Source organism: Microbacterium sp. A20 (genome assembly GCF_004794515.1).
Classification (GTDB): Bacteria; Actinomycetota; Actinomycetes; order Actinomycetales; family Microbacteriaceae; genus Microbacterium.
In genome coordinates, this window is the sequence record NZ_SSDF01000083.1 from 1 (window position 1) to 52717 (window position 52717).

The 52717-nt window shown below is 65.0% G+C and carries 49 protein-coding genes and 3 pseudogenes; 29 read left to right on the forward strand and 23 right to left on the reverse strand.

What is annotated here, in order from left to right:
* Nucleotides 1–111 precede the first annotated feature (111 nt).
* A complete protein-coding gene (locus tag DW298_RS12845) occupies nucleotides 112–465 on the forward strand; it encodes a GIY-YIG nuclease family protein (RefSeq protein WP_136042872.1) in 354 nt (117 codons plus the stop codon).
* 251 nt (nucleotides 466–716) lie between these two features.
* Here DW298_RS12845 and DW298_RS12855 read toward each other — a convergent pair whose 3' ends face one another.
* From DW298_RS12855 to DW298_RS12865, 3 genes are all read right to left on the reverse strand, one after another.
* On the reverse strand, nucleotides 717–1181 hold the full coding sequence (locus DW298_RS12855) for a DUF1990 family protein (RefSeq protein ID WP_136042873.1): 465 nt from the start codon (nucleotides 1179–1181) through the stop codon (nucleotides 717–719).
* A 30-nt stretch (nucleotides 1182–1211) separates the two neighbouring features.
* On the reverse strand, nucleotides 1212–3065 hold the full coding sequence (gene lepA / locus DW298_RS12860; RefSeq protein WP_136042874.1) for a translation elongation factor 4: 1854 nt from the start codon (nucleotides 3063–3065) through the stop codon (nucleotides 1212–1214).
* 115 nt (nucleotides 3066–3180) lie between these two features.
* The gene (locus DW298_RS12865) at nucleotides 3181–4911 is read right to left on the reverse strand and encodes an ABC transporter family substrate-binding protein (RefSeq protein WP_136042875.1); all 1731 of its coding nucleotides are present in this window, start codon (nucleotides 4909–4911) and stop codon (nucleotides 3181–3183) included.
* Nucleotides 4912–5278: 367 nt separating this feature from the next.
* Between DW298_RS12865 and DW298_RS12870 the strand changes: the two genes are divergently transcribed.
* From DW298_RS12870 to DW298_RS12890, 5 genes are read left to right on the forward strand one after another with little or no spacing between them, the layout of a single operon-like run.
* Nucleotides 5279–6259: an ABC transporter permease gene (locus DW298_RS12870; protein WP_091036971.1), complete on the forward strand. Its 981-nt coding sequence runs from the start codon at nucleotides 5279–5281 to the stop codon at nucleotides 6257–6259.
* 1 nt (nucleotide 6260) lies between these two features.
* Nucleotides 6261–7178, forward strand: a complete 918-nt coding sequence (locus DW298_RS12875) for an ABC transporter permease (protein WP_136042876.1) — start codon at nucleotides 6261–6263, stop codon at nucleotides 7176–7178.
* Nucleotides 7129–9231 (forward strand): ABC transporter ATP-binding protein, encoded by a 2103-nt coding sequence (locus DW298_RS12880; protein WP_136042877.1) that lies wholly within the window; start codon nucleotides 7129–7131, stop codon nucleotides 9229–9231. The genes DW298_RS12875 and DW298_RS12880 overlap by 50 nt, the downstream gene beginning before the upstream one ends.
* Nucleotides 9228–9806: a PH domain-containing protein gene (locus DW298_RS12885; RefSeq protein WP_136042878.1), complete on the forward strand. Its 579-nt coding sequence runs from the start codon at nucleotides 9228–9230 to the stop codon at nucleotides 9804–9806. Before DW298_RS12880 ends, DW298_RS12885 begins: the two co-directional genes overlap by 4 nt.
* A gap of 42 nt (nucleotides 9807–9848) precedes the next feature.
* On the forward strand, nucleotides 9849–10580 hold the full coding sequence (locus tag DW298_RS12890; RefSeq protein ID WP_136042879.1) for an alpha/beta hydrolase: 732 nt from the start codon (nucleotides 9849–9851) through the stop codon (nucleotides 10578–10580).
* Here DW298_RS12890 and DW298_RS12895 read toward each other — a convergent pair.
* Nucleotides 10575–11810 (reverse strand): MFS transporter, encoded by a 1236-nt coding sequence (locus DW298_RS12895; protein ID WP_240745126.1) that lies wholly within the window; start codon nucleotides 11808–11810, stop codon nucleotides 10575–10577. The two genes, DW298_RS12890 and DW298_RS12895, sit on opposite strands and share 6 nt — an antisense overlap.
* On the reverse strand, nucleotides 11807–13177 hold the full coding sequence (locus tag DW298_RS12900; protein WP_136042880.1) for a GH1 family beta-glucosidase: 1371 nt from the start codon (nucleotides 13175–13177) through the stop codon (nucleotides 11807–11809). The genes DW298_RS12895 and DW298_RS12900 overlap by 4 nt, the downstream gene beginning before the upstream one ends.
* Before the next feature lie 222 nt (nucleotides 13178–13399).
* Between DW298_RS12900 and rpsT the strand changes: the two genes are divergently transcribed.
* Nucleotides 13400–13660 carry a 30S ribosomal protein S20 gene (rpsT, locus tag DW298_RS12905; RefSeq protein ID WP_017830351.1) on the forward strand — a complete coding sequence of 87 codons (261 nt, stop codon included), beginning with the start codon at nucleotides 13400–13402 and terminating at the stop codon, nucleotides 13658–13660.
* 94 nt (nucleotides 13661–13754) lie between these two features.
* Here rpsT and holA read toward each other — a convergent pair whose 3' ends face one another.
* The 4 genes and pseudogenes from holA to DW298_RS12920 all read right to left on the reverse strand — a co-directional run bounded on the left by holA (nucleotide 13755) and on the right by DW298_RS12920 (nucleotide 19286).
* Nucleotides 13755–14795 (reverse strand): DNA polymerase III subunit delta, encoded by a 1041-nt coding sequence (holA, locus tag DW298_RS12910; protein ID WP_136042881.1) that lies wholly within the window; start codon nucleotides 14793–14795, stop codon nucleotides 13755–13757.
* 43 nt (nucleotides 14796–14838) lie between these two features.
* Nucleotides 14839–15768: an MBL fold metallo-hydrolase gene (locus DW298_RS19750; RefSeq protein WP_342670895.1), complete on the reverse strand. Its 930-nt coding sequence runs from the start codon at nucleotides 15766–15768 to the stop codon at nucleotides 14839–14841.
* Nucleotides 15748–16434 (reverse strand): annotated as a pseudogene (locus DW298_RS19755) (ComEC/Rec2 family competence protein); the annotation flags it as partial. The gene DW298_RS19750 and the pseudogene DW298_RS19755, both read right to left, overlap by 21 nt.
* A gap of 104 nt (nucleotides 16435–16538) precedes the next feature.
* Nucleotides 16539–19286 carry a TrlF family AAA-like ATPase gene (locus DW298_RS12920; RefSeq protein WP_136042883.1) on the reverse strand — a complete coding sequence of 916 codons (2748 nt, stop codon included), beginning with the start codon at nucleotides 19284–19286 and terminating at the stop codon, nucleotides 16539–16541.
* A gap of 411 nt (nucleotides 19287–19697) precedes the next feature.
* On the opposite strand from DW298_RS12920, the gene DW298_RS12925 reads away from it, so the two are divergent.
* On the forward strand, nucleotides 19698–21359 hold the full coding sequence (locus tag DW298_RS12925) for a recombinase family protein (protein ID WP_136042884.1): 1662 nt from the start codon (nucleotides 19698–19700) through the stop codon (nucleotides 21357–21359).
* A 28-nt stretch (nucleotides 21360–21387) separates the two neighbouring features.
* Here DW298_RS12925 and DW298_RS12930 read toward each other — a convergent pair whose 3' ends face one another.
* A complete protein-coding gene (locus tag DW298_RS12930) occupies nucleotides 21388–21954 on the reverse strand; it encodes a hypothetical protein (protein WP_136042885.1) in 567 nt (188 codons plus the stop codon).
* A gap of 547 nt (nucleotides 21955–22501) precedes the next feature.
* Between DW298_RS12930 and DW298_RS12935 the strand changes: the two genes are divergently transcribed.
* The 3 genes from DW298_RS12935 (at nucleotide 22502) to DW298_RS12945 (ending at nucleotide 27508) form a co-directional block, all read left to right on the forward strand.
* The gene (locus DW298_RS12935) at nucleotides 22502–24271 is read left to right on the forward strand and encodes a phage/plasmid primase, P4 family (protein ID WP_136042886.1); all 1770 of its coding nucleotides are present in this window, start codon (nucleotides 22502–22504) and stop codon (nucleotides 24269–24271) included.
* Between the two features lie 450 nt (nucleotides 24272–24721).
* Nucleotides 24722–25861, forward strand: a complete 1140-nt coding sequence (locus tag DW298_RS12940) for a plasmid recombination protein (protein WP_136042887.1) — start codon at nucleotides 24722–24724, stop codon at nucleotides 25859–25861.
* 567 nt (nucleotides 25862–26428) lie between these two features.
* Nucleotides 26429–27508: an endonuclease NucS domain-containing protein gene (locus tag DW298_RS12945; protein WP_136042888.1), complete on the forward strand. Its 1080-nt coding sequence runs from the start codon at nucleotides 26429–26431 to the stop codon at nucleotides 27506–27508.
* Between the two features lie 655 nt (nucleotides 27509–28163).
* On the opposite strand, the gene DW298_RS12950 is transcribed toward DW298_RS12945, so the two are convergent.
* Nucleotides 28164–28646 carry a hypothetical protein gene (locus DW298_RS12950; RefSeq protein ID WP_136042889.1) on the reverse strand — a complete coding sequence of 161 codons (483 nt, stop codon included), beginning with the start codon at nucleotides 28644–28646 and terminating at the stop codon, nucleotides 28164–28166.
* Between the two features lie 813 nt (nucleotides 28647–29459).
* Between DW298_RS12950 and DW298_RS12955 the strand changes: the two genes are divergently transcribed.
* From DW298_RS12955 to DW298_RS12965, 3 genes and pseudogenes are all read left to right on the forward strand, one after another.
* Entirely contained in the window at nucleotides 29460–29726 is a 267-nt protein-coding gene (locus DW298_RS12955; protein WP_136042890.1) for a hypothetical protein, read from the forward strand.
* 179 nt (nucleotides 29727–29905) lie between these two features.
* Nucleotides 29906–30319, forward strand: a pseudogene (locus DW298_RS12960) (SOS response-associated peptidase family protein); the annotation flags it as partial.
* Nucleotides 30320–30333: 14 nt separating this feature from the next.
* Nucleotides 30334–30828 carry a hypothetical protein gene (locus DW298_RS12965; protein ID WP_136042892.1) on the forward strand — a complete coding sequence of 165 codons (495 nt, stop codon included), beginning with the start codon at nucleotides 30334–30336 and terminating at the stop codon, nucleotides 30826–30828.
* 30 nt (nucleotides 30829–30858) lie between these two features.
* Here the strand turns inward: DW298_RS12965 and DW298_RS12970 are convergent, their stop codons facing one another.
* Entirely contained in the window at nucleotides 30859–31341 is a 483-nt protein-coding gene (locus DW298_RS12970) for a hypothetical protein (protein WP_136042893.1), read from the reverse strand.
* Nucleotides 31342–31493: 152 nt separating this feature from the next.
* On the opposite strand from DW298_RS12970, the gene DW298_RS12975 reads away from it, so the two are divergent.
* Together DW298_RS12975 and DW298_RS19375 are read left to right on the forward strand one after the other, a co-directional pair.
* Complete coding sequence (locus tag DW298_RS12975; protein WP_136042894.1) at nucleotides 31494–32609, forward strand: hypothetical protein; 1116 nt, start codon at nucleotides 31494–31496, stop codon at nucleotides 32607–32609.
* Nucleotides 32606–32761, forward strand: a complete 156-nt coding sequence (locus tag DW298_RS19375) for a hypothetical protein (RefSeq protein ID WP_168429487.1) — start codon at nucleotides 32606–32608, stop codon at nucleotides 32759–32761. The genes DW298_RS12975 and DW298_RS19375 overlap by 4 nt, the downstream gene beginning before the upstream one ends.
* Nucleotides 32762–33430: 669 nt before the next feature.
* Here DW298_RS19375 and DW298_RS12980 read toward each other — a convergent pair.
* Nucleotides 33431–33784 carry a MerR family transcriptional regulator gene (locus DW298_RS12980; protein ID WP_042538356.1) on the reverse strand — a complete coding sequence of 118 codons (354 nt, stop codon included), beginning with the start codon at nucleotides 33782–33784 and terminating at the stop codon, nucleotides 33431–33433.
* Between the two features lie 192 nt (nucleotides 33785–33976).
* Here DW298_RS12980 and DW298_RS12985 point away from each other — a divergent pair, with 192 nt between their 5' ends.
* The 3 genes from DW298_RS12985 to DW298_RS12995 all read left to right on the forward strand — a co-directional run bounded on the left by DW298_RS12985 (nucleotide 33977) and on the right by DW298_RS12995 (nucleotide 37110).
* Complete coding sequence (locus DW298_RS12985) at nucleotides 33977–35494, forward strand: SulP family inorganic anion transporter (RefSeq protein WP_136042895.1); 1518 nt, start codon at nucleotides 33977–33979, stop codon at nucleotides 35492–35494.
* 273 nt (nucleotides 35495–35767) lie between these two features.
* Nucleotides 35768–36349, forward strand: a complete 582-nt coding sequence (locus tag DW298_RS12990) for a hypothetical protein (protein WP_042538244.1) — start codon at nucleotides 35768–35770, stop codon at nucleotides 36347–36349.
* Between the two features lie 215 nt (nucleotides 36350–36564).
* Nucleotides 36565–37110 carry a hypothetical protein gene (locus tag DW298_RS12995; protein ID WP_136042896.1) on the forward strand — a complete coding sequence of 182 codons (546 nt, stop codon included), beginning with the start codon at nucleotides 36565–36567 and terminating at the stop codon, nucleotides 37108–37110.
* Between the two features lie 276 nt (nucleotides 37111–37386).
* Here the strand turns inward: DW298_RS12995 and DW298_RS13000 are convergent, their stop codons facing one another.
* The 6 genes from DW298_RS13000 to DW298_RS19670 all read right to left on the reverse strand — a co-directional run bounded on the left by DW298_RS13000 (nucleotide 37387) and on the right by DW298_RS19670 (nucleotide 41239).
* The gene (locus tag DW298_RS13000) at nucleotides 37387–37752 is read right to left on the reverse strand and encodes a rhodanese-like domain-containing protein (protein ID WP_042538246.1); all 366 of its coding nucleotides are present in this window, start codon (nucleotides 37750–37752) and stop codon (nucleotides 37387–37389) included.
* Nucleotides 37753–37784: 32 nt separating this feature from the next.
* A complete protein-coding gene (locus tag DW298_RS13005; RefSeq protein ID WP_042538248.1) occupies nucleotides 37785–38303 on the reverse strand; it encodes a DUF4395 domain-containing protein in 519 nt (172 codons plus the stop codon).
* Nucleotides 38304–38323: 20 nt separating this feature from the next.
* Entirely contained in the window at nucleotides 38324–39094 is a 771-nt protein-coding gene (locus tag DW298_RS13010) for a sulfite exporter TauE/SafE family protein (protein ID WP_042538250.1), read from the reverse strand.
* A gap of 17 nt (nucleotides 39095–39111) precedes the next feature.
* Nucleotides 39112–40521, reverse strand: a complete 1410-nt coding sequence (locus DW298_RS13015; protein WP_042538252.1) for an MBL fold metallo-hydrolase — start codon at nucleotides 40519–40521, stop codon at nucleotides 39112–39114.
* A gap of 160 nt (nucleotides 40522–40681) precedes the next feature.
* Nucleotides 40682–41047 carry a thioredoxin family protein gene (locus DW298_RS13020; RefSeq protein ID WP_042538256.1) on the reverse strand — a complete coding sequence of 122 codons (366 nt, stop codon included), beginning with the start codon at nucleotides 41045–41047 and terminating at the stop codon, nucleotides 40682–40684.
* A gap of 6 nt (nucleotides 41048–41053) precedes the next feature.
* Complete coding sequence (locus DW298_RS19670; RefSeq protein WP_074731942.1) at nucleotides 41054–41239, reverse strand: hypothetical protein; 186 nt, start codon at nucleotides 41237–41239, stop codon at nucleotides 41054–41056.
* Nucleotides 41240–41341: 102 nt separating this feature from the next.
* Between DW298_RS19670 and DW298_RS13030 the strand changes: the two genes are divergently transcribed.
* From DW298_RS13030 to DW298_RS13045, 4 genes are all read left to right on the forward strand, one after another.
* Nucleotides 41342–41635 carry a metal-sensitive transcriptional regulator gene (locus DW298_RS13030; RefSeq protein WP_042538258.1) on the forward strand — a complete coding sequence of 98 codons (294 nt, stop codon included), beginning with the start codon at nucleotides 41342–41344 and terminating at the stop codon, nucleotides 41633–41635.
* 168 nt (nucleotides 41636–41803) lie between these two features.
* Nucleotides 41804–42691, forward strand: a complete 888-nt coding sequence (lgt, locus tag DW298_RS13035; RefSeq protein ID WP_052492873.1) for a prolipoprotein diacylglyceryl transferase — start codon at nucleotides 41804–41806, stop codon at nucleotides 42689–42691.
* A 269-nt stretch (nucleotides 42692–42960) separates the two neighbouring features.
* Complete coding sequence (locus DW298_RS13040) at nucleotides 42961–43641, forward strand: response regulator transcription factor (protein ID WP_042538358.1); 681 nt, start codon at nucleotides 42961–42963, stop codon at nucleotides 43639–43641.
* Entirely contained in the window at nucleotides 43638–44615 is a 978-nt protein-coding gene (locus DW298_RS13045) for a HAMP domain-containing sensor histidine kinase (protein ID WP_042538261.1), read from the forward strand. Before DW298_RS13040 ends, DW298_RS13045 begins: the two co-directional genes overlap by 4 nt.
* Here the strand turns inward: DW298_RS13045 and DW298_RS13050 are convergent.
* The 4 genes from DW298_RS13050 to DW298_RS13065 form a co-directional block, all read right to left on the reverse strand.
* A complete protein-coding gene (locus DW298_RS13050; protein ID WP_052492863.1) occupies nucleotides 44606–45445 on the reverse strand; it encodes an FAD:protein FMN transferase in 840 nt (279 codons plus the stop codon). The genes DW298_RS13045 and DW298_RS13050 overlap by 10 nt on opposite strands.
* Nucleotides 45445–45924, reverse strand: coding sequence for an FMN-binding protein (locus DW298_RS13055; RefSeq protein WP_042538263.1), 480 nt, complete (start codon nucleotides 45922–45924; stop codon nucleotides 45445–45447). The genes DW298_RS13050 and DW298_RS13055 overlap by 1 nt, the downstream gene beginning before the upstream one ends.
* 14 nt (nucleotides 45925–45938) lie before the next feature.
* Nucleotides 45939–47360: a ferric reductase-like transmembrane domain-containing protein gene (locus DW298_RS13060; RefSeq protein WP_042538265.1), complete on the reverse strand. Its 1422-nt coding sequence runs from the start codon at nucleotides 47358–47360 to the stop codon at nucleotides 45939–45941.
* 73 nt (nucleotides 47361–47433) lie between these two features.
* Entirely contained in the window at nucleotides 47434–48150 is a 717-nt protein-coding gene (locus tag DW298_RS13065) for a VIT family protein (RefSeq protein WP_136042897.1), read from the reverse strand.
* A gap of 518 nt (nucleotides 48151–48668) precedes the next feature.
* Here DW298_RS13065 and DW298_RS13070 point away from each other — a divergent pair.
* From DW298_RS13070 to DW298_RS13095, 6 genes and pseudogenes are all read left to right on the forward strand, one after another.
* Nucleotides 48669–49637, forward strand: a complete 969-nt coding sequence (locus DW298_RS13070) for an alpha/beta hydrolase (RefSeq protein ID WP_231567471.1) — start codon at nucleotides 48669–48671, stop codon at nucleotides 49635–49637.
* A 142-nt stretch (nucleotides 49638–49779) separates the two neighbouring features.
* Nucleotides 49780–50145 (forward strand): metalloregulator ArsR/SmtB family transcription factor, encoded by a 366-nt coding sequence (locus DW298_RS13075; RefSeq protein ID WP_042538269.1) that lies wholly within the window; start codon nucleotides 49780–49782, stop codon nucleotides 50143–50145.
* Nucleotides 50142–51167, forward strand: coding sequence for a cation diffusion facilitator family transporter (locus DW298_RS13080; RefSeq protein ID WP_042538271.1), 1026 nt, complete (start codon nucleotides 50142–50144; stop codon nucleotides 51165–51167). The genes DW298_RS13075 and DW298_RS13080 overlap by 4 nt, the downstream gene beginning before the upstream one ends.
* Before the next feature lie 108 nt (nucleotides 51168–51275).
* Nucleotides 51276–51557, forward strand: a complete 282-nt coding sequence (locus DW298_RS13085; protein ID WP_042538273.1) for a metal-sensitive transcriptional regulator — start codon at nucleotides 51276–51278, stop codon at nucleotides 51555–51557.
* Nucleotides 51558–51589: 32 nt separating this feature from the next.
* Nucleotides 51590–51916 (forward strand): heavy metal-associated domain-containing protein, encoded by a 327-nt coding sequence (locus DW298_RS13090; protein WP_042538275.1) that lies wholly within the window; start codon nucleotides 51590–51592, stop codon nucleotides 51914–51916.
* A gap of 139 nt (nucleotides 51917–52055) precedes the next feature.
* Nucleotides 52056–52717 (forward strand): annotated as a pseudogene (locus tag DW298_RS13095) (heavy metal translocating P-type ATPase); the annotation flags it as partial.

Below are 52717 nucleotides of genomic sequence, written 5' to 3' on the forward strand. Positions count from 1 at the left end.
AGGGCCGCCCCTGGGCCCCTGAGCCTGTCACCCTGGGTCCCTGAGCCTGTCGAAGGGCCACGGTTATCCACACCCGGTCGTGGGCGATCTCGGTGCGCGCGACCATGGATCATGGCGTGGACATACATCCTCAGGTGCACTGACGACAGCTTCTATACGGGAAGCACCAACGGCGATCTGGAAGCGCGCGTCTGGGAGCACAACAACGACGATCAGTTCGCCGCAGAGTTCACGCGACGAAGGCGACCTGTCGTGCTCGTGTACGCAGAGCATTTCGAGACGGTCGATGCGGCGTTCTTCCGGGAGAAACAACTCCAGGGATGGAGTCGCCGCAAGAAGCTGGCCCTCATCGAGAACCGTGGGCATGACTTACCAGCCCTGTCGAGGTCAACCGGAGTCGGGACTCTTCGACACGCTCAGCGGCACGGGGAGACGGAGACTCAGCACCCCAGGGACGCGACCTGACGCTTCGACAAGCTCAGCGACCCAGGCAGGGGGAAGTTCAGCGACCCAGGCAGGGGGAAGTTCAGCGACCCAGGCAGGGGGAAGCTCAGCGACCCAGCCAGGGGGAAGCTCAGCGAACCAGGCAGGGGGAAGCTCAGCGAACCAGGAGGGGGAAGCTCAGCGAACCAGGAGGGGGAAGCTCAGCGAACCAGGCAGGGGGAAGCTCAGCAAACCAGGCAGGGGGAAGCTCAGCGCCCCAGGGAGGGAGAAGCTCAGCGCCCCAGGGAGGGGGAAGCGGCGGCTGCATCCCGGACGATCTGCACGTAGCGCGCGTGGGTCGCCCGCTGCACCATGCGCAGCGCCGGGCCGAGCAGACTCCAGAACCAGGTCGACGGAGACGAGATGGATCGCGCAGTGAACACGCCGTTCTCATCGATCCGAAACGACTCCTCTCCGTAGATCGGATGCCCAGGACGCGTCTCGTACCCGAACCCGCTCTCATCCGCCCAGACGATCCTCACCGGCTCGACGAAGCGCACGCCGAAGAGACGCTTCGCGAGCGTGCCCTCGAGCCCAGGCGCGGGTGCAGTGTCAGGCACCTCGAACCCAGCGCGGCGCTTGAACTCCCACGAACTCACCAGCGCGGCGACGGCATCGCGTGCCGCCGGGTCGACCACGGTCGAGTGCTCGGAGATCCGCATCCCATCAGGCGCAGTCGCGATTGGATGACGTGTCATCCCGCGCTCGTACACCGGCAGCGGCACGCGCTACTTCTTGTCCTTGCCCTCGACGTCACCCGACAGCGCGGCGATGAACGCCTCCTGGGGGACCTCGACGCGACCGACCATCTTCATGCGCTTCTTGCCCTCCTTCTGCTTCTCGAGGAGCTTGCGCTTGCGGGTGATGTCACCGCCGTAGCACTTGGCGAGCACGTCCTTGCGGATCGCGCGGATCGTCTCACGGGCGATGATGCGCGCACCGATCGCGGCCTGGATCGGAACCTCGAACTGCTGGCGAGGGATGAGCTTGCGCAGCCGCTCGGCCATCATCGTGCCGTAGGCGTATGCCTTGTCACGGTGGACGATCGAGCTGAACGCGTCGACCTTCTCGCCCTGGAGCAGGATGTCGACCTTCACCAGGTCGGCCTCCTGCTGTCCGGAGGGCTCGTAGTCGAGCGAGGCATACCCCTGCGTCTTCGACTTCAGCTGGTCAAAGAAGTCGAACACGATTTCGCCGAGCGGCATGTTGTAGCGCAGCTCGACGCGCTCCTCCGAGAAGTACTCCATGCCGAGCAGCGTTCCGCGGCGGGACTGGCACAGCTCCATGACGGTGCCGACGTAGTCCTTGGGAAGCAGGATCGCCGCCTTCACCATCGGCTCCGAGACCGAGCCGATGCGTCCGTCCGGATACTCGCTCGGGTTGGTCACGGTGACGGTCTCGCCGGTGTCACTCGTGAGGACCTCGTAGATCACGCTGGGCGCGGTCGTGATGAGGTCGAGATCGAACTCACGCGCGAGCCGCTCGGTGATGATCTCGAGGTGCAGGAGCCCGAGGAAGCCGCAGCGGAAGCCGAACCCGAGCGCCACCGACGTCTCGGGTTCGTACACGAGCGACGCGTCCGAGAGCTTCAGTTTGTCGAGTGCCTCACGCAGCTCCGCGTAGTCGCTGCCGTCGATCGGGTACAGACCCGAGAACACCATCGGCTTCGGGTCGGTGTAGCCGGGCAGGGCATCGGAGGCGGGCTTGCGTGATGTGGTGATCGTGTCGCCGACCTTCGACTGGCGCACGTCCTTCACGCCCGTGATCAGGTAGCCGACCTCGCCCACGCCGAGTCCCTTGGTCGGGGTCGGCTCCGGGCTCGACACACCGACCTCGAGCGCTTCGTGATTCGCTCCGGTCGACATCATCTGGATGCGCTCGCGGGGCGAGAGGCTGCCGTCCACCATGCGCACATAGGTGACCACACCGCGGTAGGCGTCGTAGACCGAGTCGAAGATCATCGCGCGCGCCGGCGCATCCGCATCGCCCTTCGGGGCGGGGATCTCCTGCACGAGCCGGTCGAGCAGCTCCTCGACACCGACCCCGGTCTTTCCCGAGACGCGGAGGACGTCTTCCGGCTTGCCGCCGATGAGGGAGGCGAGTTCCTTCGCGTACTTCTCGGGGTCGGCGGCCGGGAGGTCGATCTTGTTCAGCACCGGGATGATGTGGAGGTCGTTCTCCAGCGCCAGGTAGAGGTTCGCCAGCGTCTGGGCCTCGATGCCCTGCGCCGCATCCACGAGCAGGATCGCGCCTTCGCAGGCCGCGAGCGAGCGCGAGACCTCATAGGTGAAGTCGACGTGGCCAGGGGTGTCGATCATGTTCAGGGCGACGGTCTGGCCGTCGAGTTCCCACGGCATCCGCACGGCCTGGCTCTTGATGGTGATGCCGCGCTCGCGCTCGATGTCCATCCGGTCCAGGTACTGCGCCCGCATGTCACGATCCGAGACGACACCGGTGATCTGGAGCATCCGGTCGGCGAGGGTGGACTTGCCGTGGTCGATGTGGGCGATGATGCAGAAATTGCGGATCTGCGCAGCCGGCGTCGAGGCAGGCTGAAGAGGTGTGAGAGCGCGTGGGGACATGTCCCCTCGATTCTACGGTCAGGCGGCGGCAAACCCCGATTCGCGTGATGCTCCGCCGGGAAAGCACACTGGGCGGCCCCCGAGGGGACCGCCCAGTGTGTGGTGCGAACGGGGCTTACTTGGCCCAGCCCACGTTCTGCCAGAAGTTCGTGCCGGTGGTCGACTCGAACTGCGAAGGACCGTAGTTCACGAGACCGTCGGCGATCGCGTACTGGTTCGGACGTGCCGCCAGCGGGATCGTCACGGCTTCGCTCATGATGATCTTGTCGATCTCCTTGGCGATCTCGAGACGTGCCTCGGGGTCGAGCTCAGCGTTGGCTTCCGTCCAGAGACCATCCAGACGCTCATCCGCGACGCCGGGGAAGTTCTGACCCGAGTCGGCCGGGCTGAAGATCGACTCCGTCGAGGAGATCGGGAACGGCGTACCCTGCCACGCGAAGATCGTCGCCTCGAAGTCACGCGTCTCGGTCGTGATGTACTTCGTGAAGAAGTCTGCCGACGGGACGGTGTCGATCTTGACGTCGAAGCCCGCCTTGGCGGCCATCGGCTGGATCTGCTGCGAGAGGATCGCCGAGTTCGGGGTCTCCGAGGGGATCACGAGGCGAACGGTCAGCTTGGTGCCGTCCTTCTCGCGGATGCCCTTGTCACCCTCGACCCAGCCCGCGTCTTCCAGCTGCTTCTTGGCGGCGTCGACGTCGAACGCGATGTCCGCGCTGTCGTCTTCGTAGCCGTTCTGACCGTTGAGGAAGATGAGGTTGTTGAGGACCTCGGGCTCGACGCCCAGCGGCTCGATGACGGCCTGAGCCATGATCTGACGGTCGAGCGACTTCGCGAAGGCCTGACGGACGGCGACGTCCTCGAACACGCCGGCGGTGCCGTTGAGCGTGACGTGGCTGTACGTGACGCCCTTCGAGTTCAGGATCTCGGAGTCGGAGCGTGCCTTCGCGGACTCGAGCGTGTCGACGCTGGAGTTGATCGGGATCGCGTCGAACTCCTTGTTGGCGAACGCCTGGCCGACCGTCGAGCGGTCCGTGGCCTTGTAGTTGATCGTGTCGAGCTTCGGCTTGTCGCCCCACCACGTGGGGTTCGGCTCGAACGTGATCGTCTTGCCGGTCGCGTCGAACTTGCTCACGATGAACGGACCGCCGGAGACGTAGGTCGAGCCGTCGGCAGCGAACGGACCGTTCGCCCATGCCGTGTTGAAGCTCTCCGGGGTCGCCGTGAGCCAGCGGGGGTAGATCGTGCCGGTGCCGAGGATGGAAGGCCAGTCGGCGTTCTTGTTCGCGAACGTGATCAGCACATCCTGGTCGTTCTCGCCGGCCTCGATCGAGGCGACGTCCGACCAGACGTTGGTGGAGGTCGGGGCGAACGCCTCGTTCTTGCCGTTGAGGGCGTTGAACTGGCCCTGGAAGTCCTGAACACCGATGGGGGTGCCATCGGACCAGACGGCGTCAGGGTTGACCTTGACCTCGACGACCTGGGGGTCCTCGCTCTTCAGCTCGACCGACGTGGCGAAGTTCGGGTCGGCTTCCCAGCTGCCGTCCTCCTTGATGACCACGAAGCCGGGGGTGAACAGGCTCGAGATCGTGTTGTCGTCGACGGTGCCGGCATCGAGGTTGTAGAGGTTCCAGTTGGCCGGCGTCTCGTCGAGCGGCAGGTTCAGCGTGCCGCCGTCCTTGATGGCGTCGCGGTCAGCGGCGACCCAGCCGGTCGCGGGAAGCGCCTCCGGCGAGGAACCGCCGTCGCCGTCTCCTCCGCCGTTCGTAGCGGGCGCGCACGCAGAGAGCGCCAGCGCGACGCCGGCGATTCCGGCGAGGGCCGCCCATTTCTTGGAGTTCGACTTCATCGATCTCCCCCTTCTATCGTTTCGTGCAGACTGCACAGGACTCGTCCGAACCGGAGACCGAAGACAGCGACCGGCTATGGAGCAACATCATCGATGATCGCCCCGTACACCGGCATGTCAGGCCCGTGTTGTCCGGATCGTTACCTAGTTGTCGTTCAAACCGCATCGTCGTGCGGGGTGAAACGGGGTCGCGCCGTGGCTGACATCGCGTCGCGTCGGCCCGACCGCCGTGAACATGGCAACATGGGGAGCCTGCCGGCGATCGAAGGGGATATGCCGGCGTTTTGGAAAGACGGTCTCGGGTGCCTAGAGTAGCGAGGCCGCAACAGATGTCGGCTGCGCGGCGATCCCGCGCCGAAGGAGCTCCATGATCGGATTCATCGCCAAGCGTTTGGTGAACTATCTCATCCTCACCGTCATCGCCACCCTGGCCGGCTACGCACTCGTCTCCACCACTCTTCAGCCGGCGGCACGGTTCCTCGGCAAGAATCCCCCCGTCCCGCAGTCCAGCATCGACGCGGCGCTCGACAAGATGGGCGTCAACCCCGACGTCTCCCTGCTGCAGCGCATGTGGGACTGGCTCGTGCAGTTCGTCACCACCGGCTCCCTGGGGATCTCCACTCGCAGCACCGAGGTGACGGCCGACATCATCGAACGTGCCGGCACGAGCCTCCGACTTCTCATCATCGGCACCATTCTCGGAGCGGTCTTCGGAATTCTGCTCGGCGTGTGGGGGGCCATCCGGCAGTACCGCGCGAGCGATCAGATCATCACCTACGCGTCGTTCACGGTGCTCGCGACCCCGATCTTCGTGATCGCGGTGCTCCTCATGATCGGCGCGACCTGGGTCAACAACGCGTCCGGTCAGCAGCTCATCAACTTCACCGGCGAGTACAGCGTCGGGGTCACCGGGTTCTGGCCCGTCATAGGCGATCGAATAGCGCATCTGCTGCTGCCCACGATCGCGCTCACCGTGACCGCGGCGGCCTCCTACTCCCGGTACCAGCGCAGCGCCATGCTCGACGTGCTCTCCTCGGACTTCATCCGTACGGCACGCGCGAAGGGGCGGACCCGCGGATCCGCCATCATGCGTCACGGCGTGCGCGTCGCGCTGATCCCCATGTCGACCTTCTTCGCCTATTCGTTCGGCACCATCCTGGCGGGCGCGGCCGTGACGGAGAAGATCTTCAGCTGGCACGGCATGGGCGAATATCTCATCGACTCCGTGTCGAACAACGACATCAACGCCGCGACAGGCTCGATCCTGTTCGCCGCGATCCTGGTGCTCATCGCGGGCACGCTGGCCGACGTCCTCTACGCGGCCCTCGACCCCCGAGTGAGGATGTGACATGACGCTCGATCCCACACAGCTCGACGCTCCGCCGCTCGAGCCGGAGAACGAGGAGTCTCCGTCGATCCCCCGGTGGCGGCTGATCCTGGTCCGCACTTTCTCGACCAAGCGCGCCTGGATCGGCGCCGGCGTGCTCGTGCTGATGTTCCTGCTCGCCTACGTCGGCCCGCTGCTCTACCCGTGGTCCGCGACCGATCAGGACTACCTGTCGTTCAACAAGGGTCCGAGCCTCGACCACTGGTTCGGCACCGACACGATCGGCCAGGACATCTTCGCCCAGTCGATGGCCGGCCTGCAGAAGTCCCTGCTCATCGGCCTCATCGTCGGACCGGTCACGGCCATCATCGCCGGGCTCGTCGGCGCGATCGCCGGGTATGTCGGCGGGGCATGGGACCGGGTGATCGTCTGGATCATCGACCTGCTCCTCGTGCTGCCGAGCTTCTACATCCTGGTCCTGCTGAGCCCCCTGTTCAAAGACCTGGCCTGGGTCGCGCTCGTCGTGTTCCTCCCCCTCTTCGGCTGGATGGTGCTCGCGAGGGTCATCCGCGGTCAGACCATGTCGCTGCGCGAGCGCGACTACGTCAAGGCGGCGCGCTTCATGGGCGTCGGCGGTTTCACGATCATCCGCCGGCACATCATCCCCAACGTGGCTTCGCTCCTGATCATCGACGCGACGCTGGGTGTCGGCGCCGCGATCCTCGCCGAGACCACGCTGAGCTACTTCGGCTTCGGCATCCAGCCGCCCGACGTGTCGCTCGGCACGCTGCTCGCTGCGGGAAGCGCCGCGGCGACCACCCGTCCCTGGCTCTTCATCCCGCCGGCGATCATCCTCGTCGCCACCGTGCTCGCGTCGAGTCTGCTCGGAGATGCCCTGCGTGACGCCGTCGACCCGACCTCGGAGAACAACCGTGCCTGAACCCCTGCTTCGCGTCCGCGACCTCAACGTCACCTTCGAGACGAAGGCCCGCACCGTCCACGCGGTGCGCGGCGTCAACTACGAGGTCAACCGGGGAGAGTTCCTGGCGATCGTCGGCGAGTCCGGTTCGGGCAAGTCCGTGTCGTCGATGGCGGTCATGGGCCTTCTCCCGAGTACCGCCCAGGTATCCGGCTCGATCACGTATGACGGCACCGAGCTCCTGGGCTCCACCGACCGGCAGCTGTCGAAGATGCGCGGCTCCGACATCGCGATGATCTTCCAGGACCCGCTCTCGGCGCTGACGCCGGTCTACACGATCGGCCAGCAGATCATCGAGGGCCTCAAGCTGCACCAGCCGGGACTCAGCACCCAGGCGCTGGAGGCCCGCGCGGTCGAGCTGCTCGACATCGTGGGCATCCCGGAGCCCCGCCGACGCGTGAAGTCGTTCCCGCACGAGTTCTCGGGCGGCATGCGCCAGCGTGCGATGATCGCCATCGCGATCGCCAACGACCCGAAGCTGATCATCGCCGATGAGCCGACGACCGCGCTCGACGTCACCATCCAGGCGCAGATCCTCGACGTGCTCCAGACCGCCAAGGAGATCACCGGCGCCGCCGTGGTGCTCATCACACACGATCTCGGCGTCGTGGCCGGCAACGCGGACCGCGTGGCCGTCATGTACGCGGGCAGGATCGTCGAGACCGCCCCCGTGGACGACCTGTTCGCCCGCCCGGCCATGCCGTACACGATCGGTCTCCTGCGGTCGATGCCGAACATGGTCGACCAGCGGTCGGCGCGGCTGGTACCGCTCGAGGGCCGTCCGCCGCTGCTCACCGAGATCCCCACCGGCTGCCCGTTCGCCGATCGCTGCCCCGCGGTGATCTCGGCGTGCCACGACATCGAACCGGACCTGGTTCCGGTTGCCCCGATGCAGGCCGCGGCGTGCATCCGCGCGACCGAGATCGTCGACGGCCGCCTCCCCCGCGACGAGGTCTTCTCCCCGCCGGCGCCTGCGGAAGAGGTCGTGCGCGAGGTCGAGACCCGCGGCACCGTGCTCAAGGTCGAAGACCTCAAGCGGCACTTCCCGCTCACCAAGGGCACCGTCTTCCGCCGTCGTATCGGCACCGTCCGTGCGGTCGACGGCGTCAGCTTCGAGCTGGAGGGCGGCAAGACCCTCGGCCTGGTCGGCGAGTCCGGCTGCGGCAAATCGACCACCGTCATGGAGGTGATGGAGCTCGCCAAGCCGCAGTCGGGGCGGGTCGCCGTCAACGGCATCGACACGGCTTCACTCTCCCCGGCCCAGCGTCGCGCGCTCCGGACCGACATCCAGATCGTGTTCCAGGACCCGGCGGCCTCACTCGATCCGCGCATGACCGTCGAGGAACTCATCGGCGAACCGCTCACGGTGCACGACGTCCCGGCGAAGGAGATCTCGCGCCGCGTGCGCCGGATGCTCGAGCTCGTCGGCCTCGAGCCGAGCTATGCCCGTCGTTACCCGCACGAGTTCTCCGGGGGGCAGCGCCAGCGCATCGGCATCGCCCGCGCCCTCGTGGTCGAGCCGAAGATCCTCGTCCTCGACGAGCCGGTCTCGGCGCTCGATGTCTCGGTGCAGGCCGGCGTGATCAACCTGCTCGAAGACCTGAAGCAGCAGCTCGGGCTCTCGTACCTGTTCGTCGCCCATGACCTCGCCGTGGTGCGTCACATCGCCGACGACGTGGCGGTGATGTACCTCGGGCGCATCATCGAGTACGGCGACGTCGATGAGATCTTCAGCAACCCGCGCCACCCGTACACGCGCGCGCTGCTGTCGGCCGTGCCGGTCCCCGACCCGCAGATCGAGCGCACAAGGGAGCGCATCCTCCTCTCCGGAGACCTGCCGTCGCCGACCGAGACGATCACGGGTTGCGCGTTCCGCACGCGGTGCCCGCTCTACGCGATCCTCCCTCCGGAGCAGCAGGCCGAGTGCGAGACCAGGTCGCCGGAGCTGCGGCCCGTGGAGGGACGCGACGTCTCCTGCCACTGGGCGGAGCAGGACATCCTGCAGACCGCGTGATCGGTCGTCGTGGCGTCAGCGGGCGCGGCACGGAGCGCATCGTCGTCCGCGGCGCATCGGGCTGGTGGATCAGCGGTGTGCTGGCGGCGCTGTTCGCGTACCTCCTCATCGATGCGGCGATCCGCGCGGAGTGGGCGATCGTGCTCCTCTCCCTGCCGTGGATGGGCTTCGTCCTGCTGGTGTGCTGGATGCTGCTGATCCGGCCCTGCCTGATCGTCGCGCCCTCCACGCTCACCGTGGTCAACGTCTTCCGCACGCACACCATCCCCTGGCGCGAGGTGGCCGCGCTTCAAGTGCGATACCAGCTCGTCGTCGAGTTGACGGACGGCACCACGATCCGCGCCTGGGGTTCACCCACCGTCCAGCCGCGCCGGGACCGGGATGCCGACGTGTCGGCGCCGAACCGCTCCCGCGCCTTCGTCGGGGTCGTCGAAGCCATCGACCGGGCGCGCGACGACGTCGGGCGTGCACCGACAGGTTCGGACTCGCGAACCGTGAGCATCGCGTGGCGACCGCTCCTCGCGATCGTCCTGGCCCTGGCCCTCGGGGTGACGACCGCAGGACTGCTTCTCTGACGAGGAGTCTCGGAGCAGGCGCCGAGATCCTATGCTGAACGCGTGAGCGCACAGATCGTCCTCGTGCACGGCATCCGCACGTCCGCCACGATGTGGCGCGCGCAGCTCGCCTATCTCGATGCTCACGGTTACGCCGCCACGGCCGTCGACCTGCCGGGGCACGGCACCCGGATGGGCGAGGATTTCACGCTCCATGAGGCGCTGCACACGATCGATGCGGCGGTTCGAGCAGCGGCTGAGAAGGGGCCCGTCGTGCTCGTCGGTCACTCGATGGGAGGCCTGCTCTGCCTCGCCTATGTCGGCGGAGCGGACAAGCCGCCGGTCGCCGCTCTGGTCGCCGCAGCGTGCACCTCGCTCCCCCGCGGCGCAGGACTCCGGGCCTACCGACTGTTCGCCAGGGCCGTCGACTCGCTGCCGGACCGCGGAATGTGGCTCACGGCGCGCATGCTCGAGGCCACCATCCCCGCCGAGACGCGGTCGGACTTCGCCGCGGGCGGCTATGCGCTCGACACGCAGGATGCCGCGCTCCGCAGCCTCGCGACCCTCGACATCGCCACCGCCGTCCCTCGGATCACGATCCCCCTCTGGTTCGTCAACGGTCAGTACGACCAGCTGCGACTGAACGAGACGCTCTTCCGTCGCCTCGCCCCGCATGCCGAGCTGATCGTCGTTCCGCGCACGACCCATCTGGTGACGGCCATGCGTCCGCGGATCTTCAACGCGGTGGTGCAGGTGGCGATCGCGACGGTGGAGCAGGAGCCGGCTCGGTCATGAGCGCTTCGGCTCCCGGGCGAACGCGGTGAGCAGCCCGCCGACCAGGGACAGCACCGCCGCGGCGATGAAGACCAGCCAGAACCCGCCGACCAGAGCGACCAGCGCTGCCCCCAGGACCGGTCCGATCAGCTGGCCGAGGGCGGCCGTGACGTTCACGATCCCGAGGTCGCGCGCATGGTCCTGTTCGTCGGGCAACAGGTCGGCAGCGAAAGCGAGTCCCACCGTCGAGAAGGCTCCATAACCGAGGCCCATCAGGGCCGCGGCCACCATCGTCATCTCGAACGTCGGCACCAGCGCGATCGCGACGCCCGATGCTGCCTGCACCACGGTGGCGGCGACCGCGAGCGTGCGCCGGTTTCCCGTGCGATCGGAGACGATGCCAGTGACCACGGAGGCGATCACCACGAACACGGTGTAAACGACGATGAGCAGCAGGAGATTGTCCTGCGCGACGGCACTCGGCTGGCCGAGGCCGTGCAGCAGGAAGAACAGGAAGAGCGCCGTCCCGAGCGCGTTGCCGATGTTCGTCACCAGGCGACCGGAGAGCATCCAGGCGAAGTCCCGGTCGCGCAGGGATGCCAGCCGACGACGACCCACCGGCTTCGGTCGCATGGCCTCGACGCTCGGAGGGTCGGGCAGGAGCAGCGCGGCCGCCGATCCGACGACCGCGATCACTCCGGCGAGCAGCAGGTAGCCGTCGCGGATGCCGAGACCGAGGAGGACGACCAGCCCGACTCCCAGCACGATCCCCACCGCCTGGCTGGAACCGACTGCTGCGGAGGCCGCACCGCGCTGCGTCGACGGCAGCTGGTCGGCGATGAGGGCGGTGAAGGCTGCGGACGAGACGGCCACGCCGATCGACACCCCTACCCACCCGGCGCCGACTGCCCACGGACCCTCGGCGTATCCGGTCAGGACGAGGCAGACCGCGGTGAACAGAACTCCGCCGAGCGCCCACGGGCGGCGGCGGTGGCGCCCCGCGGCCGCGCGATCGGAGAGCGCCCCGGCGGCAGGACCGGCGATGATGCCGGCGAGCCCGCCGATTCCGAGCACCAGCCCGGAAGAGACGACACCGCGGATCCAGTCGTCTTCCGGGGTGTCCAGCTGCAGGGGAAGGAGCAGCTGCACGGGTGTGAGCTGCACGGTCCAGATCGCGAGCCACGCCAGCGTGAACAGCGACATCCATCGTGTTCCCGCTCGAACCGTGCGGGTGCCCGTGGTCTCGCTCAACTCGCCACCGCCGTCGCGGCCGCTGCGCGCGAACTCGCGATCACGTCCCGATACCAGTCGTAGGAGGCCTTGGGCGTGCGTTCGCCCGTCTCGAAGTCGACGTGCACGAGCCCGAACCGCTGGGTGTAGCCGTCTGCCCATTCCCAGTTGTCGAGCAGCGACCACACCGTGTACTCCTCCACAGACACTCCGGCGTCCACCGCCTCCCCGACAGCCGCGAGGTGACCGGCCAGATACTCGATCCTGTCCGTGTCGTCGATGCGGCCCGCGCGAGCGGGTTCGGGGAAAGCCGCTCCGTTCTCGGCGATGACGACCGGGGGAAGATGCGGATGCCGTGCGTGCAGGTCGATCAGGAGATCGCGGAGGGCTGCGGGCATGATCGGCCATTCCGGCCCGAAGCCGGTGACCGGAACGCCAGGAGTGGGCACGATGTCGAACGGCACGGGGCTCCCGGCAGCGGCAGTCGTCACGGTCGTGGGGTTGTAGAAGTTGATGCCGTAGAAGTCGATCGACCGCCCGATCTCCTCGAGATCCCCGTCGCGCACCGGCATCGGGGGAAGCCCGAGCGACTCGAGGTCCGGGTACGCGCCGTCGAGGAGCGGTGCGCTGAAGACCCGGTTGTGGAGCAGATCGTAGACGGCGGCGGCTTCGCGGTCCTCGGCCGTATCGTGCAGCGGCAGAACCCACGTGTGGTTGTTCGCGAGACCGACGGTGGAGGCACCTCGTTCCCGCAGCACCGAGGCGGCGCGGGCATGGGCGAGCAGCTGGTGGTGGGCGGTCGGCAGCGCGTCGAAGAGCAGCTGTCGTCCCGGGGCGAGCGTACCGACCGCGTACCCCTGCAGCGTCGTCATCGCCGGCTCGTTGATCGTGTACCACTGCCTCACGCGATCGCCGAGACGGTCGGCCACGATGTTCGCGTACTCGGCGAAGCGCTCGGCGGTGTCGCGCTCGAGCCAGCCGCCGTCGGCCTCGATCGCACTCGGCATCTCCCAGTGGAAGAGGGTCGGGAACGGTGCGACGCCCGCCTCCAGCAGGAGGTCCACGAGCCGCGAGTAGTGGTCGAGCGCGCCCGCGTCCCCCGCACCCCGGCCGTCCGGCTGCACGCGCGCCCACGGAATGGAGAACCGGTAGCGGTCCAGCCCCAACCCCGCGGCGAGAGCCACATCGGCCTCGGGATGCCGATAACTGTCGCACGCGGGATCCGCGGTCGACCCGTCGATGATCGCGCCCGGTCTCTCGAGGAAGTCGTCCCAGATGGAGCGACCGACGGCCCCCGTCGGGCGCGAACCCTCGATCTGGAAGGCGGACGTCGCTGCGGACCAGCGGAGGCCTGCGGGCACGGACGGAGGAACGTGTTCGGGGGTCATGTGGCTCCTTGACAGCGGTGTCGGGATAGTGATGATTCTGCACCCGGTTCCAGGAGATCCGCGACGGAGTATCGTGATCCGTCTGCCGTTTCGCGTGATCACCCCCTCTGCTGGTAGACTCGACTCTTGGCTTGCGTGTGGGTTCTTCCCTCACGACCGCTGTGCAGCAGCCCTCTTCTGCTGCCGGCATTCCGAACACTCCTGTACAGAAAGCGTCCACACGTGGCAAACATCAAGTCGCAGATCAAGCGCAACAAGACCAACGAGAAGGCGCGCGAGCGCAACAAGGCCGTCAAGAGCGAGCTCAAGACGGTCATCCGCACGACTCGCACGGCAGTCTCCGCCGGCGACAAGGCAGCAGCCGAGGCCGCGCTGAAGAAGGCCGCCGTCAAGCTCGACAAGGCCGTCAGCAAGGGTGTCCTGCACAAGAACCAGGCGTCGAACCGCAAGTCGGCTCTCGCCAAGCAGGTCGCTTCTCTCTGAGCGGAAGCTTCTGAGAAAGGCCCGTCCCGTTATCGGGGCGGGCCTTCTTCGTGTCTCCGGAGCGCCGGGCGATCCGCAGAGTGAGGACGCGCGGCTACTCCTCGCCGAACGGACGACGAGTGGCGATCACCGTGACCATGCGCTCGAGCGCGAAGATCGGATCGCGGGCCGCACCCTTGACCTCACCGTCGGCGCGCGCCGTGGCCTGGATCGCCATCCCGAGCGAACGCTCGTTCCAGCCGGCGAGGTCGCGGCGGGCACGATCGACCTGCCAGTCCTTCATGCCCAGGCGCTGGGCGAGCTGCCTGCTCGGTTCCCGGTTTCCGGCGACCCGAGCCATGGTGCGGAGCTTCATCGCGAAGGCCGCGACCATCGGCACCGGATCAGCTCCGGACGACAGCGCATGGCGGAGTGCGACGAGTGCCTCGCCGTAGCGGCCGGCGATCGCCGTGTCGGCCACGACGAACGCCGACACCTCAACCCGGCCGCCGTAGTACTTGGTGACGACCTCTTCGGAGATGTCACCCTCGACGTCTCCGATGAGCTGCTGGCAGGCCGCAGCCAGCTCGGTGAGGTCATCGGCGAACGCGGAGACCAGCGCGCGAAGGGCCGCCGGCGCGATGCGCTTCTTGGCCGTGCGGAACTCGCCCGCGGCGAAGTCGACGCGGTCGCCATCGCGCTTGATCGCCGGGCAGGCGATCTCGATCCCTCCGCCGGTTCCGGCGCGGACGGCATCGAGCAGCTTCTTGCCCCGCACGCTCGCCCCCGTGTGCCGCAGTATGACCGTCGCCCCCTCCTGAGGATTGTCGAGGTACGACACCGCCTCCTTGATGAAAGCATCGGAGCATTTCTCCACGCCGGAGACGCGCACGAGCCGCGGTTCGCCGAAGAGGGATGGAGACGTGAGGGACAGCAGGGTTCCCGGCGCGTAGTCGTCGGCCCGCACGTCGCTGACTTCGAGGGCGGGGTCTTCGGCACGGAGGTAGTCGCGGACGCCGGCGATCGCGCGCTCGGCGCAGACCTCTTCCGGCCCGGAGACGAGCACGATCGGAGCCGGATGAGGCTCTCGCCAGGAGACCTGAGGAATCTTCGTGGGTTTCGCACCGCCACGGGAAGGGGGACGCGAGGCTGCCATGGATCCAGACTACCGGCGGTCGCCGACACCGCTGCCCGCGCGCTCAGGGCAGTGGCTTGTCCGTCCACACCTGCAGCTCGCCGTCTCCGACGCCGAGAAGGATGCGTCCGTGCTGATCCGTGCGCAGCGCCTGCCCTCCGCCCGCCGAGACGAGGTCGAGGGTCTCGCCGCGGGGATGGCCGTAGTCGTTGTCCGCTCCGACGCTGAACAGCGCCACGCGCGCCTGCACGCCCTCATAGAGACCCGCATCCTGGTCCGCGCTGCCGTGGTGGGCGACCTTGACGACGTCGTAGCGTCCGAGCCGAGCCGTGCGCAGCAGCATCCGCTGGGGAGCTGCCGACAGGTCGCCGAGGTAGAGGGATCGGGGCACCTCTCCCCCGTCGAACTCCATCACCACACTCGCGTCGTTGCCGTCGGGGAAGGCAGCCGAACCCCGCACCGGCCACAGCACCCGCCAGGCGGCCTTCCCCAGCATGCCGCGCTGTCCCATCCACGCCTCCTCGACGCGTGCGCCTCCCCCGCTGAGCTCCTCGAGGAGACGTCGATCGCCTCCCTCTGCGACCGGACCGTGCAGCACTGCGTCGACCCGCCCTCGGATGGCGGCGACCCCCCCGGCGTGATCGAGGTCGAAGTGGGTGAGGACGAGGAGATCGATGTGCCCGATGCCGAGGGACCTCAGGCACGCCGCCAGAGGCTCCGGAGCCGGCCCCGTGTCGATCAGCGCCGCCCGCGTCGCCGAGCGCACGAGCAACGCGTCGCCTTGCCCGACGTCGCACGCGGCGATTGACCATCCGTCGGGCGCCGTCGCCGTGGCGAGCGGTCCGTCGAGGAGCACCCGGGCGCCGGCGAGCGAGAGCACGACGATCAGGACCGCGGCCGCGGCCCGCTGCACGATGAGTCCCCCACGCCCGGTCGCCGCTTCCCTGCTCTGTCGACCGAATCTGATGACGACGACCACGATGCACACGCTCACGAGAGCCACGAGCAGTGCACTGCCGATTCCCGCGGGCAGCAGCAGTTGTGCTCCGGGCAGCCGTGCGGCGGTGGTCGCCGTGGTGGCGATCCACGCTGACGGTAGCCAGGCGGACGACGCCAGCAGATCCGCGAGAGTCGGCAGCGGAGCCGCCAGGCAGGCCAGCAGGCCGACCACGGTGGCGATCGGCGCCGCGGGTGCGGCGATGAGATTCGCGGCGATGCCGATGAGCGACTGCTGCTCGGCGAAGAGAGCGATGATCGGGCCGCACGCCAACTGCGCAGCGAGCGGGACCGCGAGAGCCAGCGCCACCGGTCCGGGCATGATCCGCGCCAGCCCGCCGGCGAGTGGTCGCGCGAGCATGACCAGAGCACCGGACGCGGCGACCGACAGCGCGAACCCCGGAGTCGCCGCCAGCCACGGGTCGGCGACGAGAATCCCGGCAGCGCACAGCGAGAGCATGCCCGCGCCGGCACTCGGGCGGCCGAGCAGCACGGTCAGCATGCCGACCGCCGCCATGACCGCTGCACGGATCACGCTCGGTTCCGGCGTGACGAGGACGACGAATCCCGCCAGACCCAGCACGGAAAGGACCCCCCGCAGTGCCCGCCCGGCTCCGCACAGGGCGGCGAACCAGAAGATACCGCCGACGACGATCGCGCAGTTCGCTCCAGATACAGTTTGCGTAAGAGGTGGGTACTTAACCGGTTGACGCTACCCCTGTGCCGCGCAGGGATGCTGGGCGTCACAGGAGCAGCGCGATCCGCTACCTAGCTAGGCACGCCGACCAATCGCATGAAGCGCGTGCGGATTGCGTCCTCTCCGCCTTCGAGGATCTCGCGAACACTGTCCTTGACGTCGGGGTGCTGCAGTGTTCCAGAAGCTTCGATAGCGGGCAACGCCGCGTCGTGTTCGAGCACCAGGATGTTCTCGGCCCCGGAGGTCACAACTACATTGGCGTTATGTGTGGACACGATCAGTTGCCGGTTCTGCTTGATCTTCTTGAGGGTTTCCACAGCGAGGTACCTGATCAGCTTGTTCTCAAGGTCGTCCTCAGGCTGGTCGAGCAAGAGGGGCTCGTCCCCCATCTGAAGGATCACAGCGAGAAGGGCTGCAGTTTTTTGACCAGGCGATCCTCGATCGACGGCCACGAAGTCTGCCTGCCCGTTCGCCTGGTACATCACACGAATGAGGTCGTCAGGGAACCAAAGCATGATGTCGGTGACCAGATCGAAGCTGTCAGAAGTAGCCAGCCTGGAGTAAAACCGACCATCGATCTTCACCGCGCTGGCAATCTCCGATTCAATTCCGGCCTCAACGAGCTGAATCAACTTGCCCTTGAAGCCCGAAACGTCCTGCGCGAATCGCGAGTCTTGCGGCACCTTATCGCTCACTAACAACGGAATCCCATCCTGAGCGAAGGCTCCTTCGAACGAATCAGGTGTCCGCAACAGCGTGCGCAACTCGTCACCGAGGCCTGCAACGCTTCCCTGTTCGAAGACCTCCAGCTTCGTGCGAGTTCCCTGCGTAGCGTTGAGACTCTTCGTATAGCCCCGCCTGCGGGTGAAAAGCTCAGCCCGCTTCGCACGGATACTCCGCATTACCTCGTCTATCACCCCTTCTTGCGCGCTGCGTCTAGCCTCCGCGTTCTCAAGCTGTTTGAGTTCGGCCGTCAGCTCTGCTTCGAGTTTTCGGTCGTGACTGGTCTGATCGGCAGACGCAGCGGATACACCACCCTGTTCGTTCATCCACGCACCCAGCCGCGCAGCCTCTTCGGTCCAGTACTTCGCTGTGCCTGTAGCTATCCAAGCCTGACGAGCGGAGCGGACAACTGCGGCGGCTTGATCGAGGAGTATGGCCGCGCTCTCGTAAGAAGCCACGTAGTCCAAATACTCGGTGCTTTCATCGGCGTCCATGGGCAGGGTGCGAAGCGAGGCGGCCTGCTGAGCGATGATCGCTTCGATCTCGCTGCTCATCAAGTTCGCAGAGTCGACAGTCCGGGTCTTCGTCTCGAGCTGAGACAGCCTCGCGTACTCGGGGCTAGCACGAAGATCTTCGAGGTGGCGTAGTCGCGCTTGCACCTCTTGGAGCTGTCCTTTCAGGCGGTCAGCCTTCTCCGACTCTGCAAGGAGCTGTCGGAGCTTGTTTCGCTCGGTCTTGAATCTGAGCCGGAGTTCCTCGTATTGCTCCTCCCACTCGGCTTTTCGAATCTCCGGCATGTCGTCGACAAGCTGGAGGAAGCTTTGCGGTTTGGTCGCCATTTCATAGATCTGTTTCTGGCTGAAGACTCGCACAGGCGCACGATCGACTACTCGTCCCGATTGCTGCTCCCACGCCGAACCATCCCAAAGCGCGAGGCTCGAATGTGAAGGTGAAGCCCCGACCCACCTGATCCTCAGCAGCTGTCCGCCTCGTGCGTAAATCACCTCAATCTCAGTCTCGTCATTCCACCATCGCTCGCTCGCATCTGTCGTTGGCGCAAATCGAGCCAGATCAGCCGCGAGATTGGCTGGCAGCTCATCTACCCGACCATGCGCCAGGCGAAGGAGCTCAACGAGCGTTGACTTCCCGACGCCACGACCGCCGATCAGGCAGTTCATCCATGGGCCGAACGTAAACTCACGATGCCCGCCCTTGTGCCTCACCATGATCGCTTTGATATGGTCGTGCTTCACATCATTCAGGTCGTGGTCACCTCGTCGAAAACGACGGATCGACTCTGACGGCTCGGCCAGCGCCAATCGAAAGCCCTCCATCGTGAGTGTCTCAGCTTTGACCATCGTCAGGTGAGTGCCCGGCGCTTTTGCTGCAGCCGGATCGGGAGCACCATCCGTGGTGAGGTGATGCGCATCGGACCCGAGAAGAGGCACCCACCCACGTTTGCTTGCCTCGCCCACCTTGCCGTCATCAGCAACTTCAGCCGCGATGACATGACCACTGGCGGCGAGGGTGTCCAGTTCGCGGGGATCCAGACCGAGGACGCCAGCGCGCTGGTCGATGTGGGCCGGGATTAGCATGCCGCCCAAGTCGCGAACCACTTCAGCGGCCGCGTTCACAGTCATGTCGGCGACTTCGTCGCTACGTCCTGGCGTTCCGTCGAACTTGCAGCGCGCGAGCACTCGGATGACGATGGAGGCATCACACGTGTGCTCGAACACCGCAAGCGCATGAAACCCTCCGGCGAGAGTCAGCTCGACTCCTGGGAAGATCACAAGTGGCGGCAAATCGGGATCTGCGTCCTGGAGTGTTCTGAGCGCGGCTCGCGCCGCGTCAATACCTTCATGCGAGTTGTGGTCAGTTACTACGATCCCGTCGACGCCAGCATCGATGTATGCACGGACCCAAGTCTCAAACGAAGGCCGCGGATTGGTCGTTGTCTCACCCTCGAACCCACCGTAATCGAACGATGCCGGCGAGTGAGCATGGATGTCCAAACTCCACCATCTCGCGCCAACATAGCCTGTTTGAGGCGCTGCGCCCTCAAGATGTGCGGGGGGCTCACCCTCTGAGTTTTCCATGCTTCATCGTCGCATGAGGATCGGCCCCGGAACCGCCCGACGGGCGCGAGTGGACGATGATGCACAAAACCATTTCGAGCGTGCAGCGCTCGCGCTACAACCGGGTCAGACCGCATGGACATGGATTAGACAAAGGTTGGCTCTTCACGAAGGCACGAGTCAGCCGAAAACTCTGGCATGCACGCCCGGTTTGATGAAGATGCTCAGACCTCGCTCGCCCCCGCCTGGCCCAACCGATCGAACGTCGGAAACCATATCGGAGGGCACCGACGTCACGCCCGAGGTGACCAGCGGATGGATCCCCGCTCCTAAGCCCGACCGCCTACGCCACCCTCGCGACGGTCGCGGTCGCGACGTCTTAGATGCCCTGTACACGACCAGTGAAGAGGGACGGTGAATCATGATGCAAACGTGGCGGACGACAAACGAAGCCGATCAGCGCCGGAGAACTCGGTCGATCGGATCGCCAACCGCGAGCTGCAAGCGCATGTCGTGCGAGTGCCCAGCGGTAAGCTCGACGCGATGCCTCTCGACTCAGCCAAACGTGTGCGTGAGTATCTCCGCGTCTCGCTCGATCGTTCAGGCACGGGGAAGAGTCCTGATCAGCAGCACGATGAGATCGTCGCTGAGGCCCAGGGACGCGGATGGCAGGTTCACTCCTCCCCCTACCGTGATGACAACCGAAGTGCCAGCCGCTACGCGCGACGGCAGCGTGAGGGATTCGCCCAGCTGATTTCAGATCTTGAGGACGACACCTTCGACGCTGATCTCCTCGCGATATGGGAGTCGAGCCGCGGTTCCCGCCGCACTGGTGAGTGGATTGACCTCGTGGACCTCTGCCGTGAACGCGGCGTCAGCATCTGGGTCCTGACCCATAACCGCGTCTACGACCCAGCGAACGCTCGGGATCGCCGCAGCCTCCGCGAAGACGCCTCTGACGCCGAGTACGAGTCCGATAAGACCAGCGAAAGGCTGAGACGCGATATGCGTGCGGCGGCGAAACGCGGTCGCCCCCACGGTAAGAACGTTTACGGCTATCAACGGGTCTACTCTGTGACCTCAAACGGCACCAAGGTGTTGGACAAGATCATCGAGCACCCGGATCAAGCCTGGGTTGTCAAGGAAGCGGCAGCGATGGTGCTTGCTGGCCGCTCGTACTACGACATTGCAGCGACGTTCAACGAACGCGAGATCCCACCGCGACGGCCCGCGCGCTCTGAGCACCGACGGTCGCTTGGCTGGACCGCGCCCGCTGTTAAACAGATGTTGACCATGCCCGTGTACATGGGGCAGCGAGTGCACAACCCCCGCGAGGGCGAGGCTGCGACGTACGACGGCATCTGGCCCGCCTTGATCGACCCCGACGACTGGCAGCGCCTCCAGTCTGCGATGACATCACGTGGATTCAAGTCGAACAACTGGCCCGCTACCCATCTGCTGTCCGGGATCGCTCTGTGCGGAATCTGCGGCGCCCGGATGCGAGCCGGAAAACAGAATGCTGGCTCGTCAAAGGTCGACGAGGACGGCAACGTTATCCCCCGGCCTCGCTACTACGCCTATAACTGCATCGGTACGCCGGGACGACCGGGATTCCACGTCTCGATGCGCGAAGAACATCTCGACCTGCTGGTTACCGAGCTAGTCCTCGCTCGCCTCGAACGCCCTGACTTCCTCGCCACCCTTGGTGGACAAGACGAGGAAGCGGATGCCGAGCGGAGGTCGATCGTCGACGAGATTCGAGGCCATGAGCAATGGCTCGAACAAGTCGCGATGGAAGCCGAGCGGCGTCGGGATCTTCGCATGCTCACCGAACAGCGTGATCTCGTCGAACCGAAGATTGAGGCGGCGCAGAAGCGGCTTGAGTCGCTTGCCGGCGCTGACCCTCTCATCGTCGAACTCGTCCGATCCCGACAGATCAGAGAAACGTGGGCAGAGTGGACTGACAAGGGCGATATCGTGCGTCAGCGCCATGTCATTCGCGAGCTAATCGTGCCTCAGGTGCATCGCGTGCCGCCGGAAGCCGTCGGCAAACGCGGCCTCAATCCCGAGCGTGTGACGTTCGACTGGCGCTGACGACTAGACAGGTCTTCAGCCTGAGCCCTCAGAGCAGGTTGGCTTCACGAGCTCGCACGATCCAGTTCGTCGCGGTCCGTGCGTGCAGCCCGAAGGTTTCCGCCACTGCCTTAGCGGGCGGGTATCTGACGACACTGGCGAGCCGGTAGACCGTTGCCACATCAGCCACATCGACGCCCTGCCCTTTCCGGTGCGCGAGACGATCTCGGTGTTGCCGAAATTCAGGGGCAACAAAATCGACGACAGCGTCTGACAGCGCGCGTCCTTCGAGCTGAAACGTGCGCGGAAGCACCCACCGCAGGACGCTTAGCGGAGCTACCGCACGAAGCAGGGAACCGCTGACCTCGGCCCCTCGTCCAGCGGTCACTGTCACCTTATGTAGTCGGTAGCTTCCACTGGAACGCCCGAGGTGAGCTTCTATCTCGAGAACCGAATCATCACGCTCGTTAGCTTGCACCCCGGGGAGGTTCGCTAGCTCGCCCCAAGCTCTGACAGTCGCGGGTGCCCATACGCCCGGATACACAAGATGGCGATCGGCGCTGAGGTCGATACTCCATCCCCGGTCTTCGATGTCTGTCTCGGGTGTGATCGGCACGACGACCATCCTATCGATTCCCAGACTTGTCCGAGCTAGGCAACGCATGTAATGTATCAAACACAACAGAAGAACGAACCGGCGGAGCCATCTTCAACTTCCATCGTGGCCGGAACACTCAGTCCCGTCGCGGCGGCCTCTTCGGGACATAACCGTAAGGAGTGTTCCGTGGAGTCCACCGATTCAACGACACCAACGCCCGAAACTCTGCTGAGTGCCTTCTCTGTCGCTCAAGCTGAGGACATCACCACTCGATCGAGCTTCGTTCTCCGCGCTGACATCCGCGCAGGCAAGCTGACCGCCTACAAATTTGGTGGCCTCTGGAGGATCCTCCCCTCGGATCTTGAGGCGTACCGCGCATCTCTGATCACTCCGTCGCGGAGCGCACGTTGAGCGCGGGCGTGCTGGAGCGGATTCAGAGTCCGACCATCTCGCACGACCCGGAGAGCATTCGCATCTGGGCTCGGGATCGAGCAGCGGCCGCTCCCCCGCTTTCGCAGCAGCAGTCGCTCCGGTTGCAGGGACTGTTCTCGGGAGGTCGTCACAAGTGACCGAGAAAGAAATCCGCCCCAGCGCGGAAAGCTCTGAGGCGGAAGAGACACTTGGCGGCGTCGCTTTCGATTCTACTGCTGACGAGGGACGCTCGGTCAGCTACGGAAGCGCGCAATCATCGCGTACGACAATCCCGTCCCTTGAGACTCTCATCGGGCGCACCGTGGTGGACTACCTGAACTCCATTGCGGACGAGCCTGACCTAGCTCTGAGCGCGATCCGGGACGGAGTTCTTGCGCGCATCAATGCCGAGATTCAGCTAGAGAATATTGGGCGACAGTCCACATCGGCACCGAAGCTGCTCCCCCACACCTGGCTGGACGAACTCTCTGTGGTGAACATCCTGCTTGCTCGATATCCGATCATCAAGGTCGACCTGACCAACGGTCACGGAAACGAGAAGCACGGGGTACTAGCGATCTACGAGGACTCCGGCGACCTCAACGGAATCTACAACACCGACGAGTCGCGACTCAGAAAGCTAATCAGCGACCTCCGTCCGTCCTTCAAGAGCTCGGCGATCGAGTCTGCCCTCAAACGTATGCACATCCATGCCCCCGTCCGGCGCCGCACGCTCGAAGCGCATCTGATTCCAGTCGCCAACGGCGTTTTCGACCACGCACGCCAGCGCCTACGCGAGTTCTCACAGGACTGGGTATTCCTCTCGAAAGTTCAATCTGCGTATGACGAACATGCTCAGAGCCCCCGCATAGCTCAGGCCGACGGGACCGAGTGGGAAGTCGAGGAGTGGTTCCAATCCCTTTCTGACGACGAAGGAGTCTCCGAGCTTCTATGGCAGGTCGCGAGCGCAGCTCTGCGGCCATTCGTCGGCTGGAAGAAATCGGCATTCCTCATCGGGCCCGCCGGAAACGGCGGAAAGGGAAGCTTCCTCAAGATGCTCAGCAACCTCGTTGGAGCGTCTGGGCACAGCGCAATCCCGCTGGCTGCCTTCGGTAACACCTTCAGCCTGGCCGCCCTGATGACGCGCAACGTCAATCTGGTCGACGAGAACGCAGTGGGAGTGTTCGCCACGAACCTCGACCCGTGGAAGGCATGCATCACCGGAGACATGATCAAGCTCGAGGAAAAGTACGAGCGTGCGGTCTACATGCGCTGGCTCGGCTTCGATATTCAGTGTTTGAACGAGACGAACCCCCGGGTCAAGGACAAGTCGCGGTCCATGCTGCGACGGATGCTCTTCGTTCCGATGGTCAAGAACTTTTCAGGGGTGGAGAACACGGCAATCCGCGATGTATACCTCAAAGACCCTGAGGTGCTCGCTTACGTACTCAAGCGCGCGCTCCACATGACTCACACCGCGTTCGATGTCCCGCTCGTATCGCAGCAAGCGAGCGAGCGCTGGTTTAGCTCGAACAATAAGGTCGCCGGTTGGTGGATGGAACACAAGGACCAGTTCGCCTGGGACCTGCTCCCCTGGGCGTTCCTATACGACGCGTATAAAGCGTGGCACTCGACGGTCGAGCCCAGCGGAATGGTCGAGGGACTCAATCAGTTCACGGAGTCGCTCCGAGAGCATCTCCGGGCCTCGGAGGAATGGATGCCCACTGCCACTTCGACGCGCCCCGGCGGGCGGATGGTGGAGCCAGAGCCCCTCATTGAGGAGTACAACCTCACGCGTTGGATGAATCCGACCTACACAGGCACCGACCCGCGGAGGCGCTGTGTGCCCGTGCTCAAGGCGAACTACAAGGGGTTGCTTCGTCGTATGGTCTCGACCGCGCCGCTGGACGGGCGAGACGACTGATGCATGTACCCATCGAGTCCCGCCGAGATGTCTCACCACGACCGGGCGGCGGCGTCCACCATTTGCGGGCGTCATCTCTCCCAAGCGGCACTGACGTGAATGTCGTCGCCGACGGCGATCGCAGCGATGCCTACGACGCGGTGTACTTGCGGGGGCGGGAACGAGGCTGCTGTCAGACCGTGTCCTGCCCGCGGCCCGGCCGCGCCATCGCCCTGCGGGGTCTCTGCCCCGCAGGGCGCCAGGAGCACCCCTCCGCTTACTTCGGCGGGTGGTGTTTTCCCTCACGTCAGAAGAAAGGTGTAGCCCCATACACTTCTGATCCCGCTTCGCTCGTCAGAAGCTCCGGCGGCTTTCCCGAGGGCTTCTCCTGTCGAGTATCCAAAACCAGGCTCCGTGGTCTGTTGCGTCGAGGACGGAACAGACCACGGACGAGGTCGAGAGGGGTGAAGCATGAGCTACACCATGACCTATGACGTGTCTCACAAAGTCAAGCGCGGAGGGCATGCGAAGGCCTTCTTCAGGCACATCGCGCGAGACGCTGACCAAAGAGCCGGCTTCACCTTTCCCCAGTCGAATCCGAACATTGTCCCGGAGAGAACTGCTCTCAACATGACGATGGTCAACGACGGCTCGGGCAGTGTGAGGCGTCTTAAATCCGTTGATGGCCGGCCGCCGTCGGACGAGCTCGATGACTACCTCAAGCAGCGCCTTGAGTCAGTCGGGAGGGCTCTTCGCAAGGACGCCGTCTTGATTCGCGGCGTCGTCCTCCAGCTCGATCCCAAGTGGTTCGCCGAACACGATGCCTCTTGGCGCGAGAAAGGGCCGAGCAAGGACTCCTACGCGTACATGGGAACGGCGCTGGATTGGGTTGTCGCCGAGTTCGGTGCGGACAACATCGTGGGGTTCTCCGTGCACCTAGACGAATTGCATCCAGCCCTGCACGCGGCAGTAGTCCCAATTACAGAAGACGGACGACTCTCCCAGAAGGACTTCTTCAGGGGGCCAGCCGATCTGAGGCGACAACACAAAGAGCTTCGCGCTGTGATGGCTGAAGCCGGCTACAACGTGGAGCACCGAGTTACAGAACGCTCGAGAGAACATCTCAGTAGCAGCGAGTTTCAGAGAAGAGCAGATTGGCTCCGTGACACCACCGGTGAGCTCGAGAAGGAACGGGAGGCGAGCGAATATATGCGTCGAAACTTGGCCGCCTGGGTTTCCGACCTCGATGATCGGGAGTCCGCCGTTCTCGAAAGGGAGCGAGAGCTGGCGGCTCGCAGGCTCGCAGCGGAGGACGCAGTCCGCGACGCGAATGAGACTCGACTCCAGGCGCAGCTTACTCAGCGAATGGCCGCGCGAGCGCGAGAAGATGCCGACGCGGAGAGCCAACGGATGCGGAACATCAATGCGCGCCTTGAGAGCGTCCCCGCGGACGTGGAACGGTGGCTGGACAAGGCGAAGGTTGGCGGTAAGCCACTTCGCGAGCTCTTTGACGCCGACATGGCAAAATCACGCAACACCCGGAGGGCGTTGCTCGAAAAGATAGAGAAAGACGCTCGACCAGAAGTCAAAGGGTTCGATCGCGAGAGATAACACGCTCGACGGCGGCTGGGCGGCTGGTGGCCGCGGGGTGACCACTAAACGGTCAGCCCGCGGCCACCAGCCATTTTCTCTTGGATCTTCGCATCTCCTGGGCGTGAACTGGCCATAGTATGGCCGGGAGACGGCCACCTCGCGGCCACACTAGGTGGCGACCACGGCCTCCATTGGACCTGCTCTCCACATTATGGTCGCGCGGTGGCCCACTCGTGGCCACTCGGGACGGCTGATCCAGAGCGATGAGTCCAGGATGACCGACTAAGAAGCTCACCGCCGCCAGCCAACAGGTTGCACAGAGTGCAGGCGGATGCTTCCTGGATCCCTCGAGGCTTGAGGGCGAGTTGGCGTGGCCAGCTGACGGCCCACCTAAGACAGGCGGCTCTCCTCGCTCATCGCCGGGCAAGCCGGTACAAGACCGTGAGAACTGGGTCAACCGCCACGCTTATCAGCCGTGTCGGTGGTCGTGAATAGGGTACCAATGATGACTAATCCCAGCGCGCGTCTGCTGCACACACACCTGTCTGATCTCGCTAGGATCGGAACACCCACAGGCGGACAAAAGTGAAGGTGATCACCCGAGTCAACGCCGTCCCCCTCTGGAGAGTCTCGCCCGACGGGCTCGAGCCTGTGCACGCGCAAAAGTTCAGCGTTGAGACGGACCTTGAGGACATGGTCGAGTCTGCGCCCGACATTCTCGGCGAAAAACTCCTAGTGATCGGGAGACAGGTCACGACACCGCTCGGCCGAGTGCTCGACCTACTAGCACTAGATGAGAACGCGTCGACGAAGGTCATCGAGCTCAAGAGGGACCGTGCGAAAGACGATGCGGTCGGCCAGCTTGTGGCGTACGGCGCATGGGCGGCGACGCTCGGTCGAGCTGAGTTGGAGCGCATCTTCAGCGACTACAGCATCCAGAGACGAGCAGTCGCTGGGACGCCGCCAGGCCTGAACGAAGCCTTCTTCGAAGTCTTCGGCGTGGCTCTGCCGCCAAGGGTGAATCAGACGCAGACGTTGACACTCGTAGCTCGGACAATCGACGCTGCGACGCTAGGCGCGGTCAGGTTCATGCGCGATAGAGATCTGCCGATCAGTGTGCACCTGGTAGGAAGCTACTCTGCGCGCGGCGAAACGTGGGTAACCTGCACCGAATGGATCGATCTCGACCCCGCGAGGGACAGACCGATCAGCTTGCGTGCCCAGTTTCAAGAACTCCACGTTGCGACAGTCGCTGCGGTCGAACAGGGTACAAGCCAACTCCTCGTGCAGCTCAGGAAGCAACAGCCACGACGAACCGGCCATGAGCGCCCGTTCTTTCGAAAAGGTACTCACGGCGACATCTTGTGCTTCGCCCTGTTGTACATGCCACGATTTACAACGGCATACGTTCCATATTCACTACTCGACGCGCTCTACGACTGGTGGGTCGACGAGCAGGCTGCGCTCGGTGTCGAGAGAGTCAAGCCAGCACACAACTTTCCTCATCAGCTAGCAATCGCCATCGAGCTTGCGGGCGGCTGGCGCAAGGAGCGAAAGTACTGGGACGAGGACCCCTCTTTGGTCAATGAACGCCTTCGATTTCTCGTGAGGCAATGGATCTTGCCCTCACGAGGCCAACTTCTGCGCGGCTATGCGCGCAATTAGAGCGGTGCTCGCGGGGGCGCGAATGACGGAGGTAGCCCGAGCGTAGCTCGGAGGACCACTCGAGCTACGGACTAGCTACACTCGTAATATAGCCTGACCTGGTGTTTTTGTACATGTAGCTTTGTAGCCGTATATCTGCTAGCCCTGTGAATGGAACAGATCATCAGCTCCCACCACCCGGTTCGCCAGAACGGGATGCACCGAGCTACATGGCTACATTGAACAGAAATACCAGTTCAGAAACGGATTCAACCTTTCACCGGTCCGCTACCCGGACGCTACCGCGGGCTACGACGGGCTCAACGACGGTGTAGAGGCCTCGATCTCCCCCACGGCGTACTCGGCGGTGTCCACGGTCCACCTGATGGCTCCCAGAGCACCCGCGCGCCGAGAGAGCGCAGGGCACGAGTCACAATCTTCCCCAGCAATCCCTTGCGCACCTCCGCGCGACTTCGCCGCGGAACTACCTGCGCGGCCCTCCCGATCGCCCAGATCGATCCTGTAGAGAAGCTGAGGATCGAGCAACTTTGCGTGGCGCCGTACTCCCTCGGTGATGGCTCACTGTCGTTGATCGCATCAAGACGTCCACCGCGGAGCAATCACTGAATTGGTGTCTGTTGTTCGCCGCGTATCGTCAGATCCTCCTTTGGTACCGTCATAAACGCTTGCAGGTCCGCACGATCGCGTTCATCGGGCAGAAATTCGCGGAGTAGATGTGCGAGGTGAGGCAGCGCACCATCCGGCCGAGTGTCGGTGAACTGCCATCTGGGATAGACCTGATCGCCCCGGCATTAAAGCCGAACAACTGCTCCGCAGAGTACAACTCCCGAACCCGATCGCGGCTGACCCGAAGCCTCTCGGCCGCCTCGGACTCGCTGAAGCTAGCAGCGATTGCCTTGAGCAAGGTTCGACTTTCGAGTTCTCGAAGATCCCCGCGCGCAACGCTCGCTTCCGTCGCCGCCAACTCCTCCGTTGCGAATTCTCCCACTCGGCGATCGCCCGGGACGGCCTCGCGTAGAAGCAGATTCGCAGTGAGCCGCAGCGCCTCAGCGATCCCTGCGCGGCAGTCTTCGGTAGCGATTGGGGAGAGCATGGCATCAACTGCGTCATCGATCGTCAAAGGTCGAACAGCGCTCATTCGAAACCCCTCCAACGCGAGTCTCGATCGAGCGTATGACGACTGTATCGTCGCGACGAACAGGGACTTCCAAGGCTCCTAGGTGATCCCCAACCGCAACCTGTTGCAGCAACAGCCTTCTAGCGGTCTACCGGAATCTCATCTCCGCGTAGCACGTCGACCGACAGGCCAAGTGTCTCCGTGCCATGTGTGGGCGCCTCGCGAACGACACAAAAGACCTCGCTATACCGCCTCGAGGGTAGTGACTGCCGTGACCCCAGTCACTACCCTCGAAAGCAACGGTCAATCGCTCACATACGGTACTGACGCTCGCAGCAGCGTCGGTGCTCTTGCTATCTGGATGCGGCAGCGAGCCGGCACCATCTGTCTCGGTGGAGGAGGCTGAAGTATCAACTGACGCCGTTCTCGTCGGGGCAGACGAAGCGCTCCGTAACGGTGACTTCGAGGCGTTCTGCCGCGAGTTCGCTGCAGATGTCACTATGTGTTTGAGTGACGTCGAAGCGTGGCAAGACGCGAACGGCCCGCACCCTCGATCGATTCTGTGTCGACGGTCTTCACCCCGCTGACGACGTCAACGCCGCGGGTTCGCTTCGAAGGTGAATTTGTAGACGGCTCATCGTTCACGTCAGAAACGGAAGCGGTACGAGACGACTCGAGTGACGTCATGCTCGTCAATCCGGTGTTCTGGATACCGCGAACGGTGCACCACGGGACGGGCCCTTCGGACCCAAGGACGCCCTGAGCGGCCGTCGTTCAGCAATCCGGCCGACCACCGCGCAGGACGACGTCACACCCCGGATAACGAGGAGAAGCATGACCGAGGACGAGCCGAACCCATGGGCTGAGATCGTCGGCCCCTGCTTCACCGTCGCACGCTTTGCCTGCACACTGGGCTGGACGGAGGCGGAGGTCCTTCAAGCAGGTCGGGACCTGCAGTTGTTGATGTTGCATACGTCCGACGACGCCTTGGTTTTTCCAGCGTTCCAGCTGCACGACGGCAAGCCTGTCGCTGGTTTGGCCGAGGTTCTCCAGGTCTTAAGGCCGGTGTCCAGGATGCCTGGACCTGGGCGCAGTGGTTGAACGTCGCGTTGCCCAACGAGGACCCGCCCCGCAACATCACGCTGCTCCACGAAGGGCGCCTCGAGGAGGCACTGCGGAACGCTCGACACGACGCCTGGTCATGGAGCCCGTGATGCCCACCTTGGGCTGATCCTCGGATCGTTCCCTGACGATGATGCGGGGCGCCCGCCTTCAGCGCTGCACGATGCATCGTGCCCATGCGTGGCTACTTCGAGTGGACGGGCGACAAGACCCCGAAGACCCCGCAATTCCTGCACGGCGATGGGCCGCTTTCGGCCGCGGGACTGACATGGTCGATGGAGCTGCCGTACGGCGAGAAGTCCCGTTGCTTCGTCGTCATCACCCTTGAAGCGCGCGACGCCAGCGGCGAGGTGCACGACCGGATGCCCGTATTCCTGACGCCAGACACCTGGGATGCCTGGCTCACGCCAGAGAAGCTCACCGGCGACCGGAAGACGGAGACTCTCGCCATGCTGGAGCACACCTCGAACGACGTCGCCTCCACCATCCGCGAGCACATCGTCGACCGTAAGGTCAGCAACAGCCGCACCGTCGACCCCACAAACCCGACTCTGCTGGCGCCAGTCGCCTGAAACATACCGATAGCATGACCACGAGAATCTGGTGTGCCCTCTGCGGGCGAGCACCACCACGGCTCGAGCAGCGATGTGAGGAAGACAACGTGTTTGAAGGGCCCCACCTCGCTGCTGTCGCTGACATCACGCATGCTGCTTTCCCGTTCCTCGACATTCGGACCATCCCGAAGGGCGTCGAGTTCGCGATGGAAGGGGGCTTCTACTGCCGGCTGATGCTCACCGGGAAGGTCTGGCGATTCGATTGGAGCCGACCACTCACAGCTGGCCCGTACGCTTCGGAATCACATCCCGTAGCTCGACGCGGTGAAGACCCAGAATGGGCAGTTGTGAACGTCGCCGAAGCTCTCATCGTCGCAAGCTCCGGTGGGTCGGCCCGAGAATTCGCGATCCGCACCCTCCGTGACCTCTCGGAAATGGCTCCCAGCGACTCAATCCGAACAAGCGCGTCCATCGCGCTCCATGCAGGATCTAAGCTCTGCGTCAACGACGTGGGTGGTGTGCCCTGAACCTCACGCTGCTCCGGCTATCGTCGGTGGCTACTCCCGCAACTTTCTGGGGAACGCGACGGCGTCACCCTTCTGAAGATGAAGGCGCTCGCTTGTCGTCAGCGTGACCACGGTGCCCACCCTCGTGTGTTCGATCCGCTCGATCTCGCCGTCCACGGGGACGCGACCGAGGTCGGACGCACTGAGCGTTTCCGCCTTCTTGAGGCCCACCCGCGCCGGCGGAGGTCCCTCCGGAACATCAGGGACGCATGTCCTGCAGCGCCGGTATCGACCGATTGTTGCGAGCTCGTCGACGCTGACATACGACGCCTGGTAGTAGCTTCGATGAGTGTCACCGCCGGGACCCACCAGCGCCAGCCCGTCCTCGTAGGTTTCTAGGATCTCAACGCCGCCGGACTGCTCGATACGAGCATCGCCGCGCACCTGATGTGGGATGGTGGGGCAGTCCTCCCTGTGCAGCACGCGGGGCGGCTCGCTGGTGTGATTCAGGATGAAGCGGGCAGTCTCGGGCACGACGCCATCCTCTCGCAGTGGTGAGAAGATCCCCAGCAGTCAGGGGCTCGGCGCTAGAGTCGCACCATGCCGCTGCCAACCCGCGTATCGCTGGGCGTGCTGATCGTGACGACTGCTCAGGTGTTCTGCGTGATCGAGTCGAGGTGATCCCGGTGGACCTCGAGATCACCGTCACCCCGCGCGAGACGCTCGTGTGGGCGCCGAGTGCGCCGACTGGTCAGGAGTTGCGCCGGGCTCTGCTCGACGAAGGCTACCTGGTGCTCGACGCGGACCCGTTCGAGGTGACCAGTGCCGGTCTCATCCCGGAAGGCGAGCACCTCGAGTTCGATCCCGCCCGGATCTTCAACGTCACAACAGGCCCCAACGCCAACGCCACGCTTCAGGCGCTAGTCGACTCTGGCCACACGCTCATCTGGCACCGCTGGCAGACACGGCTCGCGCGGAAGGCGTTGGGGGTCAGCATCGCGATACCGCGCAAGGGCCGGCCGCGCACCAGCGACATCGAGAGAGCCACGCACTTCGGCACGACCGTACGCGGCAACGCAGGCCGCGGCCTGAAGATCTCCCGCGACACCTACGCAACCATCAACAAGCGTTCTTCGATGCCTCGCTGGTCCCGAGATGACAGCCCGGAGGCGTGGGACCGGATGAACCACTACTTCGACGACGACGAGCACCGCATCCTCACCGACGAGTGGTGCGAAGCGCATCAGGCCGACGCCCTGGCGAACTTCGACATGAACATGGCCCACTTCGCCTCACTCGACCCAGTCGAGTTCGAAGCCACTCTGCAGCTGGCGCTCGACGGCCACCCGGACATGGTCGAGGTGACGGATCTCACTCAGTGGGCTGGCGTGCCTGGGGTCTACATCATGGTGCTCGACGAGTACCGGCAGGTCTACGTCGGTGCTTCGTCCGAGTCCGCGGGGATCGCCAAGCGTATTCGTCAGCACTGGACCAACCAGAAAGAGTTCGACCGCCTCATCTTCGGCAGTGTGGAGACATCGATCCTGTCGATCGACAGCTTCCGCGCCCTGGACACCACGCGCATCTTCGCCATGGAGACCACGGAGTACTTCGACGAGGAGATCTCGGTCCTCGCGCAGTTCCCGTCCAAGTTCGCGCTGAACCGCTTCATGGGCGGGAACGAAGCTGCGCGGTTCGCCGGCTTGGTCGGCGTCGACGCCGTGATGCGCACGCGCGACCTCCCCAAGCCCACCGAGGGTATCAACGAAGACGCCGTCATCACACAGAAAGAAAACACGTGACCGATCTCGACGACACCACCCGTCGCGCCCGACTGCGGAATGTCCGCGCAGCACTGGAAGAGCTTCACGCGGCGGCACTCGCCGAACGCGACGGACGCGTCTTCACGACGAAGGAAACACTCGACCAGATAGCAGGCGACCCCTCGAAGTGACGCCCTGCAGTGCGGCGGGGTCATAAGTCCAGGCGGAACCCCACTGCTTATGACCCCCGAGCAGACTTCCGCGGGATATCGCGGATCTCGTGTGCTCTCCCGCGCTCGATTACTGGGGCACTTCGACAGAACCCCCAGCAATCGAGCGAATCTGAGCGGTCGGGCAGACCGGCCTGTGGAGGGAATGTCGGTCGCTCGGCGGCGCCCTCACACTCTTGCCGGCGTGACCTCGACCCCGTTCGCTTCCCCGAATCCTGAACCACCTGCGGAGCGCGAGCGGTGCCGGGAGTGCGACCGAGGGATGGATTGGGTCCGCGTCCAGCTTGGATACCTCTGGCAGTGCTGGACCTGTGGTCGGATCCGCTTCCCTCGCGCCCCGGAGCAGTGACACAGGAGCGCCGTAGGGCCGGTGCTCCACTGCAACGTCCGCCCCACCCGATAGCTTGGGGCGGCCCGCCGAGCTCGGAGAGAACGGCTCGACTCGGCCAGCCAGAAACGCTACACCACCGGTTTCGGTGCTGTTGGGTTTCGGCAGGGGGTTACGGCGGGTCGGTCCTCGGCGTGTCGTGCCGTCGATCGAGATAATCGGTCAGCCCGCCGCAATCGATCGTTTTCGGCAGACCGATCGACTATGGGCCGAGGCCTCCAACGCGGTGCATCCGTCTCTCTTTAGAGCTGACCGAGCAGTTGCACGAACTCGTCGGCCATGGCGAGCTGCTCCGTGAGTTTCTGGCGACGCTGGTCGGCGCCGTCGCGGATGTCATCGATCCGGGCGCGCAACGCCACGTCGCTCGGGTCGACGGTGAGGGCGTCGACGACGTCGAGGAGTTCGCGCATCTCGTCGAGGGTGTATCCCAACGGTTTCATTCTGCGGATGATGAGGATGCGATCGACATCTTTCTCGGTGTAAAGCCGGAACCCGCCCTCCGTGCGCGCGGACGGCTGCACGAGCCCCACGTCGTCCCAGTGTCGAAGCGAGCGGAACGAGAGCGCCGTGCGCTCGGCCACTTCGCCGATCCGCATCGTCTCGACGGTCCTGTGTTCGTCTTCCACTGATTTCCCCACAACACTCACGTTACGTTAGAGTCTAGATCGGCGCGGCTCTCGCGCCCGCTCCCCTTATCTTTCCGTGTCGGCCTGACCGACGCCTGCGCACCGCTGCGCTCCCATTCGTTTCCCGCGCTCTCACGAGAGAGCCCAGCACCCGGAGGGCACATGACTGCCGTCACCCCCACCCGCGACTCCGCGTCGCGTTACCGCATCGAACCCACCGTCATGCAGGCGCTGCGCAGCCCGCGCCTTTTGACCCGTGAAGTCCTCGCGGGCCTCGTCGTCGCCCTTGCCCTGATCCCGGAGGCGATCGCGTTCTCGATCATCGCGGGCGTCGACCCCCGAGTCGGCCTGTTCTCGTCCTTCATCATGGCCGTCGCGATCGCGTTCCTCGGCGGACGCCCTGCCATGATCACCGCGGCCACCGGAGCAATCGCGCTCGTCATCGCGCCCGTCGCTCGTGAGTACGGCATGGACTACTTCATCGCCACGGTCCTGCTCGGTGGACTCATCCAGATCGTCCTCGCGTTGCTCGGGGTCGCCAAGCTGATGCGGTTCATCCCGCGCTCGGTGATGGTCGGGTTCGTGAACGCTCTGGCGATCTTGATCTTCACTTCGCAGTTTCCGCAGCTCATCGGCGTTCCCTGGCTGGTCTACCCGCTCGTCGCGGTCGGCCTGCTGGTGATGTATCTCATGCCGCGGATCACGAAGGTGATCCCGGCGCCACTCGTCGCGATCGTGCTGCTCACCGCGGCAGTCGTGGTCTTCGCGTGGAACGTGCCGAACGTGGGCGATCAGGGAGAACTTCCCGAGAGCTTGCCGGCGCTGTTCATTCCGAATGTGCCGCTCACCTTCGAGACGCTGCAGATCATCGCTCCCTACGCGCTGGCTATGGCCGTGGTCGGCCTGCTCGAGTCGCTCATGACCGCGAAGCTCGTTGACGACATCACCGACACCCACTCCCGCAAGACCCGCGAGGCACTTGGACAGGGCGCCGCGAACGTTCTCTCCGGCGCGTTCGGCGGCATGGGTGGCTGCGCGATGATCGGCCAGACCATGATCAACGTCAAAGCCTCCGGCGCACGCACCCGGATCTCGACCTTCCTCGCCGGCGTCTTCCTGCTGGTCCTCGTGCTCGCGCTCGGCGACGTGGTGGCGATCATTCCCATGGCAGCGCTCGTCGCCGTCATGATCCTCGTCTCGATTGCGACTTTCGACTTTCACAGCATCCGCCTGAGCACGCTCAAGCGCATGCCGAAGAGCGAGACCGCCGTCATGCTCATCACCGTCATCGCCACCGTCTGGACCCACAACCTCGCCGTTGGCGTCATCCTCGGAGTCGTGGCCGCGATGATCATGTTCGCCCGACGCGTCGCACACTTCGTCAGCGTCACCCGCACCCTCAGTGACGACGGCGACACAGCGCATTACGCCGTCGATGGAGAACTCTTCTTCGCCTCCAGCAACGACCTCACCACCCAGTTCGAGTACGGCGACGACCCCGACACGGTAGTCATCGACATGAGTCACTCCCACGTCTGGGACGCTTCCACCGTGGCCGCCCTCGACGCCATCGTCACCAAGTACGAAAACCACGGGAAGACCGTCACCATCCAAGGCCTGAACGACACCGCAGCAGCGTTCCACGGCCGCCTCACCGGAAACCTCGGCGCCGGGCACTGAGTCACGATTCACGCAAGAAGAAGGGGCGGCCTCGGGTCGCCCCTTCTTCGTCATCCACCGACGCCGCCGCTCCTCGACCCTCAAGCTCGGCATCGAGCGCGAGGCTCGGCCCTCCAGCGCGCCGAAACAGTCTGCCGAAACCGGCTTCCGGTGCACGTTTGCGGCACCCCTCGCAGAGCAGAATACGAAATCACGCCGTAAACGATCGTTTTCGGCACTCCACAACTACGGAGTATGCCCTTCGTCAGATGAGACCCACCGTAGGCTCAGAGGATGAGCACGGGTCAGGTGTTGCGCATCCCGTTCGAGTCGAAGGGGTTTGCAGGCGTCGTCACTGTAGACACGGTGACGAGCACGAACATTTCGCAGACTGGGCTGAACGCCCTTCTGAACGATGTGCCACACGAACGGCTCATCGGCTACCCGATCATGACGGCAACCGTTGAGCATGCCGGCTCCGGCTACAACGCTGTGTTCGCCTGGGTTCAGTTCGTGGAGATGACCCCCGCAGATGAATCGCCCTCGACAGCGTTCTTGGACAATATGCCGAGCCTGAACCAGCAGGGTCCTTTCAGTTCGCTTGGGTTTCTGCCGACGCTGTTTGACGCCCCCGCGAATCCCAACGCGCCAGACCTTCAATGGCGCGCCCATTCATATCTTGTCCGGTTCTCTGTTTACGAACCGCGAGTGATCACGCCGATTGCAGCGTTCCAATGGGGGTACGACCTATGCGCGGGAAAGCCCAGCGTCGTACATGCGACCCCTCTTCCCTGGCAAGACATGCTGCGCTGGACGAGCTCGCTGCCTGACTCGTTAGGCGGTTGGGACGTTAACGTAGCTCCCGACGCTGACTAGTGGCGAGCTCCTAGCGTCGCTGTCACCCGCACGCTCAGCCGAAAACCTCTGCCGCTTGGTGGTTACGCCGCGCGTTTTCGGCAGGCCTTCCGTTGCACACGCCAGGATCGCGCCGTAAACGATCGATTTCGGCTGCGATCGCGGCTATTCTCCGGGGGATCCCGTTGAACCACATCTCCGACATTTCTCGAGCTTCGGAGTGAGAGAGTGAGAGCGTGGAGATGAGGCGGAAGGGCAGAGCGGGCGCGATGTTCCTCTGCGCAATCGTGGCGACGACAACATTCACAGGATGCGCTGTCGAATACCATGGCTATCCCAGCGGAATAGATGGTGTGCTCTGGCGACAAGTCGCATCCTTCGAAGATCCTCTATCCCAGCGTCTCTACAGTCCCCCAGTTGATGGTCCGACGGCTTACCTCGACACCCTTCCTGGCGCACGGTGGGATGGCGACGCCCTCTCAGCGGCTGAGTTCGAGATCGAGCAGGGTGGCATCGTCCTCTACAACATCTCTTCGACGGATGCCTTCGCTCACGTCTCGGTGTTCGTCGCCTCAGGACCACGACCGGCCATCCCGACCGATGATGGCTATGCCTACAACGGGCCAAGCGAGGTTTACACCTGCTACGACGTGAGGGCCGATTTTCGCTCGCAGCCAATGCCGTCAGCAGAACGAGACATCCTCACGAAGTGTCCAACACCCCTCGTGGAACTCTTAGCCGAGGATGCCGCATTTGCTAGTGGTGAGGTGTTCGACGGGTAGGCATCGACTTTTTCCGTCCGCCGGCGATCAACGGGAGCTGCCGAAAGCGCCTGCCGAAACGCGCTTCCGGCGAACGTTAGTGGCACCCTCGAAAGCGCACGACACCTGACCTCACCGTAAACGATCGTTTTCGGTGGGCTAAGGCGAGCAGGTTTGAACAGTCGGGGCGGGCATCTGGCGACCCCGCCCCGACTGTGCATCGCGAGGCAGTGCTCGAGCGATGCGGTGGCGTGCTGTGCACGCAGGTACGTGCTCGTGGGGGCGAGCACGTACGTCTCAGGGCTGCACGACGGGGAGGCCTGTCGTGGCGGCGGCGTCTTCCAGGGAGCCGAGGTTGAGGAGGTCGGTGAAGCCGGCCTGCTTCATCAGGTCGATGGCGACTCCTGCCCGGTTACCTGAACGGCAGTAGACGAGGTAGGTGGCTTCGGGGTCAAGGTCCGGCAGCGCAGCTTGGAGGTCGCCGCCCGTGACGTCGAGCAGGAGGGCGCCGTCGAGGTGGCCGGTGGCGCGCTCGGCGGGGGTGCGCACGTCGATGATGACCGCGTCGGGGCCGAGGTCAGCCTGTGGTGTGGGTGTGCTGGCGCAGGAGGTGAGCGTGAGTGCGGTGATGACGGCGAGGGTGGTGAGGGTTAGGCGGCCCATGTGCGTCCTTTCGTTGTGAGGGAGCGAGAGTGTCAGCGGTCGCAGGCGCCGTTGGCGCAGTGGCGGGTGGGCTGCCTACTGAAGCGTTGGTGCAGGGCACATCCCGCGCACCACCCGAGGGTGGCTTCTAGGAGCAGGACTGTGAAGCAGACTCCGCAGAGCCCGAGAGTCACGGGTAGCGGGACCATTCCAGCGCTCATCGTCACGCACGAGATAGCAGCGAGACCGAGGGCGAGCCACCAGGCGAAGACCTTCTGCGGCGCGCCCACCCAGTGCCGACGGCGGCGGCGTGTCAGAGCACGGCCGAGGGCGAGAGTGAGGGACAGCCGGTCGCTGATGAGTACGCGCGTCGTCATGTCGAGGAGGAAGAACATGCCGAACATCTGCAGCGGCCTGATGCTGTCGGAGGCGAGCGTGATGGTAAGGGCGGTGATGCCTATGGCGAGGAGGATGCCGGCGGCGATGCGGACGGCGTGCTCGTCGAGGACGGGCACCTCGTATCCGTCGACGTGTTCCCCGGTGCGGGGCGCGGTGTCGGTCGCGTGAGGCATGGGCTTCTTTCTGGTGGTGGTCAGGCGGAGAGCGTCTGAATGATGAGGGTGGCGAGCATGGTCAGCCCCACGGCCAGCACCAGAACCCCGAACCCGGTGCGGATGCCGGCAGCCGGGAGGCGATGCGACAGTGCCAGACCGATGAAGGATCCGGCGACGGCGAGCGCGGTGAAGGTGAGGACGATGGGCCAGTGGATGGCCACGGTCGTGATCTGGGTGAGGAAGCCGGCGGACGAGTTCACGGCGATGACTAGTAGCGATGTCCCCACTGCAGCGGCGATGGGCTGGCCGAGGAAGGTGAGGGCGGGGACGATGAGGAACCCGCCGCCTGCTCCCAGTGCCCCTGTGAGGACTCCCACGCCGAGTCCCGTACCTGTCGTTCGGATTCCACGGACGACCGGCCGCGTCGGAGGGCGCGCCGCGCGTTCTCGTCGCGGCCGCATCATGGCGATCGCTGTGACGATCATGATCGCCGCGAACAGAACGGTGAGCACGGTTTCTGGTAGCAGCTGACCAACCATCCCGCCACCGATTCCCCCGATCAAGCCGGTCGCCGCGAAGACGCCGGCGACTTTCCAGCGCACCTCGCGTCGGCGCACACGGAAGGCGGCGGAGACGGCGCTGGTGATAGCGACGACGAAGAGAGAGGAGACGATCGTCTCCCTCGTTCCGATGCCCAGGACGAGGGAGAAGATGGGGAAAGTGAGGATGGAGCCCCCGCCGCCGAGGAGCCCGAGTGCGACACCGACAAGGGCCGCGAGAGTCATCGCGAGGATGATGGAGGTGTCCACTCGAGCTCCTCGGCCGCTCAGGCGGCCGTCGGCCGAGACGGCGTCGCGGCGAGCCAGGCGTTGTAGCTGCCTTCGATCTCGATGACGTCGAGGCCGGCCCGGCGCAGGGCGCTGGCGGCGACGCTGTTGCGGACGCCGCTCTGGCAGTAGGTGAGGATCTTGCCGGCGGGCAGTTCGTCGGTGTGCCAGAGGGCCCGACCACCGGAGAGCTGCGCGGCGCCGGGGATGTGCCCGGCGTTGTACTCGGTACGGTTTCGCACGTCGAGGAGGAGCGCCGCGTCGACCTGGTCCAGGTCGGTGGGGGCGATCGTCTTGGGCTGCACCGTGGGGAGGCCATCGAGTGTGGTGATGAACCCGTCGACCTGATCGATGCCGACCCGCAGCAGATGATCCCGGAACCGGGCCGCGGCGTCCCCCGAGTCGATGATGAGGACGAGCGGCCGCGTCTCGGTGTCGGGGTCGTAGACCCAGGCGCCGTAGCTGGCTGCTTTCGCGACTCCGGGCACGTTCAGCGCGCCCTGAACAGTGCCCTCGTGCACGAGGGAGTGGTGGCGGGTGTCGACCATGATGACCCGGTCGGCGTCGATGTCGGCGTCAAGATCGAAGACGCTGCGCTCGAGGAGCGGAGGAAGTTCGCCCAGCACGGCCGGTCCGACGCGGTTCTGCCGCTTCATTCGTGCGAAGTAGGCGTGTGCGTCGGGCTGATCGTTCAACAGCGTGTCGATGAATCCCTGCTCATCGCCGGCCTCGAGGTAGGGAGCCCACCAGGCGAAACGCCGCTCGTATCCGACTGTCGAGCTTGGGACGGCGCCGAGCGCCTTGCCGCAGGCGGACCCCGACCCGTGCGCGGGGAGCACCTGCACGTAGTCGGGCAGGGTGAGGAAGTGGTCGCGGAGGCTCGCGAATAGATCCCGTGCGCCGTCGAAGCGGGTGTCGATGCCGCCTGCGGCCTCGTCCAGCAGGTCCGGGCGTCCGACGTCCCCGACGAACACGAAGTCACCGGTGAGGACATAGCCCGGCTCGGAGGTCGTGGCGCCGTCGATGACGAGGAAGGACAGGTGCTCGGGGGTGTGCCCGGGAGTGTGGACCGCCTCGACCGTGATGTTGCCGACCGTGATGCGGTGACCGTGCATTATCCGGGTGGCGTCTTGGAACCCGACACCGTACTGCCAGTCCGGGCCGCCCTCGCCGGAGACATACATCGTCGCCCCGGTACGGGCTGCGAGCTCGCGGGTGCCGGAGAGGTAGTCGGCGTGGATGTGGGTCTCGGTGACCGCGGTGATGGTCATGCTGTTCTTCGCGGCGAGGTCGAGGTAGACCTGGATGTCGCGGCGCGGGTCGACGACGATCGCTTCACCGGTGCGCTGGCAGCCGATGATGTAGCTGGCGTGGGCGAGGTCGTCGTCGTAGAGGCGTTCGAGGAGCATAAGGGTCTCCGTCGCTTTCTTCTGGGTCAGTGCGTGCAAGTGCAGCGCTGGGATACGGGGACGCCCGCGAGGGCTTGTTCGATGTGCTGGCCGCAGCCGTCCCAGGTGGGCTTGCCGCAGGAGGAGCAGGTGATTCGTGCGCACATGGTGCCAGGTCCTTTCAGGGGGTAGCGGTGTTGGCGAGCTGGCGGCGGACGTCGTCCATGTCCAGTTCGCGGGCCTTCTCGATGAGCAGCTCGAGCTGCGGTTCGGCAAGAGCTCCCGGCTGCCGGTAGACCAGGACGCCGTCGCGGACGACCATCAGGGTCGGAATCGAGGTGATGCGGTGGGCGGAGGCCAGAGCGGTCTCGGCCTCGGTGTCGACCTTCCCGAAGAGGATGTCGGGGTGCCTGTCGGATGCTGCATCGAATACCGGGGCGAAGGCCCGGCAGGGTCCACACCACTCAGCCCAGAAGTCGATCAGCGCGATGCCCTCGGCGTGGGTGAGCTGTTCGAAGTTCCCGGTGGTCAGTTCAACAGTTGCCATCGCCGATCACCGTCCGAACAGGCGGGCGAAGAAGCCACCCCGCTGAGACTGGGCGGCCTGGACTTCGGCACGGGTATGGCTGCCATTGCACCAGTCGGATGCGGGCACGGATTTCCGCACGGATGCGACGTGCTGACCGCACCCGGTCCAGGTCGTCTTTCCACAGGTGTGGCACTTCGTTGCTCTGCACATACGCTGATCTCCTTGCTCGGCGATACCCCGGGGAGTATCAGTTCATGTGAATACGATACCCCAGGGGGTATAGTGGTTGTCAACTCGACGGAAGGACCACCCATGACCGACACCCTCGTCACCGGCGACCCGCTCGTCCACGACCCCGAAGCCAAGCGCAAAGTCGTCAACCGCCTCAAGCGAGCTCAGGGCCAGCTGGCGGCGGTCATTACGGCCGTCGAGGACGACGCGCACTGCCGCGACGTCGTGCAGCAGCTCTCCGCCGTCTCGAAGGCCCTCGACCGGGCCGGATTCCTCGTGATCTCGACCGCGCTGCGGGAATGCCTCACCGATCCGGACGCCGACGACGTCACCTCCCCCGCCGAGTTGGAGAAGCTCTTCCTCTCCCTGGCCTGAACCGGTCAGGCCCGCTCCTCGGGGCCCTCGCCTGGTGACCTGGGAGGAGTTCGACGATTCCCGTGTCGAACACCGTTAGTCTTCCCAGGGCGCTGTTCGCATGGGACCGGCGCTGAACAATGATGTGTTGAAGCATTCACAGTGATGCCAGATGAGGAGCGGTGCTTCGTGCTTTTGACGAGTCTTCCCAGCCCCCCACCGTCGTGGGCACAGTTCACCCTCGGGCCGCTCACAATCCACACCTACGCGCTGTGCATCATCGCCGGGATCATCGCCGCCGTGATCATCACCCAACGACGCCTGTCGGCACGAGGCGCGGAGGACGGCGTGGTTGTCGACATCGTCATCTGGGCTGTCCCGATCGGCATCATCGGAGCCCGGTTCTATCACGTGTTCACCCACGTCGGGGACTACTTCTATCCGGGCGCGAACCTCGGGAACATCTTCGCCATCTGGGACGGCGGCAACGCCCTCTACGGGTCCCTCCTGGGCGGCGCTGTCGGTGCGTACATCGGCTGCCGACGAACCGGTATCCGGCTGTGGTCCTTCGCCGACGCTCTCGCGCCCGCGATGCTCATCGCGCAGTCCATGGGTCGGATCGGCAACTACTTCAACCACGAACTCTTCGGGCTGCCCACCACGCTGCCGTGGGGGCTCGAGATCCTGCCGACGGACACCATGTTCCCGGACGGCCTCCCGGCCGGAACGCTGTTCCACCCGCTGTTCCTGTACGAGATCATCTGGAACCTGATCGGCGTGGCGATCATCCTCCTCCTCGAGCGCAGATACCGGTTCCGGTGGGGACGAACCTTCGCCCTCTATATGATCTGGTACGGCCTCGGACGCAGCTGGCTCGAGGCCATCAGGATCGACCCCACCAGCGACGCCCTGTTCGGCATCCCCGCGAACGTCTGGGCATCCGTCGTCGTCGTCGCCCTCGGCATCGCGCTATTCGTCGTCCAGGGGCGACGACACCCCGAACCCGAACCCTCCGTGTACCAAGAAGGACGCGCGCCAGCGGTGGAACATCAGCCCAGCAGCGCAGACGAGAGCTGAACGCCACCCACACCTCCAGCTGTCAGCTAGTTCTGTCTAAGCGATCACGGACACAACGCCTCTTGACGTGGTGCGCCGAAAATCCCTGCCGAGAGGGGTTTCCGAAGATCGTTTGTGGCGCCTCATAAGGAGCCACCGGGCCAGTGACGCCAAAACGATCGTTTCTGGTGTGACGGACGACGGCATGCGGAAGATCATCCGGGTTACCCGACCCGGTTTGCGCCGGGCGTACGCTGATGGTCTCGATCGCGGAAGACGGGACGACGACCATGGGCGACTCGGCACAGGGGCCACGCGGTTCGCTGCTCTATGTTGAAGATGATGCGGAGATCGCTGCGCTGACCGTCGAAGTGCTGGAAGAGGTGTACGACGTCGAGCATGCCGCGGACGGCGAGACCGCGCTCCGGCTCGCGCTGAGCAGGCGATACGACGCCATGGTGGTCGATCGACGCCTCCCCGGCATGGACGGCGTCGATTTCATCTGTGCCGTGCGTACCGCGCACATCACGACGCCGGTCCTGATGCTGACCGCGCTCGGCACCGTGGACGATCGTGTCACCGGTCTCGACGGCGGAGCGAACGACTACCTGGTGAAGCCGTTCGATTACGACGAGCTGCTGGCGCGCCTTCGGGCGCTGCGACGCGCGTTCAGGGCTGATGGGGTACGTCGACGCCTCGGCGAGTGGGTGTTCACGCCGGACGCCCAGGCCGCGTACGATCCATCTGGAATCCGAGTGGCGCTGACGGCGACGGAGAGCGCGCTCCTGGAGCTGTTGAGCACCAGCCCCGAGCACGTGTTCAGTCGGGACGAGATCCTCCGCGCCGTGTTCCATGAAGGAGATACGACGAGTTCGGTGGACACGTACGTGCACTATGTGCGGCGCAAGACGTCCCCCGACATGATCGAGACCGTCCGCGCACGCGGCTACCGCGCGGGAACACCGTCATGAGCGACGCCGATAATCGACGCGTGCGTCGCGCAGCGCTATCCATCGGACTCTGGGTCGGAGTCTCGTCGGGTGTGATCGTCGCGATCGGCATCGGCGTGCTGATCGCGGTGGTGCTCTCAACGTCGCGCCGCGAAGGCGAGGAGCACGGCGGCGGCTGGTTCGGCGGTCCCGCCGGAACGCGGGACGACTTCATCGTCGACATCGACGTGATCGTTCCGGCCGTGATCATCATCGGAGTGATCGGCGTGGTGCTGCTCGGGGTTGTCGCCGCGGTCGCCGCTCGACGATCGGTCCGCCCGCTCGGGGAGGCGCTGCGTCGGCAGCGAAACTTCGTGGCCGACGCGAGCCACGAACTGCGTACGCCGCTGACGGCGCTGACGAGCCGTATCCAGGTGTTGCAACGCCGTCATGACCGAGGCGAGGACCTCGGAGCGGGTCTCACCAACCTCCGGCGCGATGCGGACATGATGGCCGACGTGCTCAACGACCTGCTCATCGCCGCGGAAGGAGAATCGTTCGCCGACGGGAACGCGGACGTCGCGACAGCGGCGGCGACAGCGGTCGCAGCGATGACGACGAGCGAGAAGCGCTCCGAGGTCTCGCTCGCGATCACCGTGGATCAGGAGGTGAAGGCGCAGCTGCCGGAAGTCACGCTCGTCCGCATCCTGGTCGCGCTGCTCGACAACGCCGTGCAGCACTCCCCGGCGCGAGGTACCGTCTCGATCCGCATCGCGCGGGACGCCCGCAACGTGACGGTGCGCGTCATCGACGAGGGCTCCGGGATCGAAGGCATCTCGCCCGAGCAGGTCTTCGAGCGCTTCGCGCGTCCGCGCGAGAGTGGGCGCCCTCGCAGCTTCGGTCTCGGACTCTCACTCGTGCGAGATGTCGCTCGCCGTGCCGGAGGGTCCATCGAGGTCGAACGGTCGACAGCATCCGGCACGACTTTCCTGCTCACACTGCCGGCTCATCCCTGAACGAGTGCGTCTCCTCCGATCGGATGCGAACCGACCGTCGTCGTCTGCACGTCCACCATCGTCGTGCCGAGCCAGCGGGTCACGCGACGATCAGCATCGACGACGATGCCGGTGCGCGACCCCGCAGCCGCGATCCACGAGCGGTTCGCCGGGCCGGCCACCACGGCAGCGGTCGCCCAGACGTCCGCTTGCGTGAGACCGTCGGTCACGATCGTGGCCGACGCGGTGCCTGTCGCGGGCCTACCGGTGCGCGGATCGAGGATATGATGCCCGCGCTCCGCCGTCCCTGAGGTCGCCACCGCACCGTTCACCACGTCGACCACCGCGATCAACTGACCGCGGTCGTGCGGGTCGGCGATTCCCACCGGCCATCGCCAGTCGGCTCCCTCGGCTGTGAACAGCTGCAGGTCTCCTCCGGCGTTGATGCCGACCGCGGTCGCGGCAGCCAGCAGCGGCTCGAGGTGCCGACGGCCCGCAGCTTCCACCGCCCAGCCCTTGACGTATCCCGTCGGGTCGAACCTTCCCCGCCACCGGGCGGAGACCAGGCCGCCAGTCTCCTCTTCGGCGCGTTCGCAGGCATCCGCGACCAGCGCCACCCTGCTGTCAGCGTCGGCGATGGAGAGTTCACCGCGACGGATGCGGCTGATGTCGGAATCAGTGCGATATGTCGAGAAGACCCGGTCGATGTCACGCAGTTCGTCGAAGCATGCTCGCACTGCCCGGTCGGCGCCCTCGTCGGTCATTTCCCCCGGAGCAATCAGATGGATGCTCATCGGAATGCCCATGATCTCCTCGACCCAGACCCGCGTCACCTCATTCGCGGTACGCATCAGCTCTGCGCCTGGTCGATCGCGCTCTGCAGCGACGAGAGGTAGCCACCGCTCGTGTATGTGGCACCGGACACCATCTGGATCTTCGAGCTCTGCGCCTGGATCGTCTCCGAGACGAGCCTCGGGATCGCGGTGCCGTTGATCTGCCGGTCCCGACCGTTGCTGTTCGGGTAATCGACCGCCTGTGCGTCCGTGATCTGTCCACCGGAGACGGTTATCTGCACCTGCACCGGCCCGTAGCGGGTCTGCGATGATGCGCCGGTGTAGGTTCCGTCGGCGAGGCCGGTGCCAGACATGGTTCCCGAGTTCGTCGATGTGGTTCCCGAGCCGCTCGCGCCGGTCTCGGCGGTCGTCAATGAACTGCCCGCTGTCGCCGCACTGGCGTCGGTCGGGGTGACCGCCTCCAGAGACGTTCGGTAGCTGAACAGCAGCACGAGTCCGCTGACGGTCGCGAGCAGCGTGTAGAGGATCTTCTTCATGGCCGTCTCCCTGCTCAGATCGTGAACGATTCGGAATGGATGCGATGGGCGGGGAACCCGGCGCCAACCAGGTCGCGCCTGAGGTCTTTCATCCAGGCCTCACCGCCACAGATGAACACGTCGTGGTCCTTCGGCTCCGGCACGAGATGGCGGAGGAGATCTGCGCCCGACCACGCCTCGTGCGTGGCAGGGATCCAGCTCGACGCGCCGGAAGATCGCGGGCCGATGAACGGCAGGTAGCTCAGGCCACGGGTACTGATGAGGTGAGCGATGGCCTCCTGCCGAAGAGCGTCCTCGGCCGCGGACTCCCGGGTGATAAGCATCGCTTCTCCCGGTCCGTAGCCTTCCGTCTCGAGCAGCGAGACGAGCGGTGCGACCCCGGCGCCTGCGCCGATCATAAGCAGCTTCGTCCCGGTCCTGCGCTCACCGGTCATCTCCCCGTATGGTCCTTCCACGATGACCCTGGTGCCAGGGAGCAGCGCGGTGAGGCGTCGCGTGCCGTCGCCCAGCACACGGGCAGTCAACGTCAGCTCGCTTCCCGGCGCAGCGGAGAGCGAGAACGGGTGCGCGCGAGTCCAGCCTGGTCCATCGAGGAACCGCCAGACGAAGAACTGACCAGCCCTGGCACCGAGCGTCGCGAGGTCGCGACCGGTGACCCGGATGGTGACGCCCCGAGCACCGTCCGCCTCGACCCCCGCCACCCGCAGGGCCCGACGAGTGGACCGCAGCAGCGGCATCCCGATGCGGAAGAGCAGTACCGATCCTGCGGAGAGCGCCCAGATCGACCACCAGTAGACGGTCGCGATCGGTGAGGACAGGAAGTCGGCGCCCGTCCACAGCTGGTGCGGCAGCGCGAGCCCGACGCCCAGGTACGCGTACAGGTGCAGGAGGTGCCAGGACTCGTACCGCAGGTGCCGACGAGCACGCCGGATCGAGGTGACGACCACGAGCAGGATCAGCAGAGTGCCGGCAGTCGCCAGGAGCATGCCGGGGTATTCCCAGATGAAGCTCCACAGCTGGACGAGCGGGTTGATGCCGGCAGCCATCGCGTAGCCCACCGCGAGCAGTGCGATGTGCGCGCCCATCAACCAGAACGACCAGAATCCGACGAAGCGATGCAGCCGCGTGATCCCGTCGCGACCGAATCCGCGCTCGAACAGCGGGACGCGCGCCATCAGCAGCACCTGATAGAGCAGCAGATTCGCCGCGACCAACCCGGTGAGGCGTCCGAGCGTCGTGACGGTCTCGGCGTTGACTCCCAGGACTGCGGTCACTCCACCACAGGCGATCCACAAAGCGACGACGAACAGGCTGGTCGCCCAGATCACCGTGATCGCCGCTGCACGCCAGACCCGCGCGCGGCCATGGGCTGCCCGCCGTGGCTCAGGGGAAGCGGCGGGGACGGAAGCACGCGGTCTCGTCGTCAGAGTGGTCATAGGGGAATCGTGCTGCGCCGACTCTGAGACAGGTCTAAGGAACGGCTCCCGATAGGCAACTCATATCTGTCTCTCAGGCAACGCCACTCGTCCCGAGCAGCGTACCGATCGCGAACGTGACCACCAGCGCGATCGCCCCACCGAGCACCACCCTGATCGTGGGCCTCAGCGCGGGGTTCCCGCCGATCCTCGCGCTCAGGAATCCGGTCAGCGCGAGCGCCAGCAGCACCACCGCGAAAGCGACCGGCACCCGGATCTCGGGAGGCGGGAGCAGTATCGCCAAGAGCGGAAGCAGCGCTCCGAGTGCGAAGGCAAGTGCGGAGGCCCCCGCCGCCGCCCACGGACTGACCACCTGATTCTCCGTGATGCCTAGTTCCGCTTCGAGGTGCGCGGTCAGCGGGTCGTGCGCGGTGAGCTCCTCCGCAACGAGGCGTGCGGTCGCCGGGCTAAGACCTTTCGCCTGATAGATGCCCGCCAGCTCCTCGAGCTCGGTCGCAGGATTATCGGCCAGCTCTCCTCGTTCCTTCTCGATCAGAGCCCGTTGGCTGTCTCGCTGGCTGCTCACCGACACGTACTCCCCGAGCGCCATCGAGATCGCACCGCCGACGAGACCGGCGACACCCGCGGCGAGCAGCGTCGCGGAATCGGTCGTCGCCCCCGCGACACCGACGACGAGCGACGCGACCGACACGATGCCGTCGTTCGCGCCGAGCACTCCGGCTCTGAGCCAGTTGAGCCGCCCAGCGAGATCGCCGCGGTGGGGTTCACCCGGATGCGTCGCCAACATCATCGCCCCGTTCTTTCTCCCGGCGCGGCTATGGAAGGCACATCCCGACGTAGGTCGAGCTCTGCGTGCGCGGAATGCCACTTCGTGAGAGGTCGAGTCATCGGACAAGAGTACGCCCGCCACAAACGCGCCCTCCGCAGCTCGACCGCTAGCAAGTCCGGTCGCGGCACCAACCGAAGGCCCATGCCAGAACGGGGTTCCGGCTCCCGTTAGCGGCGACCGCCCCGGCAACCAAGTGATACCGCGCCGGAAACGATCGTTTTCGGTGGGTTGAACAGAGGCAGTAGCCGTACCAGTCAACAGGCGCTTCCGGCACACCCACCAGACCTCCGCAAAGCGATCTTCAGGTAGGTCCGACCGCCCCTGCCATCGGCGTCGTCGACGGGCTTGCCTGGGACGTTTGACACCCGTTCGAGTTCGAGACCATCATGAACCACAACCCGCCCGCCCCTCGGCTTAGCCGAAATGTCGCTATCCATTCAGTAGACCTTCCGCGTCCGATCGATAGAGAGGTAAATGGGATGGCATCGAGATCGAAGACGACGGCAGCACGGTGCGTTGTCGGGACCGCTCTGGGCGCAGCGGTCGCATTGTGGGGAGGGACTCACCTGCTCTCCCGCCGACGGGCGCGCTGGCGTCCCGGCGCGGGAGTGGTGTCGCGGCACGGTCCACTCAGCATCCGAACATTCGGCGACGGTGACCCGATCGTGGTCTTGCTGCCCGGAATCGCCGCAAGCGGATCGTTCTACGGTGCCGCCTTCGATCAGCTCGGTGACATCGCCACCGTCCTCGTGATCGACCCGCTCGGGTTCGGCCAATCGATGGTCGAACCCGACGGCGATGCTCTATTCGGAATCTCCGATCATCAGAACGCGATCATCGATGTGCTGTCTTCTTCCCCTTTAGCATCTCGCCCGGTGACCCTGGTCGGCCACTCGATGGGCGCCTCCCTCGCGATCATCACCGCCGCCGCCGCCGCCGACACCGCGATCACCATTGCAGGGGTGATCGCCTTCGACGCCCCCCTGTTCGTGTCAGAGCAGGAAGCCCGGCAACGAATCTCGGGCATGGGCTGGTTCGAAACCCTGCTGGCCAGCGGTCCGATCGCCCATCTGGTCTGCTCATGGATGTGCCGCCATCGGCGATTCGCCTCCTATGCCGCCATCGCGGTGAACCCATCACTGCCCATAACCGTGGCCAGAGACGGTGTCAGGCACACATGGCTGTCGTACTCCGGCGCCCTGAACTCGATCGTGATGTCGGATGACTGGTTACCCGCACTGGAGGCCCTGGGGCGGCGCAACATCGCCGTCCTCCTTGTCAACGGCACCGATGACCCCGTGCCGGTGCCCGGACTGGCCGATCGGCTCGCACGCTCCTATCCGAACCTCACCGTCTCGACTCATCGGGGTGGACACCAGCTTCCACTGAGTGATCCCGACTGGTGCGCCGAGACCGTGGCAAGGGCGATCAACGGCGACCCGTCCTGAAAAGCAAGCGTATTGAGGGATGTGCGAGAGACATCCTGCCTGACGGGCATCGGACAAGCCGCGGGCCACATCGAGAATCGGTCCCCGAAGGCGATCTCGAGCTGCTGCCAGCGCTGATGCAGAGATGTCGTAGTATCTGCGTATGAGTGCAGATACGCAAGGATGTGGGTATCGGCCGGATAGTTCCTTCGTTGAGCTGGCGGTGGAAGTGTTTGGGATGCTCGCGGATGCAACACGGGTGCGGATCATTCTCGCTCTTCAGGAAGCCTCGGAACTGTCGGTGAACAGCCTCGCCGACGCGGTTGGCAAGTCACCAGCCGCGGTATCGCAGCACCTGGCGAAACTTCGTCTGGCTCGCATCGTCTCCACCCGTCAGGACGGGCAAAGGGTCTTCTACCGGCTAGACAACGAGCACGCATCCCGACTGGTCGCGGACGCCATCTTCCAAGCCGAACACTCCCTGGGTGGCACACCCCGACACCATCATGCGGATCGGGCGAGCGAATGAGTCCGACCCACGATCACTCGCACGGCGGGCACCACGACCACGGCGCCCCGCACGCACACCATGACCACCCGACCGGCATCAAGGGGTTCTTCTACGGACTCTTCGTGCCCCACTCCCATGACGCGGCAGATTCCATCGATGATGCGTTGGAGGCGAACCGGTCAGGCATCCGTGCTCTGAAGATCAGCCTTCTGATCCTGCTGGTCACAACCGTCCTTCAGGCTGTCGTGGTCATCTTCAGCGGTTCCGTCGCGCTCTTGGCTGATACCGTCCATAATTTCTCCGACGCGCTCACCGCTGTTCCTTTGTGGGTTGCCTTCATCCTCGGCCGGCGTGCAGCCTCGCGCCGCTACACCTACGGGCTCGGCCGTGCCGAAGATCTCGCGGGGCTGTTCATCGTTTTCGTGGTCGCCCTCTCCGCAATCGCCGCCGCCTGGCAATCCATCCACCGCATCCTGAACCCGCAGCCCCTCACAAACATCGGCTGGGTCATCGCCGCGGGCATCATCGGATTCCTCGGCAACGAGATCGTCGCCGTCTACCGCATCCGAGTCGGGCAGCGAATCGGCTCCGCCGCCCTTGTTGCCGACGGCATCCATGCCCGCACAGACGGATTCACCTCACTCGCCGTCGTGGCCGGCGGGATCGGCGTGCTCCTCGGCTTCCCTCTGGCAGATCCCATCGTCGGCCTGGTCATCTCGGTCGCGATCTTCGTCCTCCTCATCGGAACGGTCCGCAGCGTCGGACGGCGCCTGCTGGACGGCGTCGAACCAGAACTCGTCGACAAGGTTGCGCACGCCCTCGATCATGTCGACGGCATCACCGCTGTCGACCGCATCAGACTCCGCTGGAACGGACATCGCCTGGAAGGCGACGCGATCCTCGCTGTCGACGCGCACGCCACCCGTGAACGGGTAGATGAAGTCACTGAGCGCGCACGCCGAAGTGTCCACTCCCACCTCCCCAACCTGGATGAGTTTCTTGTCAGCACCCGCAGCTCGATGGCCACAAGCAACACCTGATCCAGAGTCCGCACAGGGGTGACGAAGCTCACGCCTGAGGTCGGTCCGACCCGCGGGAATGATCTGCGTGCCATTGTGTTGGATACCCCCAGGGGGTATCTTGGAAGTATGAACGGCTACGAGAACAACAAGGCTGATCTGCGTAAGCGGTTGAACCGTGTCGAGGGTCAGGTGCGGGGTATCGCGCGGATGGTCGACGACGACAAGTGCTGCATCGACATCCTCACGCAGGTCTCTGCGGCGACGAAGGCTCTCGAAACGGTCGCATTGTCGCTCTTGGGGGACCATCTCAGTCATTGCGTCGCCCAGGCGAGTACCGAGGGCGGCGAGGTTGCGGCAGAGAAGGTCCGCGAGGCCAACGAAGCAATCGCCCGTCTTGTCCGTTCATGACCACCACGTCTGCTGAATTGAAGGAGCGCACCATGACTGATCGCATCGAACTCGGACTCAAGGACGCATCCGCCGACGGTTGCGCCTGCTGCGCTGTCCCATCGACCACCGAGGTATCCGTTTCGGGTGTGTCTCTGGTGTCGGAGGAGATTCTGGTTGCCGGGATGACGTGCTCGCATTGCGTATCCAGCGTCAGCGACGAGCTGAGCACTGTCGATGGTGTCGAATCCGTCACCATCGACCTGAACGCTGGCGCCACCTCCCGGGTGACCATCCACAGTGCCGCACCCGTCGATCACGCCGCCGTGAAGGCTGCGGTCGAAGAGGCCGGCTACACGCTCGCGACCGGCCAGGCCTGAGCGGCTATCTGTCTGCGCCCGGCTTGACCCGGGCGCATCCGAGCAAGGAGTTCCGATGAGCCAGCACGACGAGCACACCAATCAGGCCGCGCACCCCAATCACGGCGGGTTCCCTACCACGGAGCACGACCACGCGGCGATGAGCCACGAGCACGGTGCTTCTCAAGAGCACGCCGGTCAGGAGGGCCACGGTGGGCACGCTGGCCATGCCGATCATGTGGGCCAGTTCCGGCGGTTGTTCTGGATCATGCTGGTCCTCGCGGTCCCGGTTGTCGGGTTCTCGATGATGTTCTCGATGCTGCTCGGATACCCGCTGCCAGACGCCCCGTGGGTCGGGTGGGTGTCTCCGGTTCTCGGAACGGTCATGTATGTGTGGGGTGGGGCGCCGTTCCTCACCGGCGCGGTGAGTGAACTCCGTGCGCGTAAGCCCGGGATGATGCTGCTGATCGCGCTCGCGATCACGGTGGCATTCTTGGCGTCGTGGGGTGCGAGCCTGGGTGTGCTGCATCACGAGCTCGACTTCTGGTGGGAACTCGCGCTGCTCATCGTGATCATGCTGCTCGGTCACTGGATCGAGATGCGCTCCCTCGCCCAGACGACGTCAGCGTTGGATTCTTTGGCCGCGCTGCTCCCCGACGAGGCGGAGAAGGTGGAAGGCGACACGACGGTCACGGTCGCCCCGGCCGACCTGTTGGTGGGGGATGTTGTGGTGGTTCGCCCCGGCGGCCGGGTCCCCGCGGACGGGCGGATCGTGCAGGGCTCGGCCAGCATGGACGAGTCGATGATCACCGGAGAGTCCCG

Bases quoted from the DNA above. Each gene is read 5' to 3' on its own strand.
- DW298_RS13085 (WP_042538273.1), top strand. From the start codon at position 51,276: ATGAACGGCTACGAGAACAACAAGGCTGATCTGCGTAAGCGGTTGAAC.
- DW298_RS12950 (WP_136042889.1), bottom strand. From the start codon at position 28,646: ATGAGCGCTGTTCGACCTTTGACGATCGATGACGCAGTTGATGCCATG.
- DW298_RS13000 (WP_042538246.1), bottom strand. From the start codon at position 37,752: ATGGGCCGCCTAACCCTCACCACCCTCGCCGTCATCACCGCACTCACG.
- DW298_RS13030 (WP_042538258.1), top strand. From the start codon at position 41,342: ATGACCGACACCCTCGTCACCGGCGACCCGCTCGTCCACGACCCCGAA.
- DW298_RS12845 (WP_136042872.1), top strand. From the start codon at position 112: ATGGCGTGGACATACATCCTCAGGTGCACTGACGACAGCTTCTATACG.
- DW298_RS13055 (WP_042538263.1), bottom strand. From the start codon at position 45,924: ATGAAGAAGATCCTCTACACGCTGCTCGCGACCGTCAGCGGACTCGTG.
- DW298_RS12980 (WP_042538356.1), bottom strand. From the start codon at position 33,784: ATGCGGATCGGCGAAGTGGCCGAGCGCACGGCGCTCTCGTTCCGCTCG.
- DW298_RS13015 (WP_042538252.1), bottom strand. From the start codon at position 40,521: ATGCTCCTCGAACGCCTCTACGACGACGACCTCGCCCACGCCAGCTAC.
- DW298_RS19670 (WP_074731942.1), bottom strand. From the start codon at position 41,239: ATGTGCAGAGCAACGAAGTGCCACACCTGTGGAAAGACGACCTGGACC.
- DW298_RS13050 (WP_052492863.1), bottom strand. From the start codon at position 45,445: ATGCGTACCGCGAATGAGGTGACGCGGGTCTGGGTCGAGGAGATCATG.
- DW298_RS13070 (WP_231567471.1), top strand. From the start codon at position 48,669: ATGGCATCGAGATCGAAGACGACGGCAGCACGGTGCGTTGTCGGGACC.
- DW298_RS12900 (WP_136042880.1), bottom strand. From the start codon at position 13,177: ATGACCCCCGAACACGTTCCTCCGTCCGTGCCCGCAGGCCTCCGCTGG.
- DW298_RS13005 (WP_042538248.1), bottom strand. From the start codon at position 38,303: ATGCCTCACGCGACCGACACCGCGCCCCGCACCGGGGAACACGTCGAC.
- DW298_RS12865 (WP_136042875.1), bottom strand. From the start codon at position 4,911: ATGAAGTCGAACTCCAAGAAATGGGCGGCCCTCGCCGGAATCGCCGGC.
- DW298_RS13090 (WP_042538275.1), top strand. From the start codon at position 51,590: ATGACTGATCGCATCGAACTCGGACTCAAGGACGCATCCGCCGACGGT.
- DW298_RS12985 (WP_136042895.1), top strand. From the start codon at position 33,977: ATGACTGCCGTCACCCCCACCCGCGACTCCGCGTCGCGTTACCGCATC.
- lepA (WP_136042874.1), bottom strand. From the start codon at position 3,065: ATGTCCCCACGCGCTCTCACACCTCTTCAGCCTGCCTCGACGCCGGCT.
- DW298_RS12965 (WP_136042892.1), top strand. From the start codon at position 30,334: ATGACCACGAGAATCTGGTGTGCCCTCTGCGGGCGAGCACCACCACGG.
- DW298_RS12940 (WP_136042887.1), top strand. From the start codon at position 24,722: ATGAGCTACACCATGACCTATGACGTGTCTCACAAAGTCAAGCGCGGA.
- DW298_RS12880 (WP_136042877.1), top strand. From the start codon at position 7,129: ATGCCCTGCGTGACGCCGTCGACCCGACCTCGGAGAACAACCGTGCCT.
- DW298_RS12870 (WP_091036971.1), top strand. From the start codon at position 5,279: ATGATCGGATTCATCGCCAAGCGTTTGGTGAACTATCTCATCCTCACC.
- DW298_RS12920 (WP_136042883.1), bottom strand. From the start codon at position 19,286: ATGGAAAACTCAGAGGGTGAGCCCCCCGCACATCTTGAGGGCGCAGCG.
- DW298_RS13040 (WP_042538358.1), top strand. From the start codon at position 42,961: ATGGGCGACTCGGCACAGGGGCCACGCGGTTCGCTGCTCTATGTTGAA.
- DW298_RS12955 (WP_136042890.1), top strand. From the start codon at position 29,460: ATGACCGAGGACGAGCCGAACCCATGGGCTGAGATCGTCGGCCCCTGC.
- DW298_RS13045 (WP_042538261.1), top strand. From the start codon at position 43,638: ATGAGCGACGCCGATAATCGACGCGTGCGTCGCGCAGCGCTATCCATC.
- DW298_RS13080 (WP_042538271.1), top strand. From the start codon at position 50,142: ATGAGTCCGACCCACGATCACTCGCACGGCGGGCACCACGACCACGGC.
- DW298_RS12990 (WP_042538244.1), top strand. From the start codon at position 35,768: ATGAGCACGGGTCAGGTGTTGCGCATCCCGTTCGAGTCGAAGGGGTTT.
- DW298_RS13060 (WP_042538265.1), bottom strand. From the start codon at position 47,360: ATGACCACTCTGACGACGAGACCGCGTGCTTCCGTCCCCGCCGCTTCC.
- DW298_RS12875 (WP_136042876.1), top strand. From the start codon at position 6,261: ATGACGCTCGATCCCACACAGCTCGACGCTCCGCCGCTCGAGCCGGAG.
- DW298_RS13075 (WP_042538269.1), top strand. From the start codon at position 49,780: ATGAGTGCAGATACGCAAGGATGTGGGTATCGGCCGGATAGTTCCTTC.
- DW298_RS12855 (WP_136042873.1), bottom strand. From the start codon at position 1,181: ATGACACGTCATCCAATCGCGACTGCGCCTGATGGGATGCGGATCTCC.
- holA (WP_136042881.1), bottom strand. From the start codon at position 14,795: ATGGCAGCCTCGCGTCCCCCTTCCCGTGGCGGTGCGAAACCCACGAAG.
- DW298_RS13065 (WP_136042897.1), bottom strand. From the start codon at position 48,150: ATGATGTTGGCGACGCATCCGGGTGAACCCCACCGCGGCGATCTCGCT.
- DW298_RS13020 (WP_042538256.1), bottom strand. From the start codon at position 41,047: ATGGCAACTGTTGAACTGACCACCGGGAACTTCGAACAGCTCACCCAC.